Raw genomic sequence first — 55,957 nt, forward strand, 5'->3', positions numbered from 1 at the left:
GCCGATCGAGCCGCCCAGGTAGAGCAGGATGCCGGTCACGGTGGCACCGATCTGGCTGCGGATCAGCACACCGATGCCGACCCCGAACACCGCCCAGAGCAGGTAGGCGAGGAGGTTCAACCCGATCGCCCGCCAGGCGGCGTCGTTGCCCAACTGTGAGCCCAGCCCGACCGCGTTCAGCACCGCCGAACCGGCGATCAGGTTGAACGCGGTGGTCACCAGCCAGAACAGCAGCGCCAGCACGCCCGCCGCGGCCAGCTTGGCGCTCATCACCGCGGTGCGGTGCGGCGTGGTGAGGAACGTGGTGGTCACCGTCTGGTGGAAGAACTCGCTGGTCACCACGATGATGCCGAGCAGCATCACGATCAGCAGGCCGAAGAACTGCCCGGTGGTGAACAGGTTCGACGAGAGGGCGTCCGGGCTGGCCGCGGCCGCCACGGTGTCGACCTGGTCGGGTGGCACGTCGCCGAGGTTCCCGCTCGTCAGGGCGTCGGCCTGCAACCAGTTGATGAGCAGCGTGAGCGCCCAGAGCGGCAGCGAGATGAGCGCGAAGACCCACCAGGTGTTGGTGGTACGGATCTTGAGCAGCTCGGATCGGATCAGGTTCATCGGATGCCCGCCTTTCCGGCCGTCAGCTCCAGGAAGACCCGTTCCAGGTCGGGCCGTTCGGTGGTCAGTTCGTGCAGCTCCACACCGGCGGCCAGGGCGGACCGGCCGATCGTCGGGGCATCCACCCCGCCGACCAAGAGGACGCCCTGCTCGTCGGTGTCGACCGTCGCCGACAGCGCCTTCAGCGCGGCGATCAGGGTCTCGGCCTGCGGGGTGCGGACCCGGACCCGGGCGCCCTGCGCCATCGACCCGAGGACCTGGTCGACCGGCCCCTGTCGGACCAGCTGACCGGCCGCGATGATCACCACGTCGTCGGCGAGCAACTGCATCTCCGACAGCAGGTGGCTGGAGACCAGCACGGTGCGACCCTCGTGGGCGAGGTTCTTGAGGAACCCACGCATCCACCGGATGCCCTCCGGGTCGAGCCCGTTGGCGGGCTCGTCGAGGATCAGCACCCGGGGGTCGCCGAGCATCGCGGCGGCGATGCCGAGCCGCTGCTTCATGCCCAGTGAGTAGCCCTTGAACTTGCGCTTCGCCGCCGGGGTCAGCCCGACCAGGGCCAGCGCCTCGTCGGCCCGCTGCCTGGGCAGCCCGGCCGCCGCGCAGATGACCCGCAGGTGGTTGATGCCGGTGCGGCCCTTGTGCGCGCTGGACGCCTCCAGGATCGCGCCGACGTGCCGGAGCGGATCGGTGAGGTCGGCGTACCGGTGGCCACTGATGGTGGCCGTGCCGGCGGTGGGGGTGACCAGGTTCAGCAGCATGCGCAGCGTCGTGGTCTTGCCGGCGCCGTTCGGGCCGAGGAAGCCGGTCACCCGCCCCGGCGCCACGGTGAAGGACAGGTTGTTCACCGCCCGGACGTTCTTGTACTGCTTCGTCAGACCGGACACCACGATCTGACCGTCGCTGGTGGGGCTTCGCTGCCCGTCAGTCATCGTTCTCCTCCCGTGTGCGGCGTCGAGGTACGCCGTGGCACAGCGTGACGGCCGAGCGCAACAAGGTCAATCAGGCTGGGTCCGTACGGCGTGGTCCTTCTTGCGGTGGAGACGCGTCCTCCCTGCGGACGACGGCGGGGGTCAGCGGGCGGCGATCCAGGTGGCCCGGGCCGCGCCGAGCAGTGCGCCGCCCGGGCCGTACAGGCTGGTGTGCACGAGCGCCTTGCGGCCGTCGACGCCGATCAACGCGCCGGTCACCACGCACTCGTCGCCGGGCGCGGGCAGCGCGGTGACCACGGCGGCAATCCGGCCCAGCACGTACGGCCGGCCCGGGGCGAGCACCGCCCAACCGCCGGGGCAGTCCAGCGCCGCCCAGACCGTGGCGCCGCTGACCTCCTCGGGTGCCCGGAACGGTGCGGCGGTCCGCCCGTCGGGCAGCCGGCCGGGGAAGATCCGCAGCCCGTCCGCGCGGCGCGGACCGCAGACGTAGCAGTCGGGGAACGGGTGCTCGACCAGGCCGGGGTAGCGGCTCGCCGCGGCCACCGCCGTGTCCCGGTCGACCGGGGGTACGACGGCGTCCACCGTCCCGGCCGGCCGGACCTCGGCCACCAGCTCGCCGGCCGGGTCCCGAACCTCGCCGTCGACCATCCGCAGTGCGGTCTCCAACGGCGGTGGCCGGCGCAGCGTCACCTCGACCGGGCCGGGGCCGCCGGCCGCGGCGGCGAAGACTCCGGCGCTCCAGCCGCCGTTGCCCGAGCCGGAGGGCCCGTTGTAGCGGGACTCGATGCGCATCGTCGACCTCCGGAGGTTGTGCCGGCAGCGTCGCCGGGTCCGCCCGGCAGCCTCGCACGGCCGTGGTCGGACAGATACGCCGGCCGGCGTTCACCCGATCGACACCGGTGGTCACCGAGGATGGCAACCCGGGGCACCTACACAGATCCCATGGCCGTTCTGCATGCCGCTGGCGCACCACTGACGACCAGCGGATACACCCTGCTGATCGCCGACGACCCGACCCAGGTCGCGGCCGCGCAACGCCTGCGTCACGAGGTGTTCGCCACCGAGCTCGGCGCCACCCTCCGCCCGGCCGAGGCCGGGTTGGACGTGGACCCCTTCGACGCCCACTGCGACCACCTGATCGTCCGCCAGGAGAGCACCGGCGAGGTGGTCGGTACGTACCGGCTGCTGCCGCCGGGCCGCACCAACCGGCGGTACGCCGAGACCGAGTTCGACCTCGCCGCGCTCGACCCGCTCCGCGACGACCTGGTCGAGGCCGGGCGGTCCTGTGTGCACCCGGACCACCGCTCGGGAGCGGTGATCAACCTGATGTGGGCCGGCATCACCCGGTACCTGCACCTGCGCGGCTCCCGCTGGCTCGGCGGCTGTGCCTCCGTTCCGGTGGACGACGGCGGGCGTGCGGTCGACGAGGTGTGGGCGCAGGCACGGGCCCGGCACCTGGCGCCGCCGCCGCTGCGGGTCCGCCCACTGCGGCCCTGGTTCGCCGAGCCGGCAGCCGCCGGCGACCGGACGACCACCGAGCCGGTCGGCCGTGCCGCCGTGCCGCCGCTGCTGCGCGGCTATCTCCGGCTCGGCGCGTGGATCGCCAGCGAGCCGGCGTACGACCACGACTTCAGGTGCGCGGACTTCTACGTGCTCTTCTCGCTGGACCGGATGAACCCGCGCTACCTGCGGCACTTCCTGGGCGGGGTGGAGCGGTGACCGCCCTGGCGCACGACCTCTGGCGTCCGGAATCCGGCTGCGGCGACGAGTGCCTCCCGGCAGCGGACGAGGTGCCCACGGTGCCGGTGGCCCGGCGGGTGCTCCGGTTGGTCGCCGCGACCGGCATGCTGCTGGCCGGGGTGGGCCTGGTGCTGCTGTTGCCCGTACTGCCCGGGCCGGAGCGGGGGGCGGCGACGCGCGCCTGGGCGCGGGGCACCGTCCGTGCCTTCGGCGTCCGGCTGGTGATCCGGGGCCGGTTGCCCCGGCGCCGTGCGCTGCTGGTCGCCAACCACGTCTCCTGGCTGGACATCCTGGCGGTGCTGGCGGTCGCGCCGACCCGCATGGTGGCGAAGCGGGAGATCCGCTCCTGGCCGGTGGTCGGTCTGCTGGCCGTCGCGGCGGGCACGGTCTTCGTGGACCGGTCCCGGCCACGGGCTCTGCCGGCCACCGTGGGCCGGGTCGCCGACGCGCTGCGCGCCGGTCGTTCGGTCGCGGTCTTCCCGGAGGGTACGACCTGGTGCGCCGGGGAGGGTGCGGCCGACTGCCGCCCCGGCGGCGGTTTCCGGCCCGCGACGTTCCAGGCGGCCATCGACACGGGCAGCCCGGTGGTGCCGCTGCGGCTCCGGTACCGGTGCGAGGCCACCGGGGCGGCCACCACCGCTGCCGCCTTCCTCGGTGCGGACACCCTGCTGCGCTCGGTGGCGCGGGTGGTGTCGGCACGGGAACTCGTGGTCACCGTGACGGTGACCTCCGCGCTGCACCCGGCCCGGGACGCCGACCGGCGGTTGCTGGCCCGGGCGGCCGAGTCGGCCGTACACCTGGTGCCCCGGACGGCTGCCCCGGCGTGGGCCGGGCTGCGCCCGGTGCCCACACTGACCTCGGCCGCCACCGTGCCGACCTCGGTCGCCGGGCCGACGGTGGCCGGGCCGACGTCCGGCGCGGGGCGGGAGCTCGACCTGGCGGCGTGACGAATCGTGACAGTCTTGTGCTGTCGCGATGTATCGCGTTAGTGTCTCCTCTGTCGGACGTGCGTCGGCGCGTCGTCGAGGGGAGACGCCATGACCGGATGGACGGTCGACAGCCCGCAGCGGCTCACCGTGGACGGCCCGGTCACCCGGCTGCACGTCCGCCTGGTGAGCGGACGGCTCAACGTGGTCGCCACCGACGGCCCGACCCGGATCGACGTCACCCGGGTCGGTCGTCGGCCCGTGCTCATCACCCACTCCGACGGCCGCCTCACCCTGCGTCAGGAGCGCGGCCGCGGTTGGGCGGACGCCCTGCGGTGGCTCCGGTCGCTGGCCCGGTACCCGCAGGTGCACGTGTCCGTCGCGGTGCCCGCCGACGTCCTCGCCGACCTTGGCCTGGTCGCGGGCTCGCTGGTCGCCTCGGGGCTGCGCCGGCAGACCACGCTCGACGTGACCGCCGGTCGGATCACCCTGATGGGGCTGCGCGGCAGCACCTCCGCGAAGATCACCTCCGGGTCGGTGGAGGCGCTCGGGGTGGGCGGCGACGTCACCCTGGAGACGGTTTCCGGCGAGGTGATCCTCGCCGACAGCGCCGCCGACCGGGTGGACGCCAAGACGGTCTCCGGAGCCATCACCTGCGACCTGGACAACCCCCGACACAGCGAGATCCGGCTCAGCACCATCTCGGGCGGCATCACCGTGCGGATCCGGGAGGACAGCGACCTCGCCGTCCGGCTGCACACCGCCTCCGGTCGGATCACCAGCGGGTTTCCCCAGGTGCACACCTCGACCTTTCCGCTGGCCAACAGCGAGGGGGTGCTCGGCGCCGGCGAGGGTAAGCTCTGGGCCTCCGCGACGTCGGGGAGCATCGCGCTCCTTGTCCGACCGGTGGCCGACGACGAGGAGGAGCTGCCGTGACCGCCGTGTTCAGCCACGGCCGGCTCCGGCTCTACCTGCTGAAGCTCCTCGACGACGGCCCGAAGCACGGCTACGAGCTGATCCGCCTGCTGGAGGACCGCTTCCTCGGGCTCTACGCCCCCAGCGCCGGCACCATCTACCCCCGGCTCCAGCGACTGGAGGCCGAAGGGCTGGTCAGTCACACCGCCGCCGGAGGCCGCAAGACCTACGAGATCACCGACGCCGGCCGCGACGAGTTGCGCCAACGGCAGGGCGAGCTGACCACCCTGGAGGCGGACATCGCCGCGTCGGTGGCCGACCTCTCCACCCTGGCCGGCGAGATCCGCAGCGAGGTGAGCGGTTCGGTCCGCGACCTCAAGCGGGAGCTGAGCGCGGCCGCCCGGCAGACCCGGCGTTCCCGGTGGGAGGCGCCGCCGTCACCGGGCGCGGGTCCGGCCAGCGCGCCCCGCGCGGCGCTGCTCGACGAACTCGACCAGCGGCTGGCCGCGTTCACCGTCGAGGTGGGCCGGCTGGCGCGCGCCCGCCAGTTCAGCGACACCCAGTTGCGTACCGCGATCCGGCTGCTCGACGGCGCGCTGGACGGGTTGCGCCGACTGCTGCGCTGACCGGTGCCACCGGTCGGCCCCCCGGCCGGCGACTCTCAGGTTTTTTGCAGGAAGCGTCCAGCGCCGGTGCAGTGAGGTCGCCGATGATGGGCACATGCCCGCTACCCAGACCGAGGCGCGACTGCTCGTCGTCGAGGACGACCCCAACATCCTCGAGCTGCTCTCCGCGAGCCTGCGCTTCGCCGGCTTCGACGTCGCCACCGCAACCAGTGGCAGCGCGGCCCTGAACGCCGCCAAGGACCACCGGCCCGACCTGGTGGTGCTCGACGTGATGCTGCCGGACCTGGACGGCTTCGAGGTCATCCGGATGCTCCGCGAGGGCGGTACGCGTACCCCCGTGGTCTTCCTGACCGCCCGGGACGCCACCGACGACAAGATCCGCGGGCTGACCCTGGGTGGCGACGACTATGTCACCAAGCCGTTCAGCCTGGAGGAGTTGACCGCCCGGATCCGGGCCGTGCTGCGCCGCACCACCACCGGCGAGCAGGCCCCCTCCCGGCTCACCTTCGCCGACCTGGAGCTGGACGAGGAGACCCACGAGGTGCACCGGGCCGGGCAGCGGGTGCAGCTCTCGCCGACCGAGTTCAAGCTGCTGCGCTACCTGATGCTCAACGCCAACCGGGTGCTGTCCAAGGCGCAGATCCTCGACCACGTGTGGAACTACGACTTCCGCGGCGACGACAACATCGTCGAGTCCTACATCTCCTACCTGCGGCGCAAGGTCGACACCACCCAGCCTCGGCTGATCCACACCCTCCGCGGCGTCGGGTACGTGCTGCGCAAGCCGGCGGCGTGAACGCGGTCCAGCAGGCGAAGGGGCGGGTGCGGGGCGTACCACTACGGGTCAAGCTGGTCGCGTCGGTGCTCGCGCTCGTCGCGGCAGCGCTGCTGGTCATCAGCTCGCTGACCGCCTACTTCCTCCGCAACTACCTGGTGGGCCAGGTCGACAACGAGCTGCGCGGTTCGGCGCGGAGCATCGAGAGCGCGGTGGTGGAGGCCAAGCAGGGGCGGTTGGGCATCCCGACCGACTATCTGGTGGTCGTGACCAGCCCGAGCGGTGACCGGGTCCTGGGTTACCAGTTCGACGATCAACGCTTCGACATGGCCGATCTCCCGCCGTGGCCGGAGAACGCCGCCGGATTCGAGAAACTGGAGGGTGACCCGTTCACCGTCCGGGCCCGTGACAGCAAGGTCCGCTGGCGGATCCTCTACACCGAGCTGCCCAACGGTCAGCTCGCGGCGATCGGGCAGCACCTCACCGATGTCGACCTGGCGGTGAAGCAGCTCGTCTGGATCGACCTCCTGGTCGGCGGCGCGGTGCTGATCATGCTGGCCTCGGTGGGCGCGGCCATCGTACGGACCAGTCTCAAGCCGCTCGTGGAGATAGAACGCACCGCTGCCGCCATCGCCGGCGGTGACCTGACCCGCCGGGTGCCCGACCCGGAGGAGGGGCAGGAGCACCCGACCTCCGAACTGGGCCGGCTCTCCCGCGCGCTGAACGCGATGCTCGCCCAGATCGAGGCGGCGTTCACCGCCCGGGCCGCTTCGGAGACCGCCGCCCGCTCGGCGGAGAGCACCGCCCGGGACGCGGCGGCCGCCGCCCAGGCGTCCGAGGCGCGCGCCCGACGCTCCGAGGAGCGGATGCGGCAGTTCGTAGCGGACGCCTCGCACGAGCTGCGTACCCCACTGACCACGATCCGCGGATTCGCCGAGCTGTACCGGCAGGGCGCCGCTCGTGCACCTGAGCAGACCGCCGGCCTGCTGCGCCGGATCGAGGACGAGGCGGCCCGGATGGGGCTGCTGGTGGAGGACCTGCTGCTGCTCGCCCGACTGGACCGGGAACGGCCGCTCTCGCTGGCCCCGGTGGAGCTGCCGGTGCTCGCCTCCGACGCGGTACAGGCCGCCCGGGCCATCGCCCCGGACCGACGGATCGAGCTGGAGATCGAGCCCGGTTCCGGCCCCCTCGTCGTCTACGCCGACGACGCGCGGTTGCGTCAGGTGATCGGCAACCTGGTCACCAACGCGCTGACCCACACCCCGCCGGACGCCGAGATCAGGCTGCGCCTGCGCGCGGAGCCGGGGAACCTCGCCGTGGTGGAGGTGTCCGACACCGGCCCGGGCCTCTCCCCGGAGCAGGCGGAACGGGTGTTCGAGCGGTTCTACCGGGCCGACGCGGCGCGGACCCGGCGGGCCGACGGCAACACCGGCACCGGCCTCGGCCTGGCCATCGTGGCGGCGCTGGTCGCCGCCCACCACGGTTCGGTCGAGGTCGCCGAGACCCCCGGCGGCGGGGCGACCTTCCGGGTCCGGCTGCCCCAGGTGCCACAGGACGACGGGGTCGGCGAGTGACTTTCAGCCAACTTCCAGGACGGTTCCAGGTTGGTCGCAGTGGCCGGGGAGAAGGTAGTGACATGACCGAGTTAGAGTCCGACCCGCAGCGCCGGCCGGCCGCCACCGACGCCGAGCCGTCGCACCCCACCGCCGAGCTGCCGCGCGACGAGCGCGTGCAGTCCGACTCCCCGACCACCCCCGTTGCGGTCGTTCCGACCACCGGGGACGAGCCCACCGCTGCCGCCGGCCAGCCGGCCGGCGCGCCGCCGGCCCCGTCCACCGGGTACGAGCCCGGTCAGCCGACCGCCGCGGCTCCGACCGTTGCCCAACCGACCGGGTACGAGCCGCCGGCCGCCACCCCCTCCGCGCCGTCGTACCCGGTCTCCGGCCATCCGGCGCCCGGCCAGCCCGGCTACCCGCAGCCGACCGCCGGCCGGTACCCCGGCGCCCCCTGGTATCCCGGCCAGCAGCAGTCCGGCTGGGCCGGCGGGGGCCAGCCGGGCGCGTACCCCCAGCACCAGCAGCACCCCCAGCACCCCCAGCACCCGGGGCAGCCGGTGCCGCCCTGGGGTCCGCAGGCTGCTCCGCCCGGCAGCGGGCCCCGGCCGAGCCGCATCGCCAAGTTCGCCGGTGCAGGCGTCGCGGTGTTCGCCCTGATGCTCGGTTCCGGTGTCGCCGGCGGGGCGCTCGCGCTCGCCCTCGACGGCGACGATGGCGGCATCACCCGCACCTACTCCGCGGCCCCGGTGATCAACGGCGCCGACCTGCCGAAGATCGCCGCCGCCGTGCAGGACAGCGTCGTCTCCATCGCCACCGACAGCGGCGAGGGCTCCGGCGTCGTGCTCAGCGCCGACGGCTACGTGCTCACCAACAACCACGTGGTCGCCTCCGCCGCCGGCGACACGGTGCAGGTGGTCTTCGCCGACGGTAAGACCGCCAGCGCGAAGATCATCGGCACCGACCCGAAGACCGACCTGGCCGTGGTCAAGGCCAACGGGGTGAGCGACCTCAAGCCGGCCACCTTCGGTGACAGCGACGCCATGCAGGTCGGCGACCAGGTGCTCGCGCTCGGCAGCCCGCTCGGCCTGCAGGGCTCGGTGACCTCGGGCATCCTCAGCGCCCGGGACCGCACCATCCGGGCCGGCGAGGGCCAGCAGCAGGACCCGAACCAGCAGGGCCAGGCGGTCAGCTCGATCTCCGGCCTGCTCCAGACCGACGCGCCGATCAACCCCGGCAACTCCGGTGGTGCCCTGGTCAACACCCGCGGTGAGGTGATCGGCGTCAACACCGCCATCGCCACCTCCGGGCAGAGCACCGGCAACATCGGTGTCGGCTTCGCCATCCCCAGCAACAAGGCCAAGGACGTCGCGGGCAAGCTCCAGCGCGGCGAGAAGGTCAGCCACCCCTCGCTCGGGGTCGGCGTCAACGAGGCCGAGGGCGGCGGCGCGCTGGTCGCCTCGGTCACCGCGGGCAGCCCGGCCGAGAAGGCCGGCCTCCAGCGCGGCGACGTGGTCACCCGCTTCGGCGACAAGGTGGTCAACGACTCCGACGACCTGGTGGGCGCCGTCCAGGCCGGCAAGGTCGGCGACCGGGTCGAGGTGCACTTCAAGCGGAACGGCGTCGAGAAGACGGCAACCGTGACGCTCGCCGAAACGTCCTGACCGACACCTGAACCTGCCTCCTCCCTCCGGCGGCGGGTGACGGGGCCAAGGGGGTTGGCTCCGTCACCCGCCGCTCTTTTCCGCCCCGACGGCGGTTCACCCGGATCGGGTGAACCGCCGTCACCCGTACGCCCGGCAGGTTCGGAAGGCGAGCCCGCGACCGTACGGGGGGTGGATCGATGAGCACCGCGACGGATGTCCGTGACGACCAGCAGATCCAGCGCGACGTCCTGGCCGAGCTGGCCTGGGACGCGCAACTGCAGCCGAACGAGATCGGCGTGACCGTCGACCAGGGCGTGGTCACCCTCACCGGTTACGTGGACGGCGCGGCCCGGAGCTGGGCGGCCACCCGCTGCGCGCAGCGGGTCCGCGGCGTACGGGCGGTGGCGGACGAGATCGAGGTGCGGTTGCCGGGCACTCCGGGGCGTACCGACGGCGAGATCGCCATCGCGGCCAGTCGGGCGCTGGAGTGGGACAGCTTCGTGCCATCCGAGCGGCTGGACGTGACGGTCGCCAACGGCTGGCTGATGCTCCGCGGGGAGGTGGAGTTCGGGTGGCAGCGCCGCACCGCCGAGGGGGAGTTGCGCCGCCTCGACGGCGTACGGGGGATCACCAACCTCGTCGAGGTGCGGCCGCCCGCGCCGCCGGCCGCCGAACAGGTGCGCCGGGACGTCCAGCGCGCGCTGCGGCGCACGATCGGCGCCGACCGGGTGACGGTCGAGATGGACGGCGACACCCTCGTTCTCGCCGGGGTGGTCCGCTCGTGGTGGGAACGCGACCAGGTCGAGCGGGTGGCCTGGTCCGCCCCCGGGGTGCGGGTGGTCCACGACCAGCTCCTGGTCGGCGGGTGAACGCCCGTCTTGTCCGGTTTACCGAAGACGCCACAGGGAAATCGCCGCCGGCCGGCGGCGACGGTCGACCGGGGATGATCGGGGAGGACTCGTGGCTGTGAACCACCACCCGCCCGCCGACGGCCCTCCGGAGCGGTCGTTGCGTATCGCGATGGTGGTCCCACCGTGGTTGTCCGTGCCGCCGCCCGGCTACGGCGGCCTGGAACAGGTGGCCGCCGGCCTGGTGGACGCGTTGACCGCGCACGGGCACGCGGTGACCCTGTTCGGCGCCGGCGGCGAGCACGGCACCGCGGCCGGCAGCTTCGTCTCCACCGTTCCCGAGATCCAGTACGAGCGGCTCGGCGAGTCGCTGCCGGAACTGGCCCACCTGGCCCGGGTCAACCACCTGATCACGGCGGCGGACTTCGACGTGATCCACGACCACACCACGATCGGTCCGCTGGTGGCCGGCCGCCGAGCCGTGCCGACGGTGGCCACGGTGCACGGCAACCCGGTGGGGGAGTACGGCGACGTGCTCAGCGACGTCGACAAGGGCGTCGCACTGGTGGCCATCTCCCACGCCCAGCGCCAGCTCAACCCGTTCCTGCCCTGGGCCGGCACCGTGCACAACGCCCTGGACATCCGGGGCTTTCCCCGCAAGACCGCACCCGGCCCCGGGCCGGTGCTGTGGTTGGCCCGGTTCAGCCCGGACAAGGGCCCGGACGTCGCCATCCGGGCGTGCCGGGAGGCCGGACTGCCGCTGCTGCTGGCCGGCAAGTGCAACGAGGCGGCCGAGCGCCGGTACTACGAGCAGGTCGTCGCGCCGCTCGTCGACGACGACGTCACGGTCGTGCTCAACGCCGGCCGCGCGGAGACCCTGCGCATGCTGGTCGACGCCCGATGCCTGATCATGCCGATCCAGTGGGACGAGCCGTTCGGCATGGTGATGGTGGAGGCGATGGCGACCGGTACGCCGGTGGTCGCGCTGGACCGGGGTGCGGTGCCGGAGCTGGTGCGTCCCGGAGTGACCGGTCTGGTGTGCGAACGGCCGGAGGACCTTCCCGGGGCGCTGCGGGCCGCGGAGCAGCTGGACCCGGAGGACTGCGTCGCGCACGTCGCGGAGAACTTCTCGGTCGAGCGGATGGCGTACGGCTACGAGGAGGTCTACCGGCGGGTCGCCGCCCGCGGCCTCGGCGTCCGCGAGACCGCCCGGGTCGCGACCCGCTGACCCACCCGCCCCGGTGGCCGGATCAGACCCGGGCCGCACCCAGCTCGGCGATGGCGGCGTCCAGCCGCTGCGCGTACGCCGGGCTGATGCCGCCCTCGCCCAACCGGACCGCGACCTTCTCGCGCAGCCGGGCCACCGGCGCGGCAAGCCCGTTCCGCCCGGAGGCGACGCTCACGGTCAGGTTGCGCAGCTCGTTGCGCAGGTCGAGGCCGACGTCGGAGCGGATGTCCCCGGCGTCCAACCCGGCGTCGATCAGCCCGTCGACCCGGTTGGCGGCCTCCACCAGCGTGTCCGGCGGCGCGGAGGGTGGGCCGGTTCTCGGCGGCGTCGACGGTGACGCGGCCGGGCGGGACGCCTCGTTGACCGGCGGGCCGGTCGACGCGGGCGCCACCGGACCGGCGGTGGGTTGCGTCCGAGGCGTCGTCGGCTGCTCGGGCGGCAGGGCCGCCACGGTCAGCGCCACGCCGACCGCCAGGACCGCCGGGACCAGCAGCAGCGCACCTCGCCGGCGCGACCGGCCCGGCGCGGCGTCGCCCCGGTCGGGTACGCCCGGTCCCTCCGCCGTCCCACCGGTCGACGCGTCGGGAGGCGCCGGCGAGCGGGTCGGCGTGGGCACCCGGATGGCGGCCGTCGGCGGGTCTGCCGGCGGCAGACGATCACGCAGAGCGGTGGCGACCTGCCGGGCGGACGGCCGGTCAGCCGGGTCCCGGGCGAGGCTGCGCAGGCAGATCCGGGCCACGACCGGCGGCAGCTCCGGCAGGTCGTCCAACGTCGGGGGCGGGCCGTCGGCCAGCGCCGCGCTGAGCTGGTCCCAGGTGTCCGCCGGGTAGGGGACCCGGCCGGTGAGCGCCTCGTGCAGCAGCACGCCCAGGGAGTACACGTCGGTGGCCGGCTGGGCGGGCGCGCCGTCGAGCCGCTCCGGCGCCACGTACGCGGGGGTGCCGAAGGTGCCGCCGTCCTCGTCCTCGTCCGGCGCGCCGATCCGGGTGGCGATGCCGAAGTCGAGCACCTTGACACCCACGCCGGTCATCATCACGTTGGCCGGGGTGATGTCGCGGTGCACGATGCCGAGCCGGTGCGCGGCGGCCAGCGCGTCGGCGATCTGCGCGCCCACCTGGACCGCCTCGGCCCACGGCAGCGGCCCCTCGGTGAGCCGCAGCTTCAACTCCTCACCGCTGAGCAGCTCCATGACCACGAACGAGGTGATGGAGCCGTCCGGGTCGACCGTCTCGCCGTAGTCGTGCACCGAGGTCACGTGCGGGTGCACCAGCTGCGCGGCGGCGCGGGCCTCCTCGCGCACCATGTCCCGGAACCGGGCGTCGGCGGCCAGCGACGGGGCGAGCACCTTGAGCGCGACGACACGGTCCAGCACCTCGTCCCGGGCGCGCCAGATGACCGACATGCCGCCGGCGCCGATCTGGTCGATGAGTCGGTACCTGCGGGCCAGCAAGCGGCCCGGATGCAGTGCTGCCTTCACGGATCGCACCTGCCCTCGGGGTGGGAGCGGTATCAGGTTGCGCGAATGTCTCCCGCCTGTCAACGCCGTCGTGCATGGACGGCCACCGCTGTCGCCGACCGTCCCCGCGACGCGGCCCATCGGTCGGCGGCGGGGCCGTGCCAGGATGAGTGGCATGGCGGGGGGACCGGTGGCGTTCGTGCTCGGCGGCGGGGGAGTGCTCGGCGCGGTCGAGGTGGGCATGTTGCGTGCCCTGTTCCGTGCCGGCATCCAACCCGACCTGGTGCTCGGCACCTCGATCGGCGCGGTCAACGGCGCACTCGTCGCCGCCGACCCGTCCGAGGCGGTGACCGACCGCTTGGTCCGGCTTTGGGCCTCACCCGAGGCCAGCGAGGTGTACGGCGACTCCGTCGCGCGGCAACTGCGCCGCTTCGCCGCCCGCACCCACCTGCACTCGCCCCGACCGCTGCGCCGCCTGCTCGAATCCGAGCTGGGGGTGGACACCACCTTCGCGGACCTGCGGGTGCCGTTCCGTTGCTGCGCCGCGCACATCGAGCGTGCCGCCGAGCACTGGTTCGACAGCGGCCCGGTGGTGCCGGCCGTGCTGGCGTCGGCCTCGGTGCCCGGCCTGCTGCCGCCCATGCAGATCGACGGCGCGCACTACGTGGACGGCGGCATCGTCAACTCCATCCCGATCGGCGAGGCGGTGGCCGCCGGCGCCGGCCAGATCTTCGTCCTCCAGGTGGGCCGGATCGAACGGGAACTGACCCCGCCCCGGCGGCCGTGGGAGATCGCGCAGGTCGCGTTCGAGATCTCCCGCCGGCACCGGTTCTTCCGGGAGATGGCCGCGCTGCCCGAGGGCGTCGAGGTGCACGTCCTGCCGACCGGAGGGCTGAACCCGCGCGACGACACCCCGTGGGCGTACCGGGACATGGCGGCGGTGGGGCGGCGGATCAGCCGGGCGTACACCGCGTCCCGGCGTTACCTGGCCACCCACGTGGAGCGGTGATGCCGCTGCCTCCCAGGTGGCTGCGCCGGTTGCTGCTCGCTCCCGGCGTGGTGCTGCTCGCGGTCGCCGTGGTGACGACGCTGCCGGTCTGGGCGTTGGTCGCCGCGGCCGCCTCCCCACTGGTCCCCGGTCGGTTGCGCCCGCTGCGACTGCTCTGGATCGGCTGCGTCTACCTCGTCTGGGACGCCGCCGCACTGCTCGCGCTCTTCGTGCTCTGGGTCGCGTCCGGCTTCGGCTGGCGGAGCCGGTCGCCGGCGTTCCAACGTGCGCACTACGTGCTGGCCGGCTGGTTCCTGCGGGTGCTGTTCTGGCAGGCCCGCTGGACGCTGCGGTTGCGCATCGACGTCGTGGGCACCGACCCGGACACAGCCCTGCCCGGCCGGCCCGAGCTGGTGCTCTGCCGGCACGCGGGGCCCGGTGACTCGTTCATCCTGATCCACGGGCTGGTCAACTGGTTCAAGCGGGAGCCGCGGATCGTGCTCAAGGACAGCCTCCAGTGGGACCCGGCGATCGACGTGCTGCTCAACCGGCTGCCCAACCGGTTCATCGCGCCGACGCCGGAGCGCGGCGAGGAGACGGTACGCCAGGTCGGGCACCTGGCCAACGGGCTGGACGACAACGACGCCTTCGTGATCTTCCCGGAGGGTGGCAACTTCACCCCGAAGCGTCGGCTGCGCGCGATCGCCCGGCTGCGTTCCCTCGGCCTCGAGCGGATGGCGCTGCGCGCGGAACGGATGCGGCACGTGCTGGCCCCGCAGCCCGGCGGGATGCTCGCCGCGCTGGAGGCGGCCCCGGACGCCGGGGTCATCTTCGTCGCCCACACCGGGCTGGACCGGATGCTCACCGTCGCCGACGTGTGGCGCGAACTGCCGATGGACAAACGGATCGTGATGCGGTTCTGGTCGGTGCCCCCGGAGGACGTGCCGACCGGGCGGCAGGAACGCATCGACTGGCTCTACGACTGGTGGGCGCGCATCGACGCCTGGATCGCGGCCAACCGGGAGGCCGCCGCGTAGGGTGCGGTCGTGGACCAGATCTGCGTGGTGACGACGGTGGTGGATGCGCGTTCGGTCGCCGACGTGCTGGCGGCCGCGGCCGTCGCCGGGCGGCTCGCCGCCTGCGCGCAGGTCGGCGGTCAGGTGGACAGCACCTACTGGTGGCGGTCCGGGGTGGAGACCAGCAGCGAGTGGTCGGTGCAGTTCAAGACGGCACCCGACCGGCTCACCGCGCTGGTGGACCAGATCCGGGTCAGCCACCCGTACGAGGTGCCGGAGATCCTGGTGTCCAGGGTGGAGAGCGGCGACCCCGGCTACGCCACCTGGGTACACGAGCACACGCGCCCCTGAGTACGCGCACTCTGGGCGGGCACCCCGCCGGGTTTCGATGATGACCAGGTGGATGACACCGGCTACCCCTGCCCCGCCTGCGGCGCCCCGGCCGACCTGAGCACCGGGTGTACCGGCTGTGGCCGTTCGCCCGACCCGGTCGCCGCCGAGGTGGTCCGGCTGGGGCGGGAGGTCGCCCAGCTCACGCCGGAGGTGGAGCGGGCCCGCCGGACGTACGTCGAGCTGGCCGGTCGGCTGGCGGCCAGTTCACAGCGGCGGGCCGAGTTGGCCGCGATCGTCCGCGCCGGGTTGGCCGCTGCCGCCCCCGCGCGGCCCGTGGCGGCTGGGACGCCGGCGCCGGTGGGTGGGGGATCCCCGGCAGCGGGCGCGGCGGAGACCTCGACGCGGACAGTTCAGGGCCTGCTGTTCGTCCTCGGTGGACTCCTGCTGGGCACCGCGGCGGTGGTCTTCACGGCGGTGGCCTGGGCGGCGGTGGGTGTCGGTGGCCGGGCGCTGATCCTTGCGGCGGTCACGGCGCTCGTCCTGGCCGTTCCTCTGGTGGCGGCCCGTCGGGGGTTGCGCGGCACGGCGGAGACGTTCGCCGCGGTGGGGCTGCTGCTGGTGGTGCTGGACGGCTACGCGGCCTGGTCGGTGAACCTGGCCGGTGTGGGTGGCTGGCCGGGCAGCAGGTACGCCGCGCTGGTCGGGGGGGCCAGCGCGGCGGTCGCCGTGTCGTACGCCCGGTGGAGCCGGTTGACCGGGCCCTGGTTCGCCGCTCTGCTGGCCGCCCAGCCGGTGCTGCCACTGTTGGCCGCCGAGGCCCGGCCGGGAGCGGACGGTTGGGCGCTGGTCCTGCTCGGGGTGGCGCTGCTGGACCTGGCCGTCGTGGTCGCGCTGCGCGGGGGCGCACCGCGCGACGGGGCACGGCGGGCCCGGCTCGCCGGCCGGGTGCTCGCCGCGATCGGGCACGTCGCCGCACTGGTCGGTGCCACCGGCTGCGCCCTGGTGCCGCTGCTGGTCGGCCGGGCGGCGGGCTCACCGCTGCTGGCCGGGGCGCCACTGCTGCTGGTCGCGCTGACCGGGCTCGGCGCGGCCCGGCTGGTCGGCGGCCAGGCGGTGCGGGCGGTGGCGGCCGGCCTGGTGGTGCCGGTGCTGGCCGCCGCGCTGCTGCGTCCGGTGGCCGAGCTGCGGCCGTCGCTGCTGCTGGTCGCGGCGGCCACGGTGGCTCTCGGGCTGGCCGCCGGGGTGCGACTGCTGCCGGCCGGCTGGCGGACCGGCCCGCGCGCCGGGGCGCTGCTGGTCGCGGCGGGCACGGCCCAGATCGCAGTGCTGATCACCGGCGGGCTGGCGGTCGCCGCCGCTGCCCGATCGCTGCCGCCGTGGGGCGGTGCCGGAGCCGGACCGGACCTGGAGTGGGGCTGGCAGGTGGCCCCGGCTCTGGCGTTGGCGCTCGGCGCGACGGCACTGCTGCTGCCCAGGGGCGCGTGGGTGCCGCTCGCCACGGCCGGCGCGACGGCGCTGCTGCTCTCCCTGCCCGCCGCCTGGACGGCGACCTGGCCGGTCGTGGTGGTCGTGGACCTGGTCGGCGGGGTCGCGCTGCTGCTCTGGGTGCTGGCCCGCCCGGCGGCCCGACCGGCCACGGTGATCACCGGGGCGCTCGGTGGCGCGGTCCTGCTCGGGCACGGGCTGCTGGTGGCCCTGGCCGCCCCGGTGGGCGCACTGGTGGCGCTCGGGACGGTCGTCGTGCTCGGGCTGGCGCTGGCCGTACGACGGGCCGCCGGCGCGTACCGGTGGGTGGCCGGCACGGGTCTGCTGGTCGCCCAGCTCGCGCTGCCGGCGGTGGCCGCGGTGGCACTGTTCGCCGCGGGCGCGCCGCCCTGGTGGCAGGCCCGGGCCGCGCTTGTCGCCGCCGGGCTGCCGCTGGTCGCTTCGCTCGCGGCGCGTCGTCACCGGGTCGAGCTGACCGGGTACGCGGTGACCGGTGCCATGGTGGCGGTGACCGCGCCCGGGCTCGCGCCGCTCGTCGTGGCGGGAGACGAGCCCGTCACGCTGTACGCGGCGCTGGCTGCGCTGGGCGTCGCGCTCGTCGCCCGGTGGGACCTGCCGGCGGTCGGGGGGTCGTCGGTGGTGGGAGGGTCGTCGGCGGCTGGGGGGCCGCCGACGATCCGCCGGTCGGGTGTCCTGGTGGCGGCCGGCGTCGTACTGGCGGCGGTCGCGGTGCTGGCCGCGCTGCCGGCGCTGCTGGGCGCGCTCGTCGCGCCGTACGGCAGCCGGGGGTCGGTCTGGTCGGGGGTGCCCACCGTCGTCGCCGACCCGGCGGCGTTCCCGGTCGCGCTGGCGCTGGTCGCGTTGGCGGTGGCCGCCGCGCTGACCGGACGGGCGGTCCGACCCCCGCTGCTGCCCGCGCTGCCGTTCGCCGCGGGTGCGCTGCCGGTGCTCCTCGTCGCGGTCGGGGCGCCCTGGCCGGTGCTGCCGGCAGCCGTCCTGCTCGCCGGGGTGGCCACGCTGCTGATCGCCGCCCTGTCGACGCCCCGTCCGGCGCTCGCGTCGATCGCGGTGCCGGTGGGGGCGGTGCTGGCCGCCGCCGGTGTGGTGGGGCTGCTGGCCACCCGGGCCGGCACGCTCGCCGCCGAGGGAGTGCTGCTGGTCGTGGCGGTGGCCGTCGGGGTGGGGGCACGGCTCGTCGAGGTGCGCGTCACCGGTTGCCTCGCCGCCGTGGGGGCGGCGTCCGCGCTGGCGGTGACCGTGCCGCTCGCCGACGGGCTGCCGCTGCGCGCGGCGGCGTACCCGCTGCTGGTGGTGGCCGCGCTGGTCCTGGCCGCCGCGGCCACGATCGGTCCCCCGGCCACGTCGGCGGGAGGGTCCACCGGCCGGTCCGCGACGGGGGCGGCGGGTTCTGCGGCCGGCCGGGCGTCGGCCGGGCGGGTGCTGGACGGTGCCGCGCAGGCGGTGGCGCTGGTGGCGGCTCTGCTGGCCGTCGAGGTGGCGCGGCACCTCGCGACCGTCTGCGTGCTCTGGGGTGTCGCCGTCGCGCTGCGGCTGCTGCGTCGGGGCGAACCGGCCGGGCGGCGGTGGGGGTTCGCCGGAATCGCCGGTGGCAGCGAGCTGCTGGGGGTGTGGGTGCTGCTGGCCGCCGACGGGGTGACCGTGCTGGAGGCGTACACCCTGCCGGCAGCGGCCCTCGCCCTCGGCGCGGGCCTGCTGGCGCTGCGGACCCGGCCCGGGTTGACGAGCTGGCTGGCGCTCGGCCCGGGGCTGGTCGCGGCGCTGCTGCCGAGCCTCGCGTCGGTCCTGGCCGGGCCGGACCCGCAGCCGTGGCGGCGGCTGCTGCTCGGCGCGGCGGCCCTGGGCGCCGTGCTGGCCGGCGCCAGCCGGCGCTGGCAGGCCCCGGTCCTGCTCGGCGGCGGGGTGCTGGCGGTGCTGGCGCTGCACGAGCTGGCCCGTGGCTGGGACCTGCTGCCCCGGTGGATCTATCTGGGCGCCGGTGGGCTGGCGCTGATCGGGCTCGCCGCCAGCTACGAGCGGCGGCGGCGCGACCTGGCCCGGCTGCGGGCCGCGGTGACCCGGCTGGGTTGAGCCGGACGTGGGGGTAGGGCTCGCCCTACCCCCCATCCGGGGGTTGTCAGGGTTACTCAGCGCAACTAATCCGGGAAGACTCAACGGTGAGCCCGGGCCACCCGGCACCGGCGTGAGCGGGAACGGGAGCATCAATGGCGCTCGGAGCGGTGGCAGAACCGCCGGTACGACGGCGAGGTAGTGACTACGCACAGTTGTCTCGACGGATCAGTCAGGCGGGTCTGCTGGACCGACGTCCCGGCTGGTACGTCGCCCGCATCGTGCTCACCCTCGGTGCCTTCGTGGCCGGCTGGGTCGCCGTGTTCCTGGTCGGCGACTCCTGGTGGCAGTTGCCGCTCGCGGCCGCGATGGCGGTGGCGACGACCCAGGTCGCGTTCCTCGGCCACGATGCCGGGCACCGCCAGATGTTCCGCCGGCGCGGCCCGAGCGAGATGGTGGGTCTCTTCGCCGGCAACGCGGCGGTGGGGATCAGCTACGGCTGGTGGGTCGACAAGCACAACCGGCACCACGCCAACCCGAACCACGAGGACGAGGACCCGGACGTCGGCGCGGGGGCCCTGGTGTGGACGCCCGAGCAGGCTCTGGAGACCCGAGGGTTCGGTCGCTGGCTGGCCAAGCGCCAGGCGTACCTCTTCTTCCCGATGCTGCTGCTGGAAGGGCTGAGCCTGCACGTGGCGAGCATCCGGGCGATCGTCGGCCGGGAAGCGGACGGGCGGTACACCACCCCGATGCGACACCGGGTGGTCGAGGGGGTGCTGCTGGTCGCGCACACCGCCGGCTACGTGGCACTGCTGCTGGCGGTCATGTCGCCGGTCAAGGCGCTGCTCTTCGCCGTCGTGCACCAGGCGCTGTGGGGCCTCTACATGGGCTGCTCGTTCGCGCCGAACCACAAGGGCATGCCGATGCCGACCGCCGAGGACGAGCTCGACTTCCTGCGCAAGCAGGTGCTGACCTCGCGCAACGTGCGGGGCGGCCTGTTCGTGGACACCGCGCTGGGCGGGCTCAACTACCAGATCGAGCACCACCTGTTCCCGAACATGCCCCGGGCCAACCTGCGCCGGGCACAGCCGATCGTCCGCGCCTACTGCGTCGAGCAGGGCATCCCGTACGCCGAGACCGGGCTGGTCGAGTCGTACCGGCAGGCACTCGGACACCTGCACGAGGTGGGGCAGCCGCTGCGCGGCTGAGCACCCCGGCCGCCGGGCGGCTGAGGACGTACGTGGCGGGGGCGGTGCCGGACGGCACCGCCCCCGCTTCGTCGTGTCGGGAGGCAACGACACCCGCGACCGCTGGTCGATGCCGTTCGGCGTGCCCGGTAGGGTCGGCGCATGGCAGACCTGCTCACCGCGGGGTCACCCACCCGCGACGTGGACCTCGCGCCCCGGATCGACGAGATCATCCGGAGTGCCCGATGAGGTTTGAGATCAGCAAGGTGCTCGACGCCATCGAGGGGCGGGTCTGCACGGACCCGTCGCTGGCCCGGGCCGTGCTCGACCTGGCCGAGGTGATCCGCTACCAGGACATCGACGGTGGCCGGCCGGCCAGCCTGCTGCGGCTCGGCATGGTCATCGACGCGCTCTCCCGGGAGTTGGAGGAGGACAGCGTCCAGGTCTACGCGGTGGTGCACCGTGCGTTGCTCTCCGACGCCGACCTGACCTCCAACGAGCGGATGGTGGTCCGCCGCTGGGCCGACGACGGGCTCGTCGAGGTGCTCGACAACCCGGGCGACCGGATGTTGGAGGTCGCCGACCTGCTCGGTCTGCCGGTGCTCAGCCGGGTCCGCTTCGACGGGTTGCGCGGTCGGTTCCCGTGGCTGGTCGAGCAGCCCGGTCGGGTGGTCGCCCCGGTGCCCGGCGCCGGCGGGCCGGTGTTCATCGCACACGTCGGCGGTGGCCACTCGCCGGTGGCCGGCAAGCGGTCGCCGACCGGCGCCAAGCTGCTGGCCCGCCAGTGGCGCTGCCCGGAGTCGGGCTGCGCGCTGTTCGGCGGCGGTGGTGGGGGTGGTGCGTTCGCCGACCTGGCCGGGGGTGCCGACCGCAGCCCCGCCGCGCAGCCGCCGCCCGCGCTGCGCAACGGCGTACCGACCTGCCCCCGGCATGGCGTACGGCTCGGTGACGCCGGCCCCCGGCCGCGTTCGGAGGTCCTCGCCGTGCGCGTCGGCGGCCTGGTGCGACGACGCTTCGTGCTGACCGAGGACCAGCCGGTGGTGGCCGGCCGTGCCCCGGAGCAGGACGGCGGCATCATGCTCGGGCAGTGGCTCAACGACGAGGCCCGACGGTGGATCAGCCGGGGGCACGTCCGCTTCGAGCTGCGGGTCGGCGAGGTCATCGTGACCGACGTGAGCACCAACGGCTCCGGCATCCGCCCGGCCGGCTCGATGGCCGAGTCGGACCGGATTCCCCTGGCTCCGCAGCAGTCCCGGGTGCTCGGTGAGGGCGACATGGTGGAGCTCTACCCCGGGGTGCAGATCGGTCGGGCCGAGGAACTGCCCGCCGGCGCCCCCTTCACCCCCACCTCGGTGATGGCCGAGGCCCCCACCATGGCGATGCGCCTACCCCGCGCCTGACGCGAGGGCGGGCGCCGGGACCGTGGTCCCGACGCCCGCCCGAAGCGCGTCCCTGTTCAGTCGGCCAGTACGGCGGCGAGCTGGGCCACCGCCAGGTCGATCTCCTCTTCGGTGATCACCAGCGGCGGGGCGAGCCGGATGGTGGAGCCATGGGTGTCCTTGGCGAGCACGCCGCGCTGGGCGAGCCGCTCGCACGCCTCCCGTCCGCTCATCAGCGCCGGGTCGATGTCCAGACCGGCCCAGAGGCCACGGACGCGCACCCCGACGAGACCCTTGCCGACCAGCCCTTCCAGGCCGGCCCGCAGCCGCTCACCCAGCTCGGCCGACCGGCGCTGGAACTCGCCGGTGGCCAGCAGCCGGACGACCTCGATCGCCACCGCGCAGGCGAGCGGGTTGCCGCCGAAGGTGGAGCCGTGCTGGCCGGGCTTGAGCACGCCGAGCACGTCGGCGTTCGCGGCCACGGCCGAGACCGGCACGATGCCGCCGCCGAGCGCCTTGCCCAGCAGGTACATGTCCGGCACGACGCCCTCGTGGTCGCAGGCGAAGGTCGCGCCGGTCCGGCCGAGGCCGGACTGGATCTCGTCGGCGATGAACAGCACGTTGCGGTCGGTGCAGACCTGGCGTACGCCCGGCAGGTAGCCCTCCGGTGGCACGACGACGCCCTGCTCGCCCTGGATCGGCTCCAGCAGCACGGCGACGGTGTTCTCGTCGATCGCGGCGGCCAGCGCGTCCAGGTCGCCGTACGGGACCACGGTGAAGCCCGGGGTGTACGGCCCGAAGTCGGCGCGGGCGTCCTCGTCGGTGGAGAAGCTCACGATGGTGGTGGTCCGGCCGTGGAAGTTGCCCTCGGCGACCACGATGTTGGCCTGGCCGGCGGCCACGCCCTTGACCTGGTAGCCCCACTTGCGGGCCACCTTGATCCCGGTCTCCACGGCCTCCGCGCCGGTGTTCATCGGCAGCACCAGGTCCTTGCCGCACAACTCGGCCAGCTCGCGGCAGAAGTCGGCGAACTGGTCGTGGATGAACGCCCGGCTGGTCAGCGTCAGCCGGTCCAGCTGGGCGTGCGCGGCGGCGATCAGCTGGGGGTGCCGGTGACCGAAGTTGAGGGCGGAGTAGCCGGCCAGGCAGTCCAGGTAGCGCCGGCCGTCCACGTCGGTGAGCCAGGCGCCTTCCGCGGACGAGATCACCACCGGCAGGGGGTGGTAGTTGTGCGCTGTCCAGCGCTCGGCGTCCCGGACCGCTCCCGGCGTCCGCAGAATGTCATCCACGATCACTTGCTTGCCTTTCCCTGACGGAGTCGCAGCGTGCAGCACTTCGGTCCGCCGCCGGCCTTACGCAGCTCGGACAGGTCGACACCGATGGTCTCGTAGCCCCGGTCGCGCAGCTTGGCGGCCAGGTCGGTCGCCTGCGCGGGCAGCACCACGTGCCGCCCGTCGCTGACCGCGTTCAACCCCAGCACCTCGGCGTCGGCCATGGTGGCGTGCACGGCGTCGGGGAAGAGCCGACGCAGCACGGCCTGGCTGCCGGGGGAGAACGCCTCGGGCAGGTACGCCACGGTCCGCTCGTCGAGCACGGTCAGCGCGGTGTCCAGGTGGTAGAAGCGCGGGTCGACCAGCTGCATGGTGATCACCGGGTAGCCGAAGACCTCCTGCAACTGGGCGTGCGAGGCGTGCGCGGTGCGGAAGCCGGTGCCGGCGAGCAGGTGGTCGCCGGCCAGCAGAACGTCGCCTTCGCCCTCGTTGACGTGCTTCGGGTCGTACATCTCGAAGCCGGCGGACTCGAACCAGGCCCGGTAGGCCGGTGCCTCGTCGGCGCGCTGCGGGTCGCGGAACTGCACGGCCATCGCCTTGCCGTCGATCACGGTGCCACCGTTGGCGGCGAAGACCATGTCGGGCAGGCCGGGCAGCGGAGTGATCTCCTCGACGGTGTGGCCCAGGTCGCGGTACGTCTGGCGCAGCTGCTCCCACTGGCGGACGGCCAGCGCGACGTCGACCGGCGCGCTCGGGTCCATCCACGGGTTGATCGCGTAATCCACGGCGAAGTACGTCGGCCGGCACATCAACAGGTGCTGGCTGGTGGCGTCCATCGTCATTGTCCTGCTCCCAGGGGTCGGGCGCGCCCGGCCACCGTGGCCCACGGGCTGGCGCCGTTGCTCAACGTTATGCGGCGCCAGCAGCAGGATCCACCACCGAGAGTTGCGCGCACCGAACATTCGTTGCGTCTGAGGGGTCTGCTGCTGCGATTCGTTGCGCTGAGGCCGGAGGGAGCCGGGATTCGTGTTCCGGGCCACCTGCCGCACGCAAGGTGGCAGGGCCGCCGCTGGTCGGGAGGCTCACGCGTCGGGGCCCGGCGAACCGGGCCCCGGAAAGACTTCAGGGGCGGCGAACCGCCGCCCCTGAAAGGGTGTCGCCCGGCCGGTGAACCACCGGGGAGTTCGGGCTGCCGGCGAACCGCCGGCCTTGCCGGTGCACCACCGGCGAGCGGAACAGTGCCCGCTAGAAACGATCCACAAACTGTGAGTCAAGCCACTCGCGGAACCGCTGCACCCAGTCGCCGTCGGTGGTCGGCCAGTCGAACTGACCGGTCATCGCCAGCACCCCGAGCACCACGGCGGCCAGCCCGATCAGCACACCGAACAGCGCGTCGGTCTTGCCGGCGACGTGCCGGCGGCGGGTGGCCGACAGGCCGAGCACCGAGAGCACCGCGCCGAGGGCGCCGAGCCCGATGCCGTACCCCGCCAGGGTGCCGGTCAGCACGAAGAGCGCACCGGCGACGGCGACGATCAGGCCGAACGTGGCGAGCAGGCTGGCCCGCGGCCTCGGGCCGCGCGTCACCGGCGGCTCGGTCCGGTCCGGGGTCGGGTCGACCGGCCGGTCGGTCACGATCCGGTCCTCCGGGTCGGGCCCTCGGGTCGTGCGGTCCCGGTCGAGGTCGGTGTCCCGGTCGACGGTGCGGTCCACCGTCGGCGCCGGGTCGGTGCCGCGCCGGGCGTCGCCCTCCACCGGCCGAGCCGTGGCGGCGCGGGCCACCGCGGCCCGCTCGGCGGCCCGCCGCTCGGCCTCGTCGCCGGTCCCGGCGCCGCTGCGGTACGTCGTCTGCTCGGCGTCCCGGTCGGTGACCACCGGGTGCCCGACGGCCCCGTCGTCGGACCGGTTCGTGCCGTCGAGGTTCTCGTCCCGGGTCGGCACCGGCTCCGACCGGCGGGACAGCGAAGGAATCTTGACCACAACACACCTCCTGATGAATGCGTGGTGGCCGGTCACGGGTGGCACCCACGCGGTACCGCCCCGAAATACCCAGCTGGGCGTTTCCTGACACCAGTACCGGGTACGGGCACCTCTCGATCTCCGCATCCGGTGTGGTCGTCCGGCGCTGACTATCCTTGGCAACCGTGCCAGAGGGACACACCATCCATCGCCTGGCGGCCCGGCACGCCGAGCTGTTCGCCGGGGACAAGCTGCACGCCGCGAGCCCGCAGGGCCGGTTCGCCGAGGGCGCCGCCCTGCTCTCCGGCACGGTGCTGGAGGGCACCGAGGCGTACGGCAAGCACTTGCTGCACCACTACGCCACCGACCTGACGCTGCACGTGCACCTCGGGCTGTACGGGAAGTTCACCGACGGGCCGGGGGAGCCACCGGAGCCGGTCGGTCAGGTGCGGCTGCGGCTCGCCAGCGACCGGCACTGGCTGCACCTGCGCGGGCCGACCGCCTGCGAGCTGCTCACCCCACCGGAGGTGGTGGCGCTGCGCGAGCGCCTCGGACCGGATCCGTTGCGCGCCGACGCCGACCCGGAGCGGGCGTACGCCCGGATCTCGCGGAGCCCGACGCCACTGGCCGCGCTGCTGCTGGACCAGTCGGTGGTGGCCGGCACCGGCTTGATCTTCGTGACCGAGGCGCTGTTCCGGGCCGGGTTGCCCCCGACGATGCCCGGCCGGCGGCTGACCCGGCCGGGGTGGGAGACGCTCTGGGCCGACCTGGTCGAGCTGATGCGGCTCGCGGTGGTGCGCGGCCGGATCGACACCGTCCGCGACGCGCACCTGCCGGAGGCGATGGGCCGGCCGCCCCGGGTGGACCGGCACGGTGGCGAGGTGTACGTCTACCGTCGCCCGGGCGCGCCCTGCCACGTCTGCGGTGACGAGGTGAGCCGCGGCGAGCTGGCCGGCCGCAACCTCTACTGGTGCCGTACGTGCCAGGCCGGCTGATCGGCCCGGTGTGCGACGGTCGGTCAGTGCTCGTCGAGCAGCCAGCGGACCACCTCGATGTGGTGCGCGAGGACGCCGTCACCGTCGAAACCCCAGGCCAGCGTATGGCCGATCGTCCAGCCCCGGACCCGTTCCCGGTCCAGCCCCAGCTCGGCGCTGAGCCGGTCGAGCCGGTGCCGGACGGCGGCCGGCGAGTGGCCCAGCTCCCGGCCGCGCACCAGCGGCACCACCGAGAACTCCCGCTCACCGGTCAGCGGCTTCGGGTCGATCACCAGCCACGGTTCCCGGTCGGCGGCGAGCACGTTGCCGGCGTGCAGGTCCTGGTTGACCAGCACCTGCTCGCCCTGGCTGGACGCCAGTTCGGCGAGCAGGGCGAGCGCGGCGTCGAGCAGTCGCCGCTCGTACGGCCGGCCGGCCCGCTCCCAGGCCCGGGGCATCCGGTCGATCCAGCCGGCGGTCTCCTCCGCCAGCGGGGTGAAGGGCGCGGCGGCCGGCCGCCACAGCCGGGGCAGCAGCCCGGTCAGCACGTCCAGCGCCCGGTCCGCGGGCAGCTCGTGCAGCGCGGTGCCGGGTCGGCAACGCTCCACCAGCAGCGCCCGCCGTTGCGGGTCGTGGTCAAGCAGCCGGACCGCGCCGTCGCCATCCCAGTGGGCCAGCGCGTCGGCCTCGTGCCGGCTCTCACCGTCCGGGTACTGGAGCTTCAGCACGGCCGCCGTGCCGTCGGGCAGGTCGGCGGGCAGCGCCAGCGAGGCGTAGGCGTACTCGAACGGTGGCCCGAGCCGCAGCGACCACCTTTCGGTGCACTCCGCCAGCCGGTCGGGGAGTGCGGCCAGCCAGTCCCGACCGGCTGGCGTGCCGCGTACCCAGTCGAGTCCCTCGGGCAACTCCATCCGGCCATCCTGGAGCATCCGGTCGTGCGTTGCGGGCTCGGGTCGTCGCGGTGCCGGTGTGACGCAAGCGGAATTGACAGCCGCCGGCCGCCAGAGCAGGGTGGACGCGAGACAACGATGTCAACGGGCAAATGGGAGGAAATGCCCATGATCCTTCCTTCCGTGTGGCCGGCCGGCTCGCGGCGTCCCGTTGGCGGTTTCCCGGCGCGGACCCGGTCCGCCCACCGATCCTGGCCGTATGTCCCTTTCCTACCCGACGGTGACCAGCTGAGATGACCGACGTGCCCCGATCCGACGCCGCACCGACCCCCGCTCCGGCCGGGTCGCCCGAGCTGCCCGACCTCGACGAGTTCCTCGCCGACCAGACCCGCACCCTGCTCGACACGGCCCGCCGCGCGGTCCGGCCCGAGGGCGGCTTCTGGTGGTTGACCGACGACCTCACCCCGGACCGCAGCGAGCCGCTGCACACCTGGATCACCTGCCGGATGACCCACGTTGCCGCCCTCGCCCACCGCAACGGTGACCCGGACGCCGCCGCCCTCGTCGACCACGGGATCGCCGCGCTCAGCACACTGCTCCGCGACGAGCGGTACGGCGGCTGGTTCGGCGCCGTGGACCAGCAGGGCGTACCGACCAACGAGCGCAAGGCCGGTTACGACCACGCGTTCGTGCTGCTCGCCGCGTCCGGCGCTGCGCGCGCCGGACGGCCCGGCGCGGACCAGTTGCTCGCCGACGTGCTGGCCGTGGTGCGGGACCGGTTCTGGGACGCCGAGGCCGGCGCGGTCCGCGAATCCTGGAACCGGGACTGGTCGGTCACCGAGGACTACCGGGGCGCCAACAGCAGCATGCACATGGTCGAGGCGTTCCTCGCCGCGGCCGCCGCCACCGGCGACGCGAGCTGGACCGACCGGGCCCTGCGGATCGGCGCCCACCTGGTCGACGGCGAGGGCGCCCGGCACGACTGGCGGCTGCCCGAGCACTTCACCGCCGACTGGTCGCCGCTGCCCGACTACAACCGGGACCGGCCCGCCGACCCGTTCCGGCCGTACGGCTCGACGATCGGGCACTGGCTGGAATGGGCCCGCCTGCTGCTGGAGCTGGAGGCTGTGCTGCCGCAGCCGCCGCGCTGGCTGCTCAGCGATGCCCGTGCCCTGTTCGCCGCCGCTGTGCGGCGCGGGTGGGCGGTCGACGGGGCTGACGGTTTCGTCTACACGATCGACTGGGACGACCGTCCGGTGGTCCGCGCCCGGATGCACTGGGTGGTGGCCGAGGCGATCGGGGCCGCGGTCACCCTGCACCGGCGCACCGGGGACGCGGTCTACGCCGACTGGTACCGGGTGTTCTGGGGGTACGCGCGCCAATACCTGGTCGACGACAGCGGATGGCGGCACGAGTTGGACCCGCAGAACGTGCCCGCCGGTACGGTCTGGCACGGCCGGCCGGACGTCTACCACGCCTACCAGGCGGTGCTGCTCTCCCGCTCGGCCAGCGCGCTCGGCGGCCCCGGCCCGCTCGCCCCGGGGACGGTGCCCGCGTGATCGTGGTGGCGGGCGAGGCCCTGATCGACCTGGTGGTCACCGCCGAGGGGCAGCGGGCGGTGCCGGGTGGCTCGCCGGCGAACGTGGCGGTCACCCTGGCCCGGCTCGACCAGCCGGTACGTCTGCTGGCCCGACTCGGCGCCGACGCGTACGGCGGGCAACTCGCCGACCACCTGACCGCCAACCGGGTGGACCTCGGCTGGGCGGTGCGTGCCGAGCAGCCCACGTCGGTGGCGGTGGCCACCCTCAATGCCAGCGGACAGGCCAGCTACGAGTTCCGCCTGGTCGGCACGGCGGACTGGCAGTGGACGCCGCAGGAGTTGCCCGACCTGGCCGGTTCCCCGGCGACCGCCCTGCACACCGGGTCGCTCGCGCTCGCGCTGGCACCCGGCGCGCAGGTGCTGGAGGACCTGCTCGGCCGCGAACGCCGCCGGGACGGGCTCACCGTCTCGATCGACCTCAACCTGCGTCCCGGCATCGTCTCCGACCGGGCCGCGGAGCAGGCGCGCGTGGAACGGCAGATCAGCCTCGCGCACCTGGTCAAGGCCAGCGACGAGGACCTGGCCTGGCTCTACCCGGAGCGCACGGTGGCCGACGTGATGGCCGCGTGGCGTGCGTCCGGGGTGTGTTGCGCGGTGGTGACCTGCGGCGGCGACGGCGCCTGGCTGCTCGCCCCCGACGGCTCGACGCACCAGCAGCCGGCGGTGCCCACCACGGTGGTCGACACCGTCGGTGCCGGTGACGCGTTCACCGGTGGCCTGCTGGCCGCCCTGGCCGACCTCGACGCCCTCGGTGACCGGCCGGCCGATCGGCTCGCCGCGGTGAGCGCCGGGCAGTGGGACGTGGTGCTCCGGCAGGCGGCGACGGTGGCGGCGTTGACCTGCGGCCGTCGCGGTGCGGACCCGCCCCGCCGCGCCGAGGTCGAGGCCCTGCTCGGCGCCGTGAGCTGAACCCCACTGGCGACCAGCCGGTTGCACCGTGATGGCCCGGCCTCGGGTCGGGCCGGCACGGGTGAACGCTCAGCCGGCGGCCGGCGGGGTCAGGCCGCGACGGAGCAGCCGGGTGGGCAGCACCGTGGTCGACGGTGGGGAGTCGTCACCCGCGATCCGTTGGAACAGCCGCTCGGTGGCCACCCGGGCCAGCTCCCGGGTGTCGTAACCGACGACGGTCAGCGGTCGCGGCATCAGGTGGGCCAGCTCGAAGTCGTCGAAGCCGACCAGCGCGGCGTCGCTGCCCCGCCGGTGCAGCTCCTGGAGAGCACCGACGGTGAGCCGGTTGTTGCCGCAGAAGAAGGCGGTGGGCGGGTCCGGCAGGTCGAGCAGTTCGGCGACCGCCCGTCCGGCCTCCTCCGGTGCGATGAGCCGGTCGCGGACCAGGGCGCCGTCGGGTTCGATCCCGGCGGCGCTCAGCGCCGCGCGGGCGCCGGCCAGCCGCTCGCGGATGGTGGGCACGGTCGGCGCGCCGAGCAGGACACCCACCCGGTGGTGCCCCTCGTCGAGCAGCGCGCCGACCCCGGCGCGGCTGCCGCCCTGGTTGTCCAGCAGCACGGCGTCCGCCAGCAGCCCCTGCGGCGGCCGGTCCAGGAAGACCACCGGCATGCCCAGCTCGACCTCGCGGCGCAGGAACGAGTGATCCGGGCCGGCCGGCACGACCAGCAGCCCGTCGACCCGGCGCTGCGTGAAGTCCTGGAGCAGGGCCCGCTCCCGCTCCGGGTCCTCCTCGGAGGAGGCGGTGATCAGCATGGTGCCGTGCTCGGCGGCGATGTCGGCGGCGACGCTGGCGATGGTGGCGTAGAACGGGTTGGCGATCTCCTCGATGAGCAGACCGACGGTGGCGTTGAGCTGCCGGGAGCGCAGGTTGCGGGCGATGTCGTTGCGCCGGAAGCCCAGCTCGCTGATGGCGGCGAGCACCCGGCTGACCAGTTCCTGACCGACCGGTTCGTCGTTGACCACGCGGGAGACCGTCTTGAGGCTGACCCCGGCGAGCCGGGCCACGTCGACCATCGTCGGGCGCCGGCGTACCGCCGGTCGGGTCGGGGTCTGGGTCACGGGTGGTCCTCCACGGCGGGCGCGGTCAGCGGCCGACGGCAGCCAGCGCGTCGACCGCTTTTCGGGCGGCGATCAGCACCGGGTCCCAGACCGGTGCGTACGGCGGAGCGTAGCCGAGGTCGAGGCCCGTCATCTCGTCCACCGTCATGCCGTTCCACAGCGCCACGGCCAGCGTGTCGATCCGTTTGGCCGCCTCGGACCAACCGACGATCTGTGCGCCGAGCAGCCGCCCGCTGGGTCGTTCGGCGATCAGCTTGACGGTCATCGGCCGGGCACCGGGGTAGTAGCCGGCGCGGCTGGTCGACTGGGCCACCACCGAGACGAACTCGAAGCCGGCCGCGGTGGCGTCCCGCTCACGCAGGCCCGTGCGACCCACCTCCAGGTCACAGACCTTGGTGACCGCCGTGCCGATGACGCCCAGGAAGGTGGCGTACCCGCCGCCGATGTTGATCCCGGCCACCCGGCCCTGCTTGTTGGCGTGCGTGCCCAGCGGTATGTGCACCGGCATCCCGCTGACCCGGTGCAGCGTCTCCACGCAGTCGCCCGCTGCCCAGATCCCGGGCAGCCCGGGCACCCGCATCCGGCGGTCCACACGGATCGCGCCGGTTGGCCCGAGTGGCAGCCCGGCGGCCTCGGCGAGCGCGACGTTGGGGCGTACGCCCAGGCCGAGGACGACGAGGTCGGTCGGGATCGGCCCCTCGGCGGTGACCACCGCGGACACCCGCCCGTCCCGCTCCTCCAGACCGGTCACGGCCATGCCGGTGCGGATCGTGACGCCCAGGCCGCGCATCGCGTCGGCGACAAGCTCGGCCATGTCGCCGTCCACCGTCGACATGGGCTGGTCGGACTGCTCGACCAGGGTGACGGAGAGGCCGCGCTGAATCAGCGCCTCGGCCAGCTCGACACCGATGTATCCGCCGCCGACCACCACCGCCCGCCGTGGCTGCGGCTCACTGTCGAGCCACTCACGCAGCGCCGACCCGTCGTCGAGGGTCTGCATGCCGAACACGCCGGCCGCGTCCGTCTCCGCCCAGGACGGCTTCACCGGCACCGCGCCGGCGGCGTACATCAGCTCGTCGAAGCTCTCGCGGACCTCGCCGCCGCGTTCCAGGTCGCGGGCGACGACCTCGCGGCGATCCAGGTCGATGGCGGTCGCCTCGTGGCGTATCCGCACATCGATGGCGTGCTCCTTGCGGAACGTCTCCGGGGCCCGGGCGATCAGCTGCTCGGGGTCGGGGACAAGGCCGCTGATCCAGTACGGGATGCCGCACGCCGAGTAGGAGGTGAAGTGCCCTCGCTCGAAGACCACGATCTCCAGGTCGTCGGGGCCACGGCGGCGTCGGGCCTGGGACGCCGCCGACATTCCGGCGGCGTCACCGCCGATGACGATCAGCCGTTGCGTCACGAAACCATCCTGTCACGCAATGATCAGTCGCGGGTCTGTCGTGCCACGTCCTGCACCACGTCGATGAGGCGGCCGGTGCGGGCGTACACGGCGCGTTGCCGGGCGGCGCCGGTGCCGTGCCGGCGCAGCCCACCCAGCAGGTCGGTCACCTCGGCCCAGTCGCCGTGCTGTTCCAGCGCCGGTCGCATCCGTTCGACGAACCGGTCCAGCAGCTCCCAGGCCGGGCGCAGCTCGCCGGTGGTGACGTCGACGCCGTCGCCCTCCAGGCCGTCGTGGGCGGCCCGCCAGTGCGCGCCGACCAGCAGGTGGTGGTCGGTCTGCAGGGCCGGGCGGTCGGCTTCGACGTCCGCCATGGCGGTGGCCACCAGGGCCCGGACCAGCGCGGCGACCAGCACGGCGTCGTCCACCGACGGGCAGACGTCACCGATCCGCAGCTCCACCGTCGGGTACTTCGCCGACAGCCGGGCATACCAGTAGAGCATCCCCTCGTCGAGCATCACCCCACTGGAGATCAACTGGCGGATCAGCCGCTGGTAGTGCTCGTGCGACTCCAGCCACGGCGTGGGCGCGACCGACGGCCACCGTTCCCACTCCACCGAACGCCAGCTGGCGTAGCCGGTGTCCTCGCCCCGGGCGAAGGGGGAGTTGGTCGTCACCGCGTGCAGCATCGGCAGCCAGGGCCGGACGTGGTTGAGCACCTGCACACCCGTCTCCGGGTCGGGGACGCCCACGTGCACGTGCATGCCGTTGTTGCCGGGACCGGGAACGAGCAGCCGGAACCGTTCGATCATCCGGTCGAAGCGCGGCTTGTCCACCACGGGCGGCACCGGGCCGTCCACCGGGCCGGTGCCGATGGCCAGCAGCCGTACGCCGGCCCGCTCGGCGGCGTCGGCGAGCGCCTTCCGCAGCACGCCGAGGGAGTGTCGGATCGAGGAGAGCTCCAGGCCGGGTGGGCTGCCGATCTCGATCTGGCTGGTCTGGAACTCCCGCTCCACCTGCCCACGAAGCTCCGCCGGGACCTGCTCCAGGACGAGGTCGACGGCGGGTACCGCGGCTCCGGTGTGCGGGTCGACGAGCAGGAACTCCTCCTCGACACCCACGGTGAGCAACTCGGTCCCCGCGGCCGTCCCGCTGGGCGCCTCCGCCACCTGGCCGGTCATCGACACCACCGTCCGTTCCTGCCGCTCGCGGTCCGTCCGCGTCGGTCGGGCGTCTGGTTACCCACCGTGGTGATGCCGGGAAACGTGACGACGGCGCGTCGGCCGGCGTGTCGACCGTGCACCGCGCGTCTCTCCCGCGTGTCGTCCGGCGCACCCGTCTCGGCCCCACGGGGGAGTGGCCGCGATCCGGCCCGCGGGCGTGACACCGGGTCCTACGCTGAGCCGGTGCCGGTACCGCTGGGGTTCTTCGGGGTCGCGTCGATGTACGCGTTCGCCCAGGTCACTCTTCTCGCGGACCGCCCCGCCGACCTGCTCGCCGGTGCCGCGCTGACCGCCCTGGCCCTGGTCGCCGCGTTGCTCGCGGCCCGGGTGGTCCGCCTTCCGACGGCACCGGGCACCGGCCGGTGCTCGGTCGGGCTGCGGGCACGCTCCCGTGGTCGCCGCGTGCCGCGGCAGGTCGACCCCGACGCCGCCGGGCGGCCTCGCCCCCGCGCACCCGGCCACCCCTCGGCCGCGTAGCTCCCGCTGTGGCGGCCGATCCCGCCGTCACCGGTCCTCCGCCGGGCGGAAGCCGCCCGATGAGGACCCCACCGGAATCGGACCGAGGGGTTTTTCATGCTTGCCTTCGCACCACTGAGCAGCACGGTCGGCGCCGCCGGCACCGCGCTGTCCTGGCTCACCGATCTGCTCGAACCGCTGGCCGGCGGCACGGCGACCGCCGCAGCCATCGTGCTGTTCACCATCGCCGTCCGGTTGCTCATCTCGCCGCTCACCGTCGCGCAGGTCCGCGGGGAGCGGCGCCGCGCGGCGCTCGCCCCCCAGGTCCGCGACCTGCAGCGGCGGTACGCCGACGACCCGGCGAAGCTGCAGAGTGAGGTGTTCGGCCTGTACCGCTCGGCCGGCGCCAACCCGATCGCCGGCTGTCTGCCGTTGCTGCTCCAGGCACCGTTCCTGCTGGTGCTGTACCGGCTGTTCACCACCACCGAGGGCGGCACCGGGCTGCTGGAGGAGCGGTTGGCCGGCGTGCCGTTGGGCCACCATCTCGGCGACGGCCTGGGAGGAGCGGCCGGTCCGCTCTTCGCCATCCTGCTGGCCGTGCTGCTGGTGCTGGCCTGGGTGTCGTCGCGGCGCGCCCGCCGGGCGTCGGCGGCGGTCGGCACGGTGGCCGGTACGCCCACCGAGGGGCCGGGTGCGGCCACGCTCGGCCGGTTGCTGCCCCTGCTGCCGTTCACGACCGTGCTGGTGGCGCTGGTGCTGCCGCTCGCGGCGGTGATCTACCTGGTGACCACGACCGCCTGGTCGGTGCTGGAGCAGGCGGTGCTCCGGCGACCGCAGGCAACCCCGGCGACCGCCGACATAGATCGACGTTGACAACTGTGTGGACGGGACGTACAACTCTGAGAGAGCGCTCTCTCGACCCGTCCCCCGCAGAGAGGCACGTCCATGTCAGCTCCCCCGGCGGCCACCGCCGCCCCGCCCGTCCGACGCCGCCTGCTGGCGTCCGTCCTGCTCGTCGCCACCACCACCGCCCTGGCCGGCGTCACCATGACCGCGCAGGCCGCCGTGCCGCCACCCCCCGCCGGCTGGAGCACGGTGTGGAGCGACGACTTCACCGGCGCGGCCGGCACCCTGCCGTCGGCCGCCAACTGGATCATCGACACGGGGCACAACTACCCGGGCGGCCCGGCCAACTGGGGCACCGGCGAGATCCAGAACTACACCGCCAGCACCGCCAACGTCAGCCACGACGGCGGCGGCAACCTGCGGATCACCCCGCTGCGCGACGGTGGGGGAGGCTGGACCTCCGCCCGGATCGAGACCGTGCGCAGCGACTTCAAGGCCCCGGCCGGCGGCGTGCTGGCGATCGAGGGTCGGATCCAGATGCCGAACGTCACCGGTGCCGCGGCGGCCGGCTACTGGCCGGCGTTCTGGGCGCTCGGCGCGCCCTACCGGGGCAACTACCAGAACTGGCCGGGCATCGGCGAGTTCGACGTGATGGAGAACGTCAACGGCATCAACTCGGTCTGGGGCGTGCTGCACTGCGGCGTCGCCCCCGGCGGGCCGTGCAACGAGTCGAACGGCCTGGGCGCGTCCCGGGCCTGCCCGGGCGCCAGCTGCCAGTCGGCGTTCCACACCTACCGGTTCGAGTGGGACGCCTCGATCAGCCCCCAGCAGCTGCGCTGGTACGTCGACGGGCAGCTCTACCACACCGTCACGCAGACTCAGGTCGGTGCGTCCGCCTGGTCGCAGATGACCTCGCACGCGGGCTACTTCCTGCTGCTCAACGTCGCGATGGGCGGCGCCTTCCCGAACGGGGTGGCCGGCAGCGGCACGCCGACCGCGGCGACTGTCCCGGGTCGACCGATGCTGGTCGACTACGTGGCCGTGTACCGCCGGGGTGGCGGGACCACACCGCCGCCGACCACTCCGCCGCCGGGTGGGACGAGGGATGCGTACGGGCAGCTCCAGGGCGAGTCGTTCAACGCCCAGAACGGGGTGGCCGTCGAGGCGTGCTCGGAGGGCGGGCAGAACATCGCCGCGCTGCGTAACGGGGACTGGGCGCGCTACGACGGCGTCGAGTTCGGCTCCAGCGGGCCTCGCGACTTCGTGGCCCGGGTGGCCTCCGGCGCTGCGGGCGGGGTGAGCGGTCTGGTCGAGGTGCGGCTGGACAGCCCGACGGCGGCTCCCATCGGCAGCTTCGCCATCGGCAACACCGGCGGCTGGCAGAGCTGGCGCTCGGTGCCGGGCAACGTCGCCGGCGGGGTGACGGGCCGGCACACCGTCTATCTCACCTTCACCAGCGGCCAGCCGAACGACTTCGTCAACGTCAACTGGTTCACCTTCCGCCGCTGAGGCGGACGCTTGTCCGGGCGACCCCTGGACAGAAACAGTTAACTGTCTTAATAATTAGCGCCAACGTTGACGTCCATGGATGCCCGTCCGGGCGTGGAGGGTCGCATGAAACCTGCCAGACCGCTTGTTCTGTCCCTGATCACCGCGCTCGTCGCGACGCTCGGCGCGGCCTGGGTCGCGCTGCCCGCGTTCGCCGCCGGTGCCACCGCCAGCTTCGTCAAGACCGCCGACTGGGGCTCCGGCTGGGAGGGGAAGTACACCATCACCAACGGTGGCACCTCGACCGTCAACGGTTGGAGCCTCACCTTCGACCTGCCGGCCGGCACCACCCTCGGCAGCTACTGGGACGCCCTGCTCAGCTCCGCCGGTCAGCGTCACACCTTCACCAACCGCTCCTGGAACGGCAGCATCGCCCCGGGTGCGTCGGTGTCCTTCGGCTTCCTGGGCGCCGGCTCCGGCTCGCCCACCGGCTGCCAGCTCAACGGCGCGCCCTGCGGAAGCGGCACCCCACCCACCACGCCACCGCCCACCACCCCGCCCCCGACCACGCCACCTCCGACGGACCCGCCCACCGGTGGCCTGCCGAAGCACCTGCTCACCGGCTACTGGCACAACTTCGACAACCCCGCCGTCGAGCTGCGACTGCGCGACGTCCCCGCCGACTACGACCTGGTGGCGGTCGCCTTCGCCGAGGCCACCGCGACGCCGGGCGCGCTCACCTTCGGCGTCGACCCCGGGCTGGCCACCTCGCTCGGCGGCTACACCGACGCGGACTTCACCGCCGACGTGCGCACCCTGCACAGCCGGGGCCAGCGGGTGATCCTCTCCGTGGGCGGTGAGACCGGTCGGGTCACCGTCAACAACGCCGCCTCGGCCACCGCCTTCGCCGACACGGCCGCCGCGCTGATCGCCCGCTACGGCTTCGACGGGATCGACATCGACCTGGAGAACGGGCTCAACCCGACGTACATGGCACAGGCGCTGCGCGCGCTGCGGGCCAAGGTCGGCGCCGGCCTGATCATCGCCATGGCGCCGCAGACCATCGACATGCAGTCCCCGGCCGGCGGCTACTTCAAGCTGGCCCTGGACATCAAGGACATCCTCACCGTCGTCAACACCCAGTTCTACAACTCCGGGGCGATGCTCGGCTGCGACCAGAACGCCGCGTACTCCCAGGGCACGGTGAACTTCATCGTCGCGCTGGCCTGCATCCAACTGGAAGCCGGGCTCCGCCCCGACCAGGTGGGCCTCGGTCTGCCAGCCGGGCCGGGCGCGGCCGGCGGCGGCATCGTGGCGCCCAGCGTGGTCAACGCCGCGCTGGACTGTCTGGCCAGAGGCACCAACTGCGGCAGCTTCCGGCCGCCGCGCACCTACCCCGGCATCCGTGGCGCGATGACCTGGTCGGTGAACTGGGACGTCAGCAACGGCAACGGCTTCGCCCGCGCCGTGGCGCCGCACCTGGACACTCTGCCCTGACCGGCGGGCAGGGTCCCCCGCTCGACGCCCGGAAGGGCTGAGCGGGAACGTGGTTCAGCGACCGGCGGTCACCGACCGCCGGTCGTCGCGTCCCCGGCGTCGGCGCATCTTGCGGACCACCCAGCCGGCCACCATGACGACGAAGACCGCGACGATCGCGTAGTTGAACCAGTCGCTGTACCGCTCGACGTCCTGCCAGCGGCTCCCCAGCGCATAGCCGGCCCCGACGATGAGGCTGTTCCACACGCCGCTGCCGATCGTGGTCAGCACGATGAACTCACCCAGCGGCATCCGGTTCGCCCCGGCCGGAACCGAGACCAGGCTACGGACCACCGGCACCACCCGGCCGATCAGCACCGCCCACCGGCCGTGCCGCTCGAACCAGCGGTCGGCCCTCTCCAGGTCGTCGCGGTCCACCAGCGGGATGCGGTCCAGCCAGCGCTTGAGCCGCTCCTCGCCCAGCGCCGCGCCGAGCCAGTAGAGCACCAGCGCGCCGACCAGCGAACCGACCGTCGCGGCGAGCACCACGAGCACCACGTTGAACCGGCCCTCGCTGGCCAGGTAACCCGCGAGCGCCAGGACGATCTCGCTGGGAATGGGCGGGACGATGCTCTCCAACGCCACCAGCAGCGCCACCCCGGCCGGCCCCATGCCCTCGATCACGGTGGCCACCCAACCGGTCAACCCGGTGAACGTGGCCGGGTCGACATTCTGGGCGAGCGCCATGGTCGTCCTTCCGCGTCGGTTGCCGGGGGATCGGATGGTCATACCCGATCGGTGCCCGGCCACACCTTCCGGTGAGCCCGGCCACCCTGTCGTGCCGGTCAGTGCTCCGGGTGCAGCGCGGCGTCGGCCGGCCCCTGTCGCCAGCCGGTGAACACCACGGTCAGGCCGGCGCGGACCGGAGCGCAGCAGAACGGGCCGGCGGTGACCTCGACCGCCGGGTCCAGCGGGGCGAGCCGGACCAGACGCCACGGCTCGCCGTCGACCCGCGCACGGACGGTCAGTGCGTCACCGGCCCGGCTGACGCGGACGGTCACCTCCCGGCCCGCCCACTCCGGCACCGGCGCCACCGACCAGTCGGAGAACTCCCGGGTCACCACGGCGCCGAGCTGGAGCTCCCCGTCGCTCATCTCCACGCCGGCCTTCACCCAGCTGCGCTCGTCCACCCGAACCAGCGCACCGGCCTGGTCGAACTGCCCGCTGAGGTCGAGCCGGAAGCTCACCTCCATGGCGGTGCCGGCGGGCAGCGGGGCCAGCAGGGCCGGCCCGTTGTCGTGTACGAAGCCGTAGCTGGTCCGCCGCCAGAAGTCGCTCTCCGCCGCCGGTTCGACGACCAGCTCACCGGCCGGGCCCTCCTCGGCGCGTACGGGCTGGTGCAGCCAGTCGCCCCGGGTCCAGTCCAACGGTTCGCTCGGCGGTACGAGGTCGATCTCCATGACCCGCACGGTACCGGCCGGAACCGGTCGGCTCCGGGCTGCGGCCGCCCGGAGCGGGTTTGCCGCGATGATCAACCGGAGAAGTTTCTCCGGCATGGGTGACCGTTGGTACTCCGAAGCCGTCGTCTACTGCCTCGACATCGACACGTACGCCGACTCCGACGGCGACGGGGTCGGTGACATCCGCGGCTTGATCGGCCGGCTGGACTACCTGGCCCGACTGGGGGTGACGTGCCTGTGGCTGCACCCGATCCACCCCTCGCCCAACCGCGACGACGGCTACGACGCCACCGACTTCTACAACGTGGACCCGCGCTTCGGCACCCTCGGCGACTTCGCCGAGCTGCTGCACCAGGCCCAGAACCGGGGCATCCGCGTGATCATCGACCTGGTGGTCAACCACACCTCCGACGAGCACCCGTGGTTCCAGTCCGCCCGTTCCTCGCCGGACTCGCCGTACCGCGACTGGTTCGTCTGGTCCGACACCGAGCCGGAAGACCGGCACCAGGGCATGGTCTTCCCCGGTGAGCAGAACGAGACCTGGAGCTACGACCGGACGGCCAAGGCGTGGTTCTACCACCGGTTCTACAAGTTCCAGCCGGACCTCAACTTCGCCAACCCGGCGGTCCGCGCGGAGATCAAGAAGATCATGTCGTTCTGGCTCCAGCTCGGTGTCTCCGGCTTCCGGATGGACGCGGTGCCGTTCATCATCGAGCTGACCGAGCCGGGCAACCCGAACTCGCCGAAGGACTTCGAGTTCCTCACCGAGATGCGCCAGCACGTGCAGTGGCGACGCGGCGACGCCGTCCTGCTGGCCGAGGCGAACGTCGAGCCGGACCAGTTGCCGACGTTCTTCGGCGACGCCGGCGGCTCCGGCAACCGGATCCACATGCTCTTCGACTTCATGCTCAACGGTCGACTCATGCTCGCCCTGGCCCGGGAGGACCCGGAGCCGCTGATCGACGCGTTGCACGACACCCCGAAGCTGCCGGTCGGCGGGCAGTGGGCCACCTTCCTGCGCAACCACGACGAGATCGACCTGTCCCGGCTGACGACCGAACAGCGCAACCAGGTGTACGCGCAGTTCGGCCCGGACGAGGACATGCGCATCTACGACCGGGGCATCCGCCGCCGGCTCGCCCCGATGCTCGGCAACGACCGGCGTCGCATCGAGCTGGCGTACGCCCTGCAGTTCTCGCTCCGGGGCACTCCGGTGCTGCGGTACGGCGAGGAGATCGGGATGGGCGAGGACCTGTCGCTGCCCGGTCGGGAGGCGATCCGTACCCCGATGCAGTGGTCGTACCAGCCGAACGCCGGCTTCTCCACGGCGGAACCGGAGAAGCTGGTCCGCCCGGTGATCGACAAGGGTGAGTTCGGCTACCAGAAGGTCAACGTCACTGCCCAGCGCGGTGACCCGAAGTCGCTGCTCGCGTGGTTCGAGCGCATGATCCGGACGCTGCGCGAGGCGCCGGAGGTCGGCTCCGGCTCGACCACCCACATCGACGTGGCGATGCCGGCCGGGGTGCTGGCGCACCGGGCCGACGGGCCGACCGGGACGATGGTCTTCGTGCACAACCTGGGCACCGACGACGTCGAGGTGGACCTCAGCAGTCTCGAGCCGGAGGCCGACCTGCCGATCGACGTGCTCGCCGACCGTGGCTACGGCGAGTTGGGCAAGCTCGGCGCGGTGAAGGTCTCCGGCCACGGATACCGGTGGATTCGCCTATGCCGAGGGTCGGCCTGTTGACGTTAAGCTCCTCCGATCGACCCCACGTTACCGGGAGGTAATCATGTCGGAGGAGTCCCGCGTCGCCATCGTCACCGGAGCCGCGCGCGGTATCGGCGCGGCCACCGCCCGGCGGCTGGCCGCCGACGGGATGGCCGTCGCCGTGGTCGACATCGAGGAGACCGCGACCAAGGAGACGGTGGACGCCATCGCCGCCGCCGGCGGCCGGGCACTCGGCGTGGGCGCCGACGTGTCCGACCGGGCGCAGGTCGAGGCGGCCGTGGAGCGGATCGCCGCCGAGCTGGGCGCGCCGACCGTGCTGGTCAACAACGCCGGCGTGCTCCGCGACAACCTGCTGTTCAAGATGACCAACGCGGACTGGGACACGGTCATGGGCGTGCACCTGCGCGGCGCGTTCCTGTTCAGCCAGGCCGCCCAGAAGCACATGGTGGACCGCCGGTGGGGGCGGATCGTCAACCTCTCCAGCACCTCCGCGCTGGGCAACCGGGGTCAGGCGAACTACGCCGCCGCGAAGGCCGGCCTCCAGGGCTTCACCAAGACGCTCGCCATCGAGCTGGGGCCGTTCGGGGTGACCGTCAACGCGGTCGCGCCCGGCTTCATCGTCACCGACATGACCGCGGCCACCGCCGCCCGTATGAAGGTCGACTTCGAGGACTTCCAGAAGCACGCCGCCGCCGAGATCCCGGTACGCCGCCCGGGCCGGCCGGAGGACGTCGCGCACACCATCTCGTTCCTGGCCAGCGAGGGGGCGGGGTTCGTCTCCGGCCAGGTCATCTACGTCGCCGGCGGCCCGCGGGACTGACCGGCAGTCTGGCGAGGACGCTCCGTCCACAGCGGAGCGTCCTCGACGCGGTGCGGTCGGTCGGGCGGTGCTGTTCTTCAGGCGGTGTCGCGGCGGGTGTGCCAGAGCCAGAGCAGGCCGAGCACCGGCAGCACCAGCGGGATGTAGCCGTACCCGCTGCCGAACTGCGACCAGACCGTCTCGTCGGGGAAGAGTTCCCTGTCGGCGAGGCTCAGGATGCCGACCGCGAGCACGCCCACCAGCTCCACGGAGCAGCAGGCCAGCGCGAGCCGCCGGCCGGTGTGCCCGGCGCGGGCCAGCCCCACGGCGGCCACGATGTAGACCAGCGCAGCCAGCCCGGAGAGCAGGTACGCCACCGGCGCCTCGTCGAACTTCGTGGCGATCTGCAGGCCCGCCCGGCTCGTCGCCGCGATGGCGAAGAGCAGGTAGACCGCGATCAGCAGCCGCCCCGGGCCGGTGTTCGTGGCGCGCCGCGCCGGTCGTGTCTCAACCACCGAGCACCTCCCAGGTCTGCTGCAACCGGACCACCACCACCGGGGCGACCAGACAGACCGCGCAGACGATCGCCGAACCCCAGCGGGTCGGCTCCATCCGGGCCAGCACCCAGGCCAGCGGCGGCAGGCAGACCAGCGTGACCAGGTAGCCGAAGAAGGCTCCGGGCTCGCCCGGCCGGTCCCCACCGCCGACCGCGACGAGCGCCAGCACGCTCAACGCGAGCAACGCCAGTTCCAGTACGCCCAGGCCGACGAACTGCACCCGGTCCGGCGGCCGGTGGCGTACCGCCGCCACCAGCGCCCATACCGCGACGAGCAGCGACAGCACGATGGACGCCGTCGCCAGGATCCCGTCCACCGGTGAGTCGGTGCCTACGCTGGTCACCGGAACCACCCGGTCGTTGCCACGGTCACCGGCACAGCCTACTAACCGTCGTAGTAACCGGCTGACGCCGCCTCGCCGTGCTCTGCCGTGTGCTGTCCTCCGCCCGCCCGCGCGGGACATCGAGGAGCCCCGGTTGGTCAACCCGCTGCCGGCACGCCTGGTGGGGCGACTAGCGTGGATCACGCCCGTGGCGTCGCCGCGGTCAGGGGAAACGGCGGAGGTACACGTGCTGCGGTTCGGCTTGTTCGGCACCGGTCACTGGGCGATCGAGACGCACGGGAAGGCGCTGCACGCACACCCGGAAGCGGAGCTGGTCGGGGTGTGGGGGCGTAACCCGGAGCGGGCCGCCGCCCTGGCCGAGCGGTACGGGGTGCCGGCGTTCGCCGACGTCGACGCACTGCTCGACGTGTGCGACGCGGTCGCCGTCGCGCTGCCGCCGAACATCCAGGCCGACATCGCGGTCCGGGCCGCCGCCGCCGGCCGGCACCTGCTGCTGGACAAGCCACTGGCGCTCACCGTCGCCGACGCCGACCGGGTGGTCGCCGCCGCCGAGGCGTCCGGGGTCGCGTCGGTCATCTTCTTCACCCAGCGTTTCCAGCCGAACGTGACCGCGTTCCTCGCCGCGACGGCCGCCGCCGGAGGTTGGCAGCACGGCCGGACCACCGCGTTCGCGTCGATCTTCCAGGAGGGCAGCCCGTACGGCGGTTCGCTGTGGCGCCGCGAGCACGGCGCGCTCTGGGACATCGCACCGCACGCGCTCTCGATCATCCTGCCGGTGCTGGGCCGGGTGACCCAGGTGGCCGCGATGGACGGCCCGAGCGGGATGGTGCACCTGCTGTTCACCCATGACGGTGGCGCCACCAGCAGCGCCTCGCTCTCCCTGGACGCACCCCGCGAGGCGATGGCCCGGGAGTTCGTCTTCTACGGCGAGAACGGTGTCGAGACCGTCCCGGTGGGCGAGAACGACGCCGCCACGGCGTTCGGCGTGGCGATCGACCAGCTCATCGAGCAGGTTCAGGCAGGCACCCGCGACCACCGCTGCGACGTACGTTTCGGCCGCGAGGTCGTCGGCATCCTCGCCGCCGCCGAAACCGCCCGCACCGAATCCCGCACCATCCCCGTCCCCATCCCGTAACCGCGCCCCACACCCCCCGCCCCCGGTGATCATGAAGTTAGCGACGCCGGGCACGGCGTGTCGCGCCGCCAACTTCATGATCACCGGGGTTGGCGGGGGCCGGAGGGGGGAGGGCGGGAAATGGGTGGAGGGTGGGATGGGGAGTGGTTAGGGTGGCGGCATGTTCACGCATGCCCTGATCACGGGGGTCGGTACGCCGGCCGCCTGGGGTCCCATGTTGGTGTCCCGCCCGCGAGTCCGGCGTCCGGCCCTGGCCGGCCGGGACGCGACCCGCCGCTGATCGGCTCACCTACGCGGCGAGCCAGGGCTGAGCCCTGCCGCCGCTGATCGGCTCACCTCTGCCGCCGCACCCGGGCTGTCGCCCCCGTGCTGCCGCACCGCCGCGTTCCCACGCCATCGTCCAGGGCCGTCCGAGTCCAGATCCACTCGGACAGGCCCGGAATTCCGGCTGCCTGTCCAGCCCGTCGCCCAGCGGCGACAGACAGGACGAAGACCCGTGGCGCCCCGCAACTCCCGACCCACCGAACGCGACCGGTCCCGTCGCGTACTCAGTCAGAACTTCCTCGCCGACCCGGCCGCCGTGGCACGGGTGGTCCGCGCTGCCGACCCCGATCCGGCCGGGCTCCTGCTGGAGGTCGGCGCCGGTCGCGGCCAGCTCACCCGGCCGCTCGCCGCCCGCTGCGAGCGGCTGATCGCGTATGAGGTGGACCCGGCAGTCGGCCGGGAGTTGGCCGCGGTCTGCGCGGCCCTGCCCACCGTCGAGCACCGACAGGCCGACTTCCTGGCCGCCGAGCCTCCGCCGGAGCCGTTCGCGGTGGTCGGCAACATCCCGTGGTCGCTGACCTCGGCCGTGGTGCGGTGGTGCCTGGCCGCGCCCCGGTTGCGGTCGGCGACCCTGCTCACCCAACTGGAGTACGCCCGCCGGCGCAGTGGCGACTACGGCCGCTGGACCCGGCTCACCGTGTCGACCTGGCCGGAGTTCGGCTGGCGGCTGGCCGGGCGGGTGCCGCGTCACGCGTTCCGGCCGGTGCCGGCGGTGGACGCCGGAATCCTGCGGATCGAGCGCCGGGCGGAACCGTTGCTACCCGTGGCCGCGCTGCCCGCGTACCAGCGGTTGGTGGCGCTGGGCTTCGAGGGCGTCGGCGGCTCGCTGGCCGCGACCCTGCGCCGGCATCACCCGCCGTCGCGGGTGGCGGCGGCGCTGCGGGCCACCCGGATCGCGTCGGACCTGCCGGTGGGGTACGTCTGGCCCGAACAGTGGCTGGTGCTGTTCCGTCTGCTGCACGCGCGATGACCGTTCCTCGGGAGGCGGCCACATCAGGCGAGGGTGGCCAGCGCGGCGCTCAGCTCGTCGGGCGACTCGAACTGCTCAGCCGGCAACGCCCGCAACACCTGCAACAGCGCCGTGCTGGCCCCGTTCTCCTGCCCCCAGCGGACCAGGTCCTCGCGGGAGACCGGGTAGTCGAGCCCGGCCAGGTACTCCTGCAACTGAACCCCGGTGACGGTCATGTCGGCCGGCTACCCGCTGGCTCCACGCGTACACCGGTCGACCCGGCGGCCTGCGGACGGCGTGTCGCCGGCGGCGCGCCGACGGTTTGTCGCAGCGGCCGCCGGGTAGCCGCTGGCATGCTGGTTCAGCGGCTCGGCGCGCCGAGCGACTTCGACCCGTTGCTGGAGCGCGTCCGGGACGCCCGGGTGGTGATGATCGGCGAGTCCACCCACGGCAGCTACGACTACTACCGGCTGCGCGAGCAGCTCACCCGCCGGCTGATCGCCGAGTGCGGCTTCTCGTTCGTGGCCGTGGAGGGCGACTGGCCGGACTGCGACCGGGTGCACCGCTCGGTCACCGCCGCGCCGGGCGGGGCGCTCGATCCACAGGCCGCGCTGGAGCGGTTCGAGCGATGGCCGACCTGGATGTGGGCGAACGCCGAGGTGGCCCGGTTCTGCCGCTGGCTGCGGGCGTGGAACGTGGAGCGGCCGGAGGATCAACGGGCCGGTTTCCACGGGCTCGACGTGTACAGCCTCTGGGAGTCGATGCAGGCGATCTTCGACTACCTGGGGGAGGAGGATCCGACCTCGCTGGAGGCGGCGCAGGACGCGTACCGGTGCTTCGAGCCGTACGGCAAGCGGGTCGAGGATTACGGCGCGGCCAGCCGGTTCGTCTCCGCCCGCTGTGAGGAGGAGGTGGTCCGGCTGCTGGCCCGGACCAGGGAACATGCCCTCTCCGACGGCCCGGACCGCTTCTCGGCCTGGCAGAACGCGGAGGTGGTGGCCGGCGCGGAGCGCTACTACCGGGCGATGGTGGCCGGTGGGCCGGATTCGTGGAACATTCGCGACACCCACATGCAGGACACCCTCGACCGGCTGCTGGACCGGTACGGGCCGGACGCCCGGGGGATCGTCTGGGCGCACAACACGCACATCGGGGACGCCCGGGCCACCGACATGGCGGCCGACGGGATGATCAACATTGGCCAGTTGGCCCGGGAGCGGCACGGCGACGACGCGGTGACGCTGATCGGCTTCGGCAGCTACCGCGGTACGACGATCGCCGCACCGCGCTGGGGTTCACCGCCGGAGGCGATGGTGGTGCCGCCGGCCCGGGAGGGGTCGATCGAGCGGCGGATGCACGAGCTGATGCCGGACCGGGCGGTCCTGGTCTTCGGCGGGGAGGACCAGCCGGGCTGGGTCACGGGCACCGCGGACCACCGGGCGATCGGGGTCGTCTACGACCCGTCCTTCGAGTCCTGGGGCAACTACGTGCCGACGCGCCTCGGCGAACGCTACGACGCCTTCATCTGGTGCGACGAGACCACCGCCCTGCACCCGCTGCCCGCCCCGGCCACGCCGGGCGAGATGGAGACCTACCCGGCCGGCGTCTGACCAGGCTGTCGCCGTGGAGGTGTGGTGGCCGGAAGCCACCACACCTCCAGTGCGGTGGGTCAGACCCGGGTGGGGGTGCGGTCGGTGAGGTGGGTACGCAGGCCCTCGCCCTCGATGTCCACGTTCGGCAGGACGCGGGACAGCCAACGGGGTAGCCACCAGGCCCGGTCGCCGAGCAGTGACATCACCGCGGGGACGATGGTCATGCGGACCACGAAGGCGTCGATGGCCACACCGATGGCGAGCGCGAAGCCCATCGACTTGATCACCGGGTCCTCCAGGAAGACGAAGCCCCCGAAGACCGAGATCATGATCAGCGCGGCGGCGGTGACCACCCGGGCGCCGTGGCCCATGCCGCTGATCGTGGCCTGCCGGGCCGACTCGCCGTGCACGAAGTCCTCCCGCATCCGGGAGACCAGGAACACCTCGTAGTCCATGGCGAGGCCGAACAGGATGCCGATGAGCAGGATCGGCAGGAAGCTGATCAGCGGGGCCGGGGTGTCCAGGCCCACCAGGTCGGCGAGGTGCCCCTGCTGGAAGACCGCCACCGTGATGCCGAACGTGGCGGCGACGGTGAGCAGGAAGCCCAGCGCGGCCTTGACCGGCACCAGCAGCGAACGGAACACCAGCATCAGCAGCAGCACCGAGAGCCCGACCACCAGCAGCAGGTAGATCGGCAGAGCGTCGGAGAGCTTCTCGGAGACGTCGATGCCGATGGCGGTGGCGCCGGTGAGCAGCACGTCCGCGTTGCGGATCCCACCGACCGAGTCACGGATCTCGTGCACCAGGGTCTCGGTGGCCTCGTCGGTCGGGCCGGTCTTCGGCACCACGCCGAGCAGCGCGGTCCGGCCGTCGGGGCTGAGCTGCGGCGGCGCCACCGCGAGCACGTTCTCGGTGCGCTGGAGCAGCGCGGTGACCTGCGGCACGGCGGCCGAGGTGGCCTGCGGCGTGTCGCCGGCGACCACGACCGCGAGCCGGCCGGTGAAGCCCGGCCCGAAGCCCTCGGTGGTCAGGTCGCTCGACACCCGGGCGGGCGAGCCGACGGCCGCCGTCGAGGCGTCCGGCAGGGCCAGCCGCATGTCCGGCGTGGGCAGCGCGAGCAGCCCCAGGCCGAGCAGCCCGACCAGGATGACCGGTACGCGGAACCGCGTGACCAGTCGGGCCCAGCGGAAGCCGAACCCGGACCGGTCCTCGTTCGGCGCCGTCTCGGCGAGCGTCCGCTCGGCGGCGTCCGCTGCGCTGTCGCCCGTGCCGTCGGCGACGACAGACCGCAGCCGGCGGGGGAGTACCCGGCGGCCGGCGAAGCCGAGGAGGGCGGGCTGGAGGGTGATCGCGACGAGCACGGCGACGGTGACCGTACCGGCGGCGGCGAGACCCATCACGGTGAGGAACGGGATGTCCACGACGGCCAGCCCGGCCAGGGCGATGACCACGGTGGCGCCGGCGAAGACCACGGCGGAGCCGGCGGTACCCACGGCCCGGCCGACCGCCTCCTCCGGGGACAGGCCGTCGAGCAGGTTCTGCCGGTGCCGGGAGGTGATGAACAGCGAGTAGTCGATGCCGACCGCGAGGCCGAGCATCAGCGCCAGGATCGGCGCGGTGCTGGTCAACTCGACGACGCTGCTCAGTGCGAACAGGCCGGCCATGCCGGCGCCCACACCGATCAGGGCGTTGAGCATGGTCATCCCGGCCGCCACCAGCGAGCCGAAGGTGATGATCAGGACGATCGCGGCGACCAGTACGCCGAGCGCCTCGGTGGAGCCGATCTCCGGCTCACCACCCAGCACCTCACCACCCGGGGCGACCTGCCAACCCTGCGCCTCGGCCGACGCGCCGACCTCCTCGTACGCCGTGCGCTGCGCGTCGGTCACCTCGTCCGCGCCGGTGGCGAACTGGACCTGGACCAGCGCGTACCGGCCGTCGGGCGAGACCGCACCGACCTGGAACGGGTCGACCGCACCGACCACGCCCGGCAGCGTGGAAGCCTGCTTGACCAGCTCCTGCACCACGGCCTGGCCCTGTGGGCCGGCCAGTTGGCCGTCCGCCGGTGCCTTGACCGCGATGGTGCCGGTGGCGCCGCTGGCCGCCGGGAACTGCTCGGCGAGCAGGTCGAGCGCGCGCTGGCTCTCGGTGCCGGGCATCGTGAAGTTGCTCGCCGTCGGGCCGCGCAGGGTCGCCGCGGCCAGGCCGGCGACGACGAGTACGACGAGCCAGAGCGCGACGACGAGCCGTCGCCGGCGCAGCGCGCCCCGGCCGAGCCGGTAGAGCAGGGTGGCCATCAGGTTTCCTTGTCCTCGGTCGTGGGTGGTTGGGGCAGGGATGCGTCGACGGGTTCGAGGGCCCGCCGGACGAGGGTCAGCAGGGCGGGGCGCAGCTCGTCGTCGGGGACGTCGACGAACTCGGCGCACCCCTCGGAGATGCCGGCCAGCAGCACCAGCGCCGTGATCCGGGCGCCGGGCCGGTCGGAGTGCCCGGCCAGCGCGTCGCGCAGCCGTTCGGAGATCTGCTGGATGTGCGCGAAGGCCGGCTGGCACAGCAGCTCCGGGAACTCGCCCCGGAGTAGGGCGATCTCGCGCCGGAAACGGACCGCGAGGTCGACGAAGCCGACCGCGGCGGCCTGCTGGGCGGCCGCGCCGGTCAGCCCGGTGAGCTGGTCGTCGAGGGCCCGCAGCACCGCGATGGCGGGCGCCATCAGCTCGGCGAGCAGGGCTTCCTTGTTGGCGAAGTGGTAGAGCACGGTGGCTTTGGAGCAGCCGACCTCGCGGGCGATGTCCTGTAGCGAGGTGCCCCGGTAGCCGGTCACCGCGAACCGTCGCGCCGCCGCGGCGAGGATCTCGCCGTGCGTCTCGGACACCGCTCTGGCCATCACCGGTCCACCTCCGTAGACCAGCATGCCTGACCGATCGGTCAGACCCTGACCGATCGGTCAGATTGGCGCGTGGCGTTGCCCACACCCCGGTCCGGTTTAGCCGGCGTGCTCCCGGTCGTACCTGGTACGGGCCTCGGCGATGGTCCGGCGGTGCCGCTCGGCCCAGCTGGTCAGGGCCACCAGCGACTCGTAGAGCTCCAGGGCCATCGGGGTGGCGGTGTACTCGACCTTCGGCGGGACGGTCGGATAGACAGTGCGGTGCAACAGGCCGTCGCGTTCCAGGTTGCGCAGGGTCAGCGTGAGCATCCGGCGGCTGATCCCCTCGATGTGCCGCTCCAGCTCGGTGAAGCGCACCGGGCCGTTCGAGGCGGACACGAGGATGCTGATGCTCCACTTCCCGCCGACCCGGTCGAGCACCTCGCGGACGGTGCACGCCCGGGCCTGGCCCGTGGTGAACGGCACGTTCTCCGCCGCGCAGGTCAGCTCGGCCTCCACCAGCGCGGACACATCGCTGTTCCTCTGGGACATCACAGTGCCTCCTTCCGCTCCCGCTCATGGTCACAGACGATGGCGTCGGTAACAAACCGTGCACCAAGGAGGCTTTTCCATGGACCCCGTCGTCCCGGCTCGCTGGCCGGCACTGCTCGTGCTCTGCGCCGGCAGCCTGATGATCATTCTGGACGGCAGCGTCGTCTCGGTGGCGCTGCCCGCCGTACAACGCGATCTGGGCTTCACCGCCGCCGGCCTGGCCTGGGTGGTCAACGCCTACCTGGTCGCGTTCGGCGGGCTGCTGCTGCTCGCCGGCCGCCTCGGCGACCTGCTCGGCCGGCGGCGGGTCTTCCTGGCCGGCGTCGCGCTGTTCACCCTGGCCTCGCTGGCCTGCGCGGTCGCCACCGGGCCCGGCCTGCTGGTCGGCGCGCGCTTCGGCCAGGGCGTCGGCGGCGCGCTGGCCATGGCGGTCAGCCTCGGCATGATCGTCCGGCTCTACCCCGAGCCGGCCGAGCGGGCCCGCGCGATCGCCGTGTTCAGCTTCACCGGAGCGGCCGGCGCGTCGGTCGGCACGGTGGCCGGTGGGGTGCTCACCGACCTGGCCGGCTGGCGGTCGATCTTCCTGGTCAACCTCCCGATCGGGGCGGTCATCCTGCTCGCCGCCGTCCGCCGGCTCCCCGCCGAGCGGGGGATCGGCCTGCGGGCGGGCCTCGACCTGCCCGGCGCGCTGCTCGCCACCGCCGGTCTGATGGCCGCGGTGCTGAGCATCGTGGGGACCGGCGAGCATGGCTGGACCAGCCCACGCACCCTCGGCGCGGCAGCGCTCGCGGTGCTGCTGCTCGGCGGGTTCGCCATGCGCCAGCGGGTGGCGGCCACCCCGCTGCTGCCGGCCCGGGTGCTGCGCGTCCCGGGCCTGGTCGCGGCGAACGCCGTGCAGTTCCTCACGATCGCCGCGTTCTTCGGCTTCCAGTTCCTGCTCGCCGTGGAGCTGCAACTGGTGCTCGGGCTGGACGCGGCCGCCACCGGCTGGGCCTTCCTACCCACCCCGGTGGTGATCGCCGCGGTGTCGCTCGGGCTGGCCGGCCGGCTGATCGCCCGGTGGGGTGCCCGGGCCGTGCTGCTCGCCGGGCTCGGCCTGGCTACCGTCGGCTTCCTGCTGCTCGCCCGGCTGGCCGCCGACGGTGGCTACCTCGCCGACGTTCTCCCCGCGATGCTGATCTTCGGGCTGGCCGGCGGCCTGACCCTGCCGGCGGTCACCACGCTGGCCATGGCCGGCGCGACCGACGCGGACGCCGGGCTCGCATCCGGGCTGGCCAACACCACCCAGCAGGTCGGCGGCGCGGTCGGGCTGGCGGCCCTGGCCACCCTGGCCGCCGCGCGCACCGACGGCCTGCGGGCCGCCGGCTGGGCCGAGACGGCCGCGCTGGCCGGCGGCTACCGGACGGCGTTCGCCGTCGCCGCCGCCCTGGTGGTCGCCGCACTGCTGGTGGCGCTGACCACGCTGCCCGGCACCCGGCGCGCCGACGCCGATCGGCACGTCCAGTTGACCGACGACGCCGGTGCCGGGAGGGTGAGCGGGTGAGTGAGGCTGAGGAGACCCGGGACGGCGTGGCCCTGACCAACCTGGACCAGCGGCTGTCCGACCGTGACGACGCGACCAAGCGCGACCTGGTCGACTACCTCGACGCGGTCCGGGACCGGATCCTGCCGCAACTGCGGGACCGGCCGCTGTCGGTGATCCGGGTCCGGCCCGGCCAGCCGCCGTTCATGCAGAAGAACCTGCCCCGCTACACCCCGGACTGGGTCCGCCGCGTGCCGGTGTGGGCGGAGGCGTCGCACCGCGAGGTCTCGTACGCCCTCTGCGACGACCGGCGCACCCTGCTCTGGTTCGCCAACCAGCGGGCGGTGGAGTACCACCCGACGCTGGCCACCGCACCGGACCTGCACCGCCCGACCCACCTGGTGCTCGACCTGGACCCGCCGGAGGGTGACGGGTTCGGCGCGGCGGTGGCCGCGGCGTTGCTGGTCCGCCGGGCGCTGGCAGACGCCGGCCTGACCGGGGCGGTCAAGACCAGCGGCGCCAAGGGCGTGCACGTGTTCGTCCCGGTGGCCGGCGAGCCCACGGCGGAGGAGTTGGCCGCCGCCACGCGGGCGCTCGCCGTCCGCGCCGAGCGACTCGACCCGGCGGTGGCCACCACGGCGTACATCAAGGAGGACCGGGGCGGCCGGGTCTTCGTGGACGCCACCCGCTCCGGCGGGGCGACCGTCGTGGCCACCTACAGCCCACGGCTGCGACCCGGGCTGCCGGTCTCCTTCCCGGTCGACTGGGCCGACCTGACCGAGGTGACCCCGGCGGACTTCACCATCCGGACCGTGCCGTCGCTGGTGGCCGACGGCGACCCGTGGGCGGCGCTGATGCCGGCGCCGCAGCAGCTCCCCGCCGACCTGGTGGCGGAGGGGCGGACCATTCCGGTGGCCCGCGTCCAGGCCATGCACGAGGGCAAGCGGCGGGCTCGCGCCCGCCGCGAAGCCGGCTGACGGTACGCCCGGGGGCGCCACCGGCCAGCCCGTGGTCTCCGCGGGCGAGGGCGCTCCCGCGGAGACCATCAGACGGTGGCGTGCCTCAGCTCTGGGCGCCGGCTGCGGCGATCGCGGCGCGTACCTGCTGGGCGAAACCGGCGACCGTGAAGCCGGGGCTGACGCTGTCGACCAGGACGAGGTCGGAGATCGAGTTGTTGACCCGCAGCGGCAGGATGGCCTGGTACTCGGCGGAGTTGTACCAGTTCTCGGCGTCGGCACGGCTCGGGAACTCCATCAGGACCACCGAGCCCGGCCACGCTCCCTCGATCACGTCCACGCCGCCCTGGGCGAGCCACCTGCCGCCGTACGGCTTGACGGTCGCCTCGACCTGCTCAAGGTAGGACAGGCCCTGCTCGTTGGGTACGTCGCCGGGGATGCGCAGGTGGTTGATCAGGTAGGTGCTCATGGTGGGCCTCCAGATTGTTTGGATTACGTTCGTAATCTAATCCCCCCAACTGCCGGACGCTCGCTTTAGATTTCCGATGTAATCTAAGTCTCGGGCCGGTGGTCGGCCCAGTGGGCGGGGAGCGGAATGGGCAGGGCAACACGGGCCGACGCGCTGAGGCATCGCGAGGACGTGATCGACGCGACCTCGCGGTTGCTCCGCGAACGCGGCGCCGGCGGCATGAGCGTGCAGGCCCTCATGGCGGCTGTCGGTCTCACTCAAGGCGGTTTCTACAAGCATTTCAGGTCGAAAGAGCAGCTGGTGGACATTTCCACCGCGAGGGCGTTCACGGAAATCCTCAGCTTCCTGAGAAGCACCATCGAGGACTTTCCCGACCGGGCTCGGGCCCGCGCCGAGCTGCTGCGGCACTACCTCTCGCCCGAGCATCGCGACTCGCCGGCAACGGGGTGCGCCAACACGGCCCTTGCCAGCGACGCCGCTCGCGCCGCGGCAGGCAGCCCCATGCGCGCGGCTTACGCGACGGGCGTCGAAGAGACCCTCGGTGCCCTCGCGGAGTGCGAAGAGGTGCGGGACGACGGCCGGGCCGAGTCGCGTCGCCGGGCGATCGTCGATCTCGCGACCATGGTCGGGGCGCTCACCCTCGCGCGCGGGACCCGCGAGACACCCCTGTCGGACGAGATTCTCCAGGTCGTCCACGAAGCCCTCGCTGCGCAGCACGAGCCGGGCAGTGGTGGCGGCGGTCCCGCTGCCGGGTCCGCCGCCCCTCCGCCGGCGCCCTGACCGCGCGGGTGGAACTCAGCGTCCCTGCAAACGCTTCACGTTGTCGCCGAACGTCCAGCCCTTCGACCCGTCCCAGTTCGCCGACCAGGTCATCAGGCCCTTGAGGCCGGGCAGACCGTTCCACGCCTGGGTGACCAGCGACGTGGACATGTAGCCGCCGCCCGCGCCGGTCTGCGCGGGCAGGCCCGGAACCTGCTTGTCGTACGGCACGCGGATGGTGGTCCCCTGGATCGTCAGGCCGTTGTTCAGGCACTGCGTCTGCACCGTGAAGCCCTGCACCGTGCCGGCGGGGTACGAGTCGCCGGCGCAGCCGTACATGCTGCCGTTGTAGTACTGCATGTTCAGCCACCAGAGCCGGCCGTTGTCCACGTACTTCTTGATGATCGGCAGGTAGGAACCCCAGATCGAGCCGTAGACCACGCTGCCGCCGGTGACGTAGGCCGTCTCCGGCGCCATGGTCAGGCCGAAGTTCGACGGCATCCGGGCCAGCACCCCGTCGATGATGCGGATCAGGTTGGCCTGCGACGTGGACAGGGTGTTGATGTTGCCACTGCCGGTCAGGCCGGTCTCGATGTCGATGTCGATGCCGTCGAAGTGGTAGGCCGTCAGGATCGGCACGATCGTCGCGATGAATCGGTCGGCGACCGCGCTGGAGCTCAGGTCGATGCCCGCCGCGGCCCCACCGATCGACATCAGGATGGTTGCGCCGGCGGCCTTGGCCTGGCACATCTCGGCCGGGGTGGCCACCTTGACGCCGGCGTCCATGCCGTTCTCCCAGAGCACCGTGCCGTCGGCGCGGATCACCGGGAAGGCCGCGTTGATCACGTTGTAGCCGTGCTGGCTGAGCCGGCTGTCGGTGATCGGGATCCAGCCGAGGCCGGGGTGCACGCCGTTGGAGGCGCCGTCCCAGTTCTCCCAGTAGCCCTGCAGCACCTTGCCGGCGGGCCGCGACTTCACCGCGCAGGTCCCACCGGTCGGCGGTGGCGGCGTGGTCGGCGGCGGTGGCGTGGTGGGTGGCGGTGGCGTGGTCGGCGGTGGGGTGCTTCCCGAGCACGCGCCCAGGTCACGCCACAGCGACGGGGTCGAGGCCGGGTTCCAGCCGGCGCCGGGGTGTGCGGTGTGGGTGACCAGAGCCTGGTAGAGCCGGCCGCCGTAGGTGACCTGCGCGCCCGCCGGGTAGGTACCGCCCTCGGCCCAGGCCGGCGCCGTGCAGACGACCATCGGGGCGGCGTCCGCCGAGGACACGGCGGCCACGCTGCTGGGGACGAAGGCGACGGCGGCGGCCACGGTCATCGCTGCCCCGGCGACCACTGCGAAAATCCGGCTCCTCATGGCTCACTCCCCAGGCTTCGACGACCCGCGACCTCCACATATTGACGTTCGTGACGTTTAATATCAAGGGTTGTTAACAGATTCGAGGGAGCGCCGAGCGGCCCGGCGCGCGGGAAGATCGCGCTCGATCCAGGAAACAGGGGGGTCGTCGATGCCGCGAGGCCACTACTTCCGGCATCGGGCGCGATCGTCGGGCTCGGCGCAGTGTGGTGGTGGCCTGGGAAGCGGCGAAGCCCGGGCCAACGGCCCGGGCTTCGGTGTTCTGGTGGTGCCCCCGGCAGGATTCGAACCTGCGCCCCCGCCTCCGGAGGGCGGTGCTCTATCCCCTGAGCTACGGGGGCTCAGCGACTGGAGAAGACTAGCAAACCTCCTCCGCGAACGCCGAATCGGTATCCGGTGACCCGATCGTGTCGCCGACCGCCCGATCGCCCTGGTGGTCAGGCCGCCGGAGTGCCCGAAACAGTCAGGCGGCGACCGCCCGGCCGCAGCTGGGCAGCGGGTGCAGCACGATCCGCCGGGGGAGTCGCCGTGGCCACTCGTTGCGCGGCCAGGAGCCGTCCACGATCAGGTGCACGGTGCGCTGCTCCTCGCCGCTGAGCCGCAGCACGAAGTCGCGGGGGAGCGGCGGGTCCACCGTCGGAGTGGTGATCATGAAGCGCACCCGGCCGCGGGACGAGACGGCGGAGATCACGTCGGCCGCCGGCATGGTGCCGCGCAACCGCACCCGCCCCATCCAGTAGACCTCGGCGAGGTGCTCCTGTGCGGCCCGGGTGATCGCCGGGTACTCGCTGCGTACCCAGCGCTCGACCGCGCTGACGCAGAGCCCGCAGGCCCGCTCGCGCGGCTCCCGCGGACCCAACCCCCAGGCCCGCAGGTACGCCCCGACCGCCCCCGCGTCCAGCGGCACGTCGAACCGGCGCTGGATGAGCGTGCCGAGGCTCTGCCGCGTCCACAGCTCCTCGTCGATGTCGAACTCGTCGGGGTGGACGCCCCGGAGCACGTCGATCAGTTCGAGTTCCTGTTCGCGGCTGAGCATTCCCGGCTCGCCCTGCCGCTGTCCGCGACGGACGGCTGCCACCGCCCCGTCACCGCCGATGGTGTGGCGTCGGCACCAGCTGGTGACCGAACGCCGTGCGTCTCTGAGTGCAACCCCCACGTCCTGCGCAACGAGCCCGAATCGCAACTGGTCACGATATGTGCGGAGAAAACTCTCTAAGCAACGTAATCGGTTGGACCGCCCAAAACACTCATACGGGATGATAAGGACGCGACGGCAGGTTTCTCACGCGGCGCGGGACCGCGCCCCCCCCGTGTA

At 73.3% G+C, this 55,957-nt stretch carries 51 protein-coding genes, 1 tRNA gene and 2 pseudogenes (1 of these 54 only partly in view); 30 read left to right on the forward strand and 24 right to left on the reverse strand.

Going from position 1 to position 55,957, the window contains the following annotated elements; translation table 11 throughout:
* From ACTWLT_RS14040 to ACTWLT_RS14050, 3 genes are all read right to left on the reverse strand, one after another.
* Nucleotides 1–609, reverse strand: the 5' portion of a protein-coding gene (locus ACTWLT_RS14040; protein ID WP_252418666.1) for an ABC transporter permease subunit. 216 nt of this gene lie to the left of the window's left edge; only the first 609 of its 825 coding nucleotides appear in the window; the start codon lies at nt 607–609; its stop codon lies beyond the left edge, outside the window.
* Entirely contained in the window at nt 606–1,541 is a 936-nt protein-coding gene (locus tag ACTWLT_RS14045) for an ABC transporter ATP-binding protein (RefSeq protein ID WP_445318748.1), read from the reverse strand. The genes ACTWLT_RS14040 and ACTWLT_RS14045 overlap by 4 nt, the downstream gene beginning before the upstream one ends.
* Before the next feature lie 141 nt (nt 1,542–1,682).
* On the reverse strand, nt 1,683–2,333 hold the full coding sequence (locus tag ACTWLT_RS14050) for a hypothetical protein (RefSeq protein WP_445318749.1): 651 nt from the start codon (nt 2,331–2,333) through the stop codon (nt 1,683–1,685).
* A gap of 150 nt (nt 2,334–2,483) precedes the next feature.
* Here ACTWLT_RS14050 and ACTWLT_RS14055 point away from each other — a divergent pair, with 150 nt between their 5' ends.
* The 9 genes from ACTWLT_RS14055 to ACTWLT_RS14095 all read left to right on the forward strand — a co-directional run bounded on the left by ACTWLT_RS14055 (nt 2,484) and on the right by ACTWLT_RS14095 (nt 11,798).
* Nucleotides 2,484–3,260, forward strand: coding sequence for a GNAT family N-acetyltransferase (locus tag ACTWLT_RS14055; RefSeq protein ID WP_445318750.1), 777 nt, complete (start codon nt 2,484–2,486; stop codon nt 3,258–3,260).
* Nucleotides 3,257–4,228 (forward strand): lysophospholipid acyltransferase family protein, encoded by a 972-nt coding sequence (locus ACTWLT_RS14060; RefSeq protein WP_445318751.1) that lies wholly within the window; start codon nt 3,257–3,259, stop codon nt 4,226–4,228. Before ACTWLT_RS14055 ends, ACTWLT_RS14060 begins: the two co-directional genes overlap by 4 nt.
* A gap of 90 nt (nt 4,229–4,318) precedes the next feature.
* Nucleotides 4,319–5,143, forward strand: coding sequence for a DUF4097 family beta strand repeat-containing protein (locus ACTWLT_RS14065; protein WP_445318752.1), 825 nt, complete (start codon nt 4,319–4,321; stop codon nt 5,141–5,143).
* On the forward strand, nt 5,140–5,748 hold the full coding sequence (locus tag ACTWLT_RS14070; RefSeq protein ID WP_445318753.1) for a PadR family transcriptional regulator: 609 nt from the start codon (nt 5,140–5,142) through the stop codon (nt 5,746–5,748). The genes ACTWLT_RS14065 and ACTWLT_RS14070 overlap by 4 nt, the downstream gene beginning before the upstream one ends.
* Nucleotides 5,749–5,842: 94 nt before the next feature.
* Complete coding sequence (locus ACTWLT_RS14075) at nt 5,843–6,544, forward strand: response regulator transcription factor (RefSeq protein WP_030336721.1); 702 nt, start codon at nt 5,843–5,845, stop codon at nt 6,542–6,544.
* Nucleotides 6,541–8,097, forward strand: coding sequence for a sensor histidine kinase (locus ACTWLT_RS14080; RefSeq protein ID WP_252418673.1), 1,557 nt, complete (start codon nt 6,541–6,543; stop codon nt 8,095–8,097). Before ACTWLT_RS14075 ends, ACTWLT_RS14080 begins: the two co-directional genes overlap by 4 nt.
* A 62-nt stretch (nt 8,098–8,159) precedes the next feature.
* Nucleotides 8,160–9,740 carry a S1C family serine protease gene (locus tag ACTWLT_RS14085; RefSeq protein WP_445318754.1) on the forward strand — a complete coding sequence of 527 codons (1,581 nt, stop codon included), beginning with the start codon at nt 8,160–8,162 and terminating at the stop codon, nt 9,738–9,740.
* A gap of 179 nt (nt 9,741–9,919) precedes the next feature.
* Nucleotides 9,920–10,591 (forward strand): BON domain-containing protein, encoded by a 672-nt coding sequence (locus tag ACTWLT_RS14090; RefSeq protein ID WP_445318755.1) that lies wholly within the window; start codon nt 9,920–9,922, stop codon nt 10,589–10,591.
* 151 nt (nt 10,592–10,742) lie between these two features.
* Nucleotides 10,743–11,798, forward strand: coding sequence for a glycosyltransferase family 4 protein (locus tag ACTWLT_RS14095; RefSeq protein ID WP_445318789.1), 1,056 nt, complete (start codon nt 10,743–10,745; stop codon nt 11,796–11,798).
* A gap of 22 nt (nt 11,799–11,820) precedes the next feature.
* Here ACTWLT_RS14095 and ACTWLT_RS14100 read toward each other — a convergent pair whose 3' ends face one another.
* Nucleotides 11,821–13,275 (reverse strand): serine/threonine-protein kinase, encoded by a 1,455-nt coding sequence (locus tag ACTWLT_RS14100; RefSeq protein ID WP_445318756.1) that lies wholly within the window; start codon nt 13,273–13,275, stop codon nt 11,821–11,823.
* Nucleotides 13,276–13,429: 154 nt separating this feature from the next.
* Between ACTWLT_RS14100 and ACTWLT_RS14105 the strand changes: the two genes are divergently transcribed.
* From ACTWLT_RS14105 to ACTWLT_RS14130, 6 genes are all read left to right on the forward strand, one after another.
* A complete protein-coding gene (locus tag ACTWLT_RS14105) occupies nt 13,430–14,263 on the forward strand; it encodes a patatin-like phospholipase family protein (protein ID WP_252418677.1) in 834 nt (277 codons plus the stop codon).
* Nucleotides 14,263–15,279: a 1-acyl-sn-glycerol-3-phosphate acyltransferase gene (locus tag ACTWLT_RS14110; protein ID WP_252418678.1), complete on the forward strand. Its 1,017-nt coding sequence runs from the start codon at nt 14,263–14,265 to the stop codon at nt 15,277–15,279. The genes ACTWLT_RS14105 and ACTWLT_RS14110 overlap by 1 nt, the downstream gene beginning before the upstream one ends.
* A 9-nt stretch (nt 15,280–15,288) precedes the next feature.
* Nucleotides 15,289–15,609 carry a divalent-cation tolerance protein CutA gene (cutA, locus tag ACTWLT_RS14115; RefSeq protein WP_252418679.1) on the forward strand — a complete coding sequence of 107 codons (321 nt, stop codon included), beginning with the start codon at nt 15,289–15,291 and terminating at the stop codon, nt 15,607–15,609.
* 48 nt (nt 15,610–15,657) lie between these two features.
* On the forward strand, nt 15,658–19,164 hold the full coding sequence (locus tag ACTWLT_RS14120; protein ID WP_445318757.1) for an SCO7613 C-terminal domain-containing membrane protein: 3,507 nt from the start codon (nt 15,658–15,660) through the stop codon (nt 19,162–19,164).
* A 134-nt stretch (nt 19,165–19,298) separates the two neighbouring features.
* A complete protein-coding gene (locus ACTWLT_RS14125; RefSeq protein WP_445318758.1) occupies nt 19,299–20,351 on the forward strand; it encodes a fatty acid desaturase family protein in 1,053 nt (350 codons plus the stop codon).
* Between the two features lie 224 nt (nt 20,352–20,575).
* On the forward strand, nt 20,576–21,730 hold the full coding sequence (locus ACTWLT_RS14130; protein ID WP_252418682.1) for an FHA domain-containing protein: 1,155 nt from the start codon (nt 20,576–20,578) through the stop codon (nt 21,728–21,730).
* 56 nt (nt 21,731–21,786) lie between these two features.
* On the opposite strand, the gene rocD is transcribed toward ACTWLT_RS14130, so the two are convergent.
* The 3 genes from rocD to ACTWLT_RS14145 form a co-directional block, all read right to left on the reverse strand.
* A complete protein-coding gene (gene rocD, locus ACTWLT_RS14135; RefSeq protein WP_445318790.1) occupies nt 21,787–23,001 on the reverse strand; it encodes an ornithine--oxo-acid transaminase in 1,215 nt (404 codons plus the stop codon).
* On the reverse strand, nt 23,001–23,816 hold the full coding sequence (gene ddaH, locus ACTWLT_RS14140) for a dimethylargininase (protein WP_445318791.1): 816 nt from the start codon (nt 23,814–23,816) through the stop codon (nt 23,001–23,003). Before ddaH ends, rocD begins: the two co-directional genes overlap by 1 nt.
* Before the next feature lie 409 nt (nt 23,817–24,225).
* Nucleotides 24,226–24,957, reverse strand: a complete 732-nt coding sequence (locus ACTWLT_RS14145) for a thrombospondin (RefSeq protein WP_445318759.1) — start codon at nt 24,955–24,957, stop codon at nt 24,226–24,228.
* Nucleotides 24,958–25,121: 164 nt separating this feature from the next.
* Between ACTWLT_RS14145 and ACTWLT_RS14150 the strand changes: the two genes are divergently transcribed.
* The gene (locus ACTWLT_RS14150) at nt 25,122–25,931 is read left to right on the forward strand and encodes an Fpg/Nei family DNA glycosylase (RefSeq protein WP_445318760.1); all 810 of its coding nucleotides are present in this window, start codon (nt 25,122–25,124) and stop codon (nt 25,929–25,931) included.
* Between the two features lie 23 nt (nt 25,932–25,954).
* On the opposite strand, the gene ACTWLT_RS14155 is transcribed toward ACTWLT_RS14150, so the two are convergent.
* Nucleotides 25,955–26,821, reverse strand: a complete 867-nt coding sequence (locus ACTWLT_RS14155; protein WP_445318761.1) for an aminoglycoside phosphotransferase family protein — start codon at nt 26,819–26,821, stop codon at nt 25,955–25,957.
* A gap of 272 nt (nt 26,822–27,093) precedes the next feature.
* Here ACTWLT_RS14155 and ACTWLT_RS14160 point away from each other — a divergent pair, with 272 nt between their 5' ends.
* Nucleotides 27,094–28,359, forward strand: coding sequence for an AGE family epimerase/isomerase (locus ACTWLT_RS14160; RefSeq protein ID WP_445318762.1), 1,266 nt, complete (start codon nt 27,094–27,096; stop codon nt 28,357–28,359).
* Entirely contained in the window at nt 28,356–29,309 is a 954-nt protein-coding gene (locus ACTWLT_RS14165) for a carbohydrate kinase family protein (protein ID WP_445318763.1), read from the forward strand. Before ACTWLT_RS14160 ends, ACTWLT_RS14165 begins: the two co-directional genes overlap by 4 nt.
* Before the next feature lie 69 nt (nt 29,310–29,378).
* On the opposite strand, the gene ACTWLT_RS14170 is transcribed toward ACTWLT_RS14165, so the two are convergent.
* The 3 genes from ACTWLT_RS14170 to ACTWLT_RS14180 form a co-directional block, all read right to left on the reverse strand.
* A complete protein-coding gene (locus tag ACTWLT_RS14170) occupies nt 29,379–30,362 on the reverse strand; it encodes a LacI family DNA-binding transcriptional regulator (RefSeq protein ID WP_445318792.1) in 984 nt (327 codons plus the stop codon).
* A 70-nt stretch (nt 30,363–30,432) separates the two neighbouring features.
* Nucleotides 30,433–31,812, reverse strand: a complete 1,380-nt coding sequence (locus ACTWLT_RS14175) for an FAD-dependent oxidoreductase (protein ID WP_445318764.1) — start codon at nt 31,810–31,812, stop codon at nt 30,433–30,435.
* A 23-nt stretch (nt 31,813–31,835) separates the two neighbouring features.
* Nucleotides 31,836–32,972 (reverse strand): carboxylate-amine ligase, encoded by a 1,137-nt coding sequence (locus tag ACTWLT_RS14180; RefSeq protein WP_445318765.1) that lies wholly within the window; start codon nt 32,970–32,972, stop codon nt 31,836–31,838.
* 225 nt (nt 32,973–33,197) lie between these two features.
* Here ACTWLT_RS14180 and ACTWLT_RS14185 point away from each other — a divergent pair, with 225 nt between their 5' ends.
* From ACTWLT_RS14185 to ACTWLT_RS14200, 4 genes are all read left to right on the forward strand, one after another.
* Nucleotides 33,198–33,491, forward strand: coding sequence for a DUF6412 domain-containing protein (locus ACTWLT_RS14185; RefSeq protein ID WP_445318766.1), 294 nt, complete (start codon nt 33,198–33,200; stop codon nt 33,489–33,491).
* 96 nt (nt 33,492–33,587) lie between these two features.
* Nucleotides 33,588–34,343, forward strand: a complete 756-nt coding sequence (locus ACTWLT_RS14190; RefSeq protein ID WP_252418692.1) for a YidC/Oxa1 family membrane protein insertase — start codon at nt 33,588–33,590, stop codon at nt 34,341–34,343.
* A gap of 72 nt (nt 34,344–34,415) precedes the next feature.
* On the forward strand, nt 34,416–35,825 hold the full coding sequence (locus ACTWLT_RS14195) for a carbohydrate-binding protein (protein WP_445318767.1): 1,410 nt from the start codon (nt 34,416–34,418) through the stop codon (nt 35,823–35,825).
* A gap of 105 nt (nt 35,826–35,930) precedes the next feature.
* Nucleotides 35,931–37,301 (forward strand): chitinase, encoded by a 1,371-nt coding sequence (locus tag ACTWLT_RS14200; protein ID WP_445318768.1) that lies wholly within the window; start codon nt 35,931–35,933, stop codon nt 37,299–37,301.
* Nucleotides 37,302–37,355: 54 nt separating this feature from the next.
* On the opposite strand, the gene ACTWLT_RS14205 is transcribed toward ACTWLT_RS14200, so the two are convergent.
* Both ACTWLT_RS14205 and ACTWLT_RS14210 read right to left on the reverse strand, forming a co-directional pair.
* Nucleotides 37,356–38,027 (reverse strand): DedA family protein, encoded by a 672-nt coding sequence (locus ACTWLT_RS14205; RefSeq protein WP_445318769.1) that lies wholly within the window; start codon nt 38,025–38,027, stop codon nt 37,356–37,358.
* Nucleotides 38,028–38,125: 98 nt separating this feature from the next.
* The gene (locus ACTWLT_RS14210; protein WP_445318770.1) at nt 38,126–38,740 is read right to left on the reverse strand and encodes a DUF1349 domain-containing protein; all 615 of its coding nucleotides are present in this window, start codon (nt 38,738–38,740) and stop codon (nt 38,126–38,128) included.
* Nucleotides 38,741–38,834: 94 nt separating this feature from the next.
* On the opposite strand from ACTWLT_RS14210, the gene ACTWLT_RS14215 reads away from it, so the two are divergent.
* Together ACTWLT_RS14215 and fabG are read left to right on the forward strand one after the other, a co-directional pair.
* Nucleotides 38,835–40,487 carry an alpha-amylase family protein gene (locus tag ACTWLT_RS14215; protein WP_445318771.1) on the forward strand — a complete coding sequence of 551 codons (1,653 nt, stop codon included), beginning with the start codon at nt 38,835–38,837 and terminating at the stop codon, nt 40,485–40,487.
* Between the two features lie 43 nt (nt 40,488–40,530).
* A complete protein-coding gene (gene fabG / locus ACTWLT_RS14220; RefSeq protein WP_252418702.1) occupies nt 40,531–41,289 on the forward strand; it encodes a 3-oxoacyl-ACP reductase FabG in 759 nt (252 codons plus the stop codon).
* A gap of 77 nt (nt 41,290–41,366) precedes the next feature.
* Here fabG and ACTWLT_RS14225 read toward each other — a convergent pair whose 3' ends face one another.
* Both ACTWLT_RS14225 and ACTWLT_RS14230 read right to left on the reverse strand, forming a co-directional pair.
* Nucleotides 41,367–41,783 carry a hypothetical protein gene (locus ACTWLT_RS14225; protein WP_445318772.1) on the reverse strand — a complete coding sequence of 139 codons (417 nt, stop codon included), beginning with the start codon at nt 41,781–41,783 and terminating at the stop codon, nt 41,367–41,369.
* Nucleotides 41,776–42,168 (reverse strand): hypothetical protein, encoded by a 393-nt coding sequence (locus ACTWLT_RS14230; RefSeq protein WP_252418705.1) that lies wholly within the window; start codon nt 42,166–42,168, stop codon nt 41,776–41,778. The genes ACTWLT_RS14225 and ACTWLT_RS14230 overlap by 8 nt, the downstream gene beginning before the upstream one ends.
* Before the next feature lie 226 nt (nt 42,169–42,394).
* Here ACTWLT_RS14230 and ACTWLT_RS14235 point away from each other — a divergent pair, with 226 nt between their 5' ends.
* Together ACTWLT_RS14235 and erm are read left to right on the forward strand one after the other, a co-directional pair.
* Nucleotides 42,395–43,303: a Gfo/Idh/MocA family protein gene (locus tag ACTWLT_RS14235; RefSeq protein WP_445318773.1), complete on the forward strand. Its 909-nt coding sequence runs from the start codon at nt 42,395–42,397 to the stop codon at nt 43,301–43,303.
* Nucleotides 43,304–43,799: 496 nt separating this feature from the next.
* Nucleotides 43,800–44,597: an ErmE/ErmH/ErmO/ErmR family 23S rRNA (adenine(2058)-N(6))-methyltransferase gene (erm, locus tag ACTWLT_RS14240; protein ID WP_445318774.1), complete on the forward strand. Its 798-nt coding sequence runs from the start codon at nt 43,800–43,802 to the stop codon at nt 44,595–44,597.
* A 23-nt stretch (nt 44,598–44,620) separates the two neighbouring features.
* Here the strand turns inward: erm and ACTWLT_RS14245 are convergent, their stop codons facing one another.
* Entirely contained in the window at nt 44,621–44,812 is a 192-nt protein-coding gene (locus ACTWLT_RS14245) for a DUF2795 domain-containing protein (RefSeq protein ID WP_252418710.1), read from the reverse strand.
* A gap of 117 nt (nt 44,813–44,929) precedes the next feature.
* On the opposite strand from ACTWLT_RS14245, the gene ACTWLT_RS14250 reads away from it, so the two are divergent.
* Nucleotides 44,930–46,186 (forward strand): erythromycin esterase family protein, encoded by a 1,257-nt coding sequence (locus ACTWLT_RS14250; RefSeq protein WP_445318775.1) that lies wholly within the window; start codon nt 44,930–44,932, stop codon nt 46,184–46,186.
* Nucleotides 46,187–46,245: 59 nt separating this feature from the next.
* Here ACTWLT_RS14250 and ACTWLT_RS14255 read toward each other — a convergent pair.
* The 4 genes and pseudogenes from ACTWLT_RS14255 to ACTWLT_RS14270 form a co-directional block, all read right to left on the reverse strand.
* Nucleotides 46,246–47,388, reverse strand: a pseudogene (locus ACTWLT_RS14255) (MMPL family transporter); the annotation flags it as partial.
* A gap of 12 nt (nt 47,389–47,400) precedes the next feature.
* Nucleotides 47,401–48,465, reverse strand: a pseudogene (locus tag ACTWLT_RS14260) (MMPL family transporter); the annotation flags it as partial.
* Nucleotides 48,465–49,052, reverse strand: a complete 588-nt coding sequence (locus tag ACTWLT_RS14265) for a TetR/AcrR family transcriptional regulator (RefSeq protein ID WP_252418714.1) — start codon at nt 49,050–49,052, stop codon at nt 48,465–48,467. The pseudogene ACTWLT_RS14260 and the gene ACTWLT_RS14265, both read right to left, overlap by 1 nt.
* Before the next feature lie 99 nt (nt 49,053–49,151).
* Complete coding sequence (locus ACTWLT_RS14270) at nt 49,152–49,583, reverse strand: winged helix-turn-helix transcriptional regulator (protein WP_445318776.1); 432 nt, start codon at nt 49,581–49,583, stop codon at nt 49,152–49,154.
* 79 nt (nt 49,584–49,662) lie between these two features.
* Between ACTWLT_RS14270 and ACTWLT_RS14275 the strand changes: the two genes are divergently transcribed.
* Nucleotides 49,663–51,126, forward strand: coding sequence for an MFS transporter (locus ACTWLT_RS14275; RefSeq protein WP_445318777.1), 1,464 nt, complete (start codon nt 49,663–49,665; stop codon nt 51,124–51,126).
* Entirely contained in the window at nt 51,123–52,082 is a 960-nt protein-coding gene (locus ACTWLT_RS14280) for a DNA polymerase domain-containing protein (protein WP_252418720.1), read from the forward strand. The genes ACTWLT_RS14275 and ACTWLT_RS14280 overlap by 4 nt, the downstream gene beginning before the upstream one ends.
* 85 nt (nt 52,083–52,167) lie before the next feature.
* Here the strand turns inward: ACTWLT_RS14280 and ACTWLT_RS14285 are convergent, their stop codons facing one another.
* Nucleotides 52,168–52,530, reverse strand: a complete 363-nt coding sequence (locus ACTWLT_RS14285) for a DUF1330 domain-containing protein (RefSeq protein ID WP_445318778.1) — start codon at nt 52,528–52,530, stop codon at nt 52,168–52,170.
* Nucleotides 52,531–52,701: 171 nt separating this feature from the next.
* Between ACTWLT_RS14285 and ACTWLT_RS14290 the strand changes: the two genes are divergently transcribed.
* Nucleotides 52,702–53,310, forward strand: coding sequence for a TetR/AcrR family transcriptional regulator (locus ACTWLT_RS14290; RefSeq protein ID WP_445318779.1), 609 nt, complete (start codon nt 52,702–52,704; stop codon nt 53,308–53,310).
* A 15-nt stretch (nt 53,311–53,325) separates the two neighbouring features.
* On the opposite strand, the gene ACTWLT_RS14295 is transcribed toward ACTWLT_RS14290, so the two are convergent.
* The 3 genes from ACTWLT_RS14295 to ACTWLT_RS14305 all read right to left on the reverse strand — a co-directional run bounded on the left by ACTWLT_RS14295 (nt 53,326) and on the right by ACTWLT_RS14305 (nt 55,798).
* Complete coding sequence (locus ACTWLT_RS14295) at nt 53,326–54,642, reverse strand: carbohydrate-binding protein (protein WP_445318780.1); 1,317 nt, start codon at nt 54,640–54,642, stop codon at nt 53,326–53,328.
* Between the two features lie 266 nt (nt 54,643–54,908).
* Nucleotides 54,909–54,983: transfer RNA gene (locus ACTWLT_RS14300), tRNA-Arg, on the reverse strand.
* A 122-nt stretch (nt 54,984–55,105) separates the two neighbouring features.
* A complete protein-coding gene (locus ACTWLT_RS14305) occupies nt 55,106–55,798 on the reverse strand; it encodes a winged helix-turn-helix domain-containing protein (protein ID WP_252418820.1) in 693 nt (230 codons plus the stop codon).
* Between the last annotated feature and the right edge of the window lie 159 nt (nt 55,799–55,957).

Source organism: Micromonospora yongxingensis (assembly GCF_052601155.1).

What these genes read in the sequence shown, in the direction of transcription:
- ACTWLT_RS14250 (WP_445318775.1), top strand. Translation starts at nt 44,930, where the DNA reads ATGCTGGTTCAGCGGCTCGGCGCGCCGAGCGACTTCGACCCGTTGCTG.
- ACTWLT_RS14155 (WP_445318761.1), bottom strand. Translation starts at nt 26,821, where the DNA reads ATGGAGTTGCCCGAGGGACTCGACTGGGTACGCGGCACGCCAGCCGGT.
- ACTWLT_RS14095 (WP_445318789.1), top strand. Translation starts at nt 10,743, where the DNA reads ATGGTGGTCCCACCGTGGTTGTCCGTGCCGCCGCCCGGCTACGGCGGC.
- ACTWLT_RS14180 (WP_445318765.1), bottom strand. Translation starts at nt 32,972, where the DNA reads ATGACCGGCCAGGTGGCGGAGGCGCCCAGCGGGACGGCCGCGGGGACC.
- ACTWLT_RS14055 (WP_445318750.1), top strand. Translation starts at nt 2,484, where the DNA reads ATGGCCGTTCTGCATGCCGCTGGCGCACCACTGACGACCAGCGGATAC.
- ACTWLT_RS14170 (WP_445318792.1), bottom strand. Translation starts at nt 30,362, where the DNA reads ATGGTCGACGTGGCCCGGCTCGCCGGGGTCAGCCTCAAGACGGTCTCC.
- ACTWLT_RS14190 (WP_252418692.1), top strand. Translation starts at nt 33,588, where the DNA reads ATGCTTGCCTTCGCACCACTGAGCAGCACGGTCGGCGCCGCCGGCACC.
- ACTWLT_RS14085 (WP_445318754.1), top strand. Translation starts at nt 8,160, where the DNA reads ATGACCGAGTTAGAGTCCGACCCGCAGCGCCGGCCGGCCGCCACCGAC.
- ACTWLT_RS14110 (WP_252418678.1), top strand. Translation starts at nt 14,263, where the DNA reads ATGCCGCTGCCTCCCAGGTGGCTGCGCCGGTTGCTGCTCGCTCCCGGC.
- ACTWLT_RS14285 (WP_445318778.1), bottom strand. Translation starts at nt 52,530, where the DNA reads ATGAGCACCTACCTGATCAACCACCTGCGCATCCCCGGCGACGTACCC.
- ACTWLT_RS14210 (WP_445318770.1), bottom strand. Translation starts at nt 38,740, where the DNA reads ATGGAGATCGACCTCGTACCGCCGAGCGAACCGTTGGACTGGACCCGG.
- ACTWLT_RS14245 (WP_252418710.1), bottom strand. Translation starts at nt 44,812, where the DNA reads ATGACCGTCACCGGGGTTCAGTTGCAGGAGTACCTGGCCGGGCTCGAC.
- ACTWLT_RS14215 (WP_445318771.1), top strand. Translation starts at nt 38,835, where the DNA reads ATGGGTGACCGTTGGTACTCCGAAGCCGTCGTCTACTGCCTCGACATC.
- ACTWLT_RS14275 (WP_445318777.1), top strand. Translation starts at nt 49,663, where the DNA reads ATGGACCCCGTCGTCCCGGCTCGCTGGCCGGCACTGCTCGTGCTCTGC.
- ACTWLT_RS14090 (WP_445318755.1), top strand. Translation starts at nt 9,920, where the DNA reads ATGAGCACCGCGACGGATGTCCGTGACGACCAGCAGATCCAGCGCGAC.
- ACTWLT_RS14050 (WP_445318749.1), bottom strand. Translation starts at nt 2,333, where the DNA reads ATGCGCATCGAGTCCCGCTACAACGGGCCCTCCGGCTCGGGCAACGGC.
- ddaH (WP_445318791.1), bottom strand. Translation starts at nt 23,816, where the DNA reads ATGGACGCCACCAGCCAGCACCTGTTGATGTGCCGGCCGACGTACTTC.
- ACTWLT_RS14265 (WP_252418714.1), bottom strand. Translation starts at nt 49,052, where the DNA reads ATGGCCAGAGCGGTGTCCGAGACGCACGGCGAGATCCTCGCCGCGGCG.
- fabG (WP_252418702.1), top strand. Translation starts at nt 40,531, where the DNA reads ATGTCGGAGGAGTCCCGCGTCGCCATCGTCACCGGAGCCGCGCGCGGT.
- ACTWLT_RS14160 (WP_445318762.1), top strand. Translation starts at nt 27,094, where the DNA reads ATGACCGACGTGCCCCGATCCGACGCCGCACCGACCCCCGCTCCGGCC.
- ACTWLT_RS14295 (WP_445318780.1), bottom strand. Translation starts at nt 54,642, where the DNA reads ATGAGGAGCCGGATTTTCGCAGTGGTCGCCGGGGCAGCGATGACCGTG.
- ACTWLT_RS14125 (WP_445318758.1), top strand. Translation starts at nt 19,299, where the DNA reads ATGGCGCTCGGAGCGGTGGCAGAACCGCCGGTACGACGGCGAGGTAGT.
- ACTWLT_RS14045 (WP_445318748.1), bottom strand. Translation starts at nt 1,541, where the DNA reads ATGACTGACGGGCAGCGAAGCCCCACCAGCGACGGTCAGATCGTGGTG.
- ACTWLT_RS14105 (WP_252418677.1), top strand. Translation starts at nt 13,430, where the DNA reads ATGGCGGGGGGACCGGTGGCGTTCGTGCTCGGCGGCGGGGGAGTGCTC.
- ACTWLT_RS14270 (WP_445318776.1), bottom strand. Translation starts at nt 49,583, where the DNA reads ATGTCCCAGAGGAACAGCGATGTGTCCGCGCTGGTGGAGGCCGAGCTG.
- ACTWLT_RS14130 (WP_252418682.1), top strand. Translation starts at nt 20,576, where the DNA reads ATGAGGTTTGAGATCAGCAAGGTGCTCGACGCCATCGAGGGGCGGGTC.
- ACTWLT_RS14065 (WP_445318752.1), top strand. Translation starts at nt 4,319, where the DNA reads ATGACCGGATGGACGGTCGACAGCCCGCAGCGGCTCACCGTGGACGGC.
- ACTWLT_RS14205 (WP_445318769.1), bottom strand. Translation starts at nt 38,027, where the DNA reads ATGGCGCTCGCCCAGAATGTCGACCCGGCCACGTTCACCGGGTTGACC.
- ACTWLT_RS14200 (WP_445318768.1), top strand. Translation starts at nt 35,931, where the DNA reads ATGAAACCTGCCAGACCGCTTGTTCTGTCCCTGATCACCGCGCTCGTC.
- ACTWLT_RS14075 (WP_030336721.1), top strand. Translation starts at nt 5,843, where the DNA reads ATGCCCGCTACCCAGACCGAGGCGCGACTGCTCGTCGTCGAGGACGAC.
- ACTWLT_RS14195 (WP_445318767.1), top strand. Translation starts at nt 34,416, where the DNA reads ATGTCAGCTCCCCCGGCGGCCACCGCCGCCCCGCCCGTCCGACGCCGC.